The 56191-nt window shown below is 71.9% G+C and carries 55 protein-coding genes, 1 pseudogene and 1 riboswitch (2 of these 57 running past the window's edge); of the genes and pseudogenes, 9 read left to right on the top strand and 47 right to left on the bottom strand.

The genetic code is table 11. The features are described from left to right. From OHB44_RS13290 to OHB44_RS13270, 5 genes are all read right to left on the bottom strand, one after another. Positions 1–161: the 5' portion of an FMN reductase gene (locus tag OHB44_RS13290; RefSeq protein WP_238686749.1), read on the bottom strand. Its footprint begins 478 nt before the window's first position; the window shows 161 of its 639 coding nt (coding positions 1–161); it begins with the start codon at positions 159–161; its stop codon lies beyond the left edge, outside the window. Next, a complete protein-coding gene (locus tag OHB44_RS13285; RefSeq protein WP_330440880.1) occupies positions 158–1300 on the bottom strand; it encodes an LLM class flavin-dependent oxidoreductase in 1143 nt (380 codons plus the stop codon). Before OHB44_RS13285 ends, OHB44_RS13290 begins: the two co-directional genes overlap by 4 nt. A gap of 160 nt (positions 1301–1460) precedes the next feature. Next, a complete protein-coding gene (locus OHB44_RS13280) occupies positions 1461–1736 on the bottom strand; it encodes a ubiquitin-like small modifier protein 1 (RefSeq protein WP_196922357.1) in 276 nt (91 codons plus the stop codon). A 2-nt stretch (positions 1737–1738) separates the two neighbouring features. Further along, positions 1739–2824, bottom strand: a complete 1086-nt coding sequence (locus tag OHB44_RS13275) for a WD40/YVTN/BNR-like repeat-containing protein (RefSeq protein ID WP_238686751.1) — start codon at positions 2822–2824, stop codon at positions 1739–1741. 88 nt (positions 2825–2912) lie between these two features. Next, on the bottom strand, positions 2913–3554 hold the full coding sequence (locus OHB44_RS13270) for a DNA-3-methyladenine glycosylase (protein WP_330440879.1): 642 nt from the start codon (positions 3552–3554) through the stop codon (positions 2913–2915). A 184-nt stretch (positions 3555–3738) separates the two neighbouring features. Here OHB44_RS13270 and OHB44_RS13265 point away from each other — a divergent pair, with 184 nt between their 5' ends. The 3 genes from OHB44_RS13265 (at position 3739) to OHB44_RS13255 (ending at position 5132) form a co-directional block, all read left to right on the top strand. After that, positions 3739–4194, top strand: coding sequence for a hypothetical protein (locus tag OHB44_RS13265; protein ID WP_238686753.1), 456 nt, complete (start codon positions 3739–3741; stop codon positions 4192–4194). An 88-nt stretch (positions 4195–4282) separates the two neighbouring features. After that, positions 4283–4708 (top strand): DNA-binding protein, encoded by a 426-nt coding sequence (locus OHB44_RS13260; protein WP_210786251.1) that lies wholly within the window; start codon positions 4283–4285, stop codon positions 4706–4708. A 70-nt stretch (positions 4709–4778) separates the two neighbouring features. Next, positions 4779–5132, top strand: a complete 354-nt coding sequence (locus OHB44_RS13255; RefSeq protein ID WP_330440878.1) for an MmcQ/YjbR family DNA-binding protein — start codon at positions 4779–4781, stop codon at positions 5130–5132. A 43-nt stretch (positions 5133–5175) separates the two neighbouring features. Here OHB44_RS13255 and argH read toward each other — a convergent pair whose 3' ends face one another. From argH to argC, 8 genes are all read right to left on the bottom strand, one after another. Next, the gene (argH, locus tag OHB44_RS13250; RefSeq protein ID WP_238686755.1) at positions 5176–6639 is read right to left on the bottom strand and encodes an argininosuccinate lyase; all 1464 of its coding nucleotides are present in this window, start codon (positions 6637–6639) and stop codon (positions 5176–5178) included. A gap of 76 nt (positions 6640–6715) precedes the next feature. Then, positions 6716–7927: an argininosuccinate synthase gene (locus tag OHB44_RS13245; protein ID WP_266302980.1), complete on the bottom strand. Its 1212-nt coding sequence runs from the start codon at positions 7925–7927 to the stop codon at positions 6716–6718. Next, a complete protein-coding gene (locus tag OHB44_RS13240) occupies positions 7924–8439 on the bottom strand; it encodes an arginine repressor (protein ID WP_330440877.1) in 516 nt (171 codons plus the stop codon). The genes OHB44_RS13245 and OHB44_RS13240 overlap by 4 nt, the downstream gene beginning before the upstream one ends. Continuing rightward, a complete protein-coding gene (argF, locus tag OHB44_RS13235; RefSeq protein WP_330440876.1) occupies positions 8436–9407 on the bottom strand; it encodes an ornithine carbamoyltransferase in 972 nt (323 codons plus the stop codon). The genes OHB44_RS13240 and argF overlap by 4 nt, the downstream gene beginning before the upstream one ends. After that, entirely contained in the window at positions 9404–10633 is a 1230-nt protein-coding gene (locus OHB44_RS13230) for an acetylornithine transaminase (protein WP_330440875.1), read from the bottom strand. Before OHB44_RS13230 ends, argF begins: the two co-directional genes overlap by 4 nt. After that, positions 10630–11535 carry an acetylglutamate kinase gene (argB, locus tag OHB44_RS13225; protein WP_091402003.1) on the bottom strand — a complete coding sequence of 302 codons (906 nt, stop codon included), beginning with the start codon at positions 11533–11535 and terminating at the stop codon, positions 10630–10632. The genes OHB44_RS13230 and argB overlap by 4 nt, the downstream gene beginning before the upstream one ends. A gap of 55 nt (positions 11536–11590) precedes the next feature. Beyond that, a complete protein-coding gene (argJ, locus tag OHB44_RS13220; protein ID WP_330440874.1) occupies positions 11591–12763 on the bottom strand; it encodes a bifunctional glutamate N-acetyltransferase/amino-acid acetyltransferase ArgJ in 1173 nt (390 codons plus the stop codon). A 55-nt stretch (positions 12764–12818) separates the two neighbouring features. Next, entirely contained in the window at positions 12819–13820 is a 1002-nt protein-coding gene (gene argC, locus OHB44_RS13215; protein ID WP_238686761.1) for an N-acetyl-gamma-glutamyl-phosphate reductase, read from the bottom strand. 270 nt (positions 13821–14090) lie between these two features. On the opposite strand from argC, the pseudogene OHB44_RS13210 reads away from it, so the two are divergent. Next, positions 14091–14330, top strand: a pseudogene (locus OHB44_RS13210) (ISAzo13 family transposase); the annotation flags it as partial. A gap of 14 nt (positions 14331–14344) precedes the next feature. Here the strand turns inward: OHB44_RS13210 and sigJ are convergent. The 11 genes from sigJ to OHB44_RS13155 form a co-directional block, all read right to left on the bottom strand. Then, positions 14345–15313, bottom strand: a complete 969-nt coding sequence (sigJ, locus tag OHB44_RS13205; RefSeq protein WP_238686762.1) for an RNA polymerase sigma factor SigJ — start codon at positions 15311–15313, stop codon at positions 14345–14347. A gap of 82 nt (positions 15314–15395) precedes the next feature. Further along, on the bottom strand, positions 15396–16130 hold the full coding sequence (locus tag OHB44_RS13200; protein ID WP_238686763.1) for an SDR family oxidoreductase: 735 nt from the start codon (positions 16128–16130) through the stop codon (positions 15396–15398). A gap of 720 nt (positions 16131–16850) precedes the next feature. Further along, positions 16851–19397 (bottom strand): phenylalanine--tRNA ligase subunit beta, encoded by a 2547-nt coding sequence (gene pheT / locus OHB44_RS13195; RefSeq protein ID WP_330440873.1) that lies wholly within the window; start codon positions 19395–19397, stop codon positions 16851–16853. 40 nt (positions 19398–19437) lie between these two features. Next, entirely contained in the window at positions 19438–20505 is a 1068-nt protein-coding gene (pheS, locus tag OHB44_RS13190; RefSeq protein WP_330440872.1) for a phenylalanine--tRNA ligase subunit alpha, read from the bottom strand. Positions 20506–20724: 219 nt separating this feature from the next. Next, on the bottom strand, positions 20725–21522 hold the full coding sequence (locus tag OHB44_RS13185; RefSeq protein ID WP_274531638.1) for a TrmH family RNA methyltransferase: 798 nt from the start codon (positions 21520–21522) through the stop codon (positions 20725–20727). Positions 21523–21605: 83 nt separating this feature from the next. Continuing rightward, positions 21606–21998 carry a 50S ribosomal protein L20 gene (rplT, locus tag OHB44_RS13180; RefSeq protein ID WP_030488429.1) on the bottom strand — a complete coding sequence of 131 codons (393 nt, stop codon included), beginning with the start codon at positions 21996–21998 and terminating at the stop codon, positions 21606–21608. 32 nt (positions 21999–22030) lie between these two features. After that, positions 22031–22225 (bottom strand): 50S ribosomal protein L35, encoded by a 195-nt coding sequence (rpmI, locus tag OHB44_RS13175; RefSeq protein ID WP_007458415.1) that lies wholly within the window; start codon positions 22223–22225, stop codon positions 22031–22033. Between the two features lie 20 nt (positions 22226–22245). Further along, positions 22246–22896, bottom strand: coding sequence for a translation initiation factor IF-3 (gene infC / locus OHB44_RS13170; protein WP_238686767.1), 651 nt, complete (start codon positions 22894–22896; stop codon positions 22246–22248). Positions 22897–23265: 369 nt separating this feature from the next. Further along, positions 23266–23739 carry a PH domain-containing protein gene (locus OHB44_RS13165; protein WP_238686768.1) on the bottom strand — a complete coding sequence of 158 codons (474 nt, stop codon included), beginning with the start codon at positions 23737–23739 and terminating at the stop codon, positions 23266–23268. Between the two features lie 224 nt (positions 23740–23963). Further along, positions 23964–24809, bottom strand: coding sequence for an ATP phosphoribosyltransferase (hisG, locus tag OHB44_RS13160; RefSeq protein WP_030488425.1), 846 nt, complete (start codon positions 24807–24809; stop codon positions 23964–23966). A gap of 49 nt (positions 24810–24858) precedes the next feature. Continuing rightward, positions 24859–25122 (bottom strand): phosphoribosyl-ATP diphosphatase, encoded by a 264-nt coding sequence (locus tag OHB44_RS13155; RefSeq protein ID WP_030335709.1) that lies wholly within the window; start codon positions 25120–25122, stop codon positions 24859–24861. A 133-nt stretch (positions 25123–25255) separates the two neighbouring features. Between OHB44_RS13155 and OHB44_RS13150 the strand changes: the two genes are divergently transcribed. Genes OHB44_RS13150 through OHB44_RS13140 form a run of 3 tightly spaced genes read left to right on the top strand, consistent with a single transcriptional unit; the run spans position 25256 to position 27708 of the window. Beyond that, complete coding sequence (locus tag OHB44_RS13150) at positions 25256–26119, top strand: ABC transporter substrate-binding protein (RefSeq protein WP_238686769.1); 864 nt, start codon at positions 25256–25258, stop codon at positions 26117–26119. Then, on the top strand, positions 26116–26961 hold the full coding sequence (locus tag OHB44_RS13145) for an amino acid ABC transporter permease (protein WP_266302985.1): 846 nt from the start codon (positions 26116–26118) through the stop codon (positions 26959–26961). Before OHB44_RS13150 ends, OHB44_RS13145 begins: the two co-directional genes overlap by 4 nt. A 3-nt stretch (positions 26962–26964) precedes the next feature. Further along, entirely contained in the window at positions 26965–27708 is a 744-nt protein-coding gene (locus OHB44_RS13140) for an amino acid ABC transporter ATP-binding protein (protein ID WP_274531639.1), read from the top strand. A gap of 28 nt (positions 27709–27736) precedes the next feature. On the opposite strand, the gene ribH is transcribed toward OHB44_RS13140, so the two are convergent. The 7 genes from ribH to rpe form a co-directional block, all read right to left on the bottom strand. Continuing rightward, a complete protein-coding gene (gene ribH, locus OHB44_RS13135) occupies positions 27737–28237 on the bottom strand; it encodes a 6,7-dimethyl-8-ribityllumazine synthase (RefSeq protein ID WP_210785464.1) in 501 nt (166 codons plus the stop codon). Positions 28238–28239: 2 nt separating this feature from the next. Then, on the bottom strand, positions 28240–29505 hold the full coding sequence (locus tag OHB44_RS13130) for a bifunctional 3,4-dihydroxy-2-butanone-4-phosphate synthase/GTP cyclohydrolase II (protein WP_238686771.1): 1266 nt from the start codon (positions 29503–29505) through the stop codon (positions 28240–28242). Further along, positions 29502–30185: a nicotinamide riboside transporter PnuC gene (pnuC, locus tag OHB44_RS13125; RefSeq protein WP_238686772.1), complete on the bottom strand. Its 684-nt coding sequence runs from the start codon at positions 30183–30185 to the stop codon at positions 29502–29504. The genes OHB44_RS13130 and pnuC overlap by 4 nt, the downstream gene beginning before the upstream one ends. Then, positions 30185–30829 carry a riboflavin synthase gene (locus tag OHB44_RS13120; protein ID WP_238686773.1) on the bottom strand — a complete coding sequence of 215 codons (645 nt, stop codon included), beginning with the start codon at positions 30827–30829 and terminating at the stop codon, positions 30185–30187. Before OHB44_RS13120 ends, pnuC begins: the two co-directional genes overlap by 1 nt. Before the next feature lies 1 nt (position 30830). Continuing rightward, positions 30831–31892: a bifunctional diaminohydroxyphosphoribosylaminopyrimidine deaminase/5-amino-6-(5-phosphoribosylamino)uracil reductase RibD gene (gene ribD, locus OHB44_RS13115; protein WP_238686774.1), complete on the bottom strand. Its 1062-nt coding sequence runs from the start codon at positions 31890–31892 to the stop codon at positions 30831–30833. 168 nt (positions 31893–32060) lie between these two features. Further along, positions 32061–32231, bottom strand: a riboswitch (FMN riboswitch). A gap of 78 nt (positions 32232–32309) precedes the next feature. Then, positions 32310–33266: a response regulator gene (locus OHB44_RS13110; protein ID WP_238686775.1), complete on the bottom strand. Its 957-nt coding sequence runs from the start codon at positions 33264–33266 to the stop codon at positions 32310–32312. A gap of 1 nt (position 33267) precedes the next feature. Further along, complete coding sequence (rpe, locus tag OHB44_RS13105; protein ID WP_238671589.1) at positions 33268–33948, bottom strand: ribulose-phosphate 3-epimerase; 681 nt, start codon at positions 33946–33948, stop codon at positions 33268–33270. Positions 33949–34202: 254 nt separating this feature from the next. Between rpe and OHB44_RS13100 the strand changes: the two genes are divergently transcribed. Next, a complete protein-coding gene (locus tag OHB44_RS13100; protein ID WP_238686776.1) occupies positions 34203–35093 on the top strand; it encodes a septum formation family protein in 891 nt (296 codons plus the stop codon). Positions 35094–35175: 82 nt separating this feature from the next. Next, a complete protein-coding gene (locus OHB44_RS13095) occupies positions 35176–36066 on the top strand; it encodes a septum formation family protein (protein ID WP_238686784.1) in 891 nt (296 codons plus the stop codon). A 73-nt stretch (positions 36067–36139) separates the two neighbouring features. Here the strand turns inward: OHB44_RS13095 and OHB44_RS13090 are convergent, their stop codons facing one another. The 16 genes from OHB44_RS13090 to carA all read right to left on the bottom strand — a co-directional run. Then, entirely contained in the window at positions 36140–37618 is a 1479-nt protein-coding gene (locus tag OHB44_RS13090) for an RsmB/NOP family class I SAM-dependent RNA methyltransferase (protein WP_442932695.1), read from the bottom strand. Further along, on the bottom strand, positions 37573–38499 hold the full coding sequence (fmt, locus tag OHB44_RS13085; protein WP_238686778.1) for a methionyl-tRNA formyltransferase: 927 nt from the start codon (positions 38497–38499) through the stop codon (positions 37573–37575). The genes OHB44_RS13090 and fmt overlap by 46 nt, the downstream gene beginning before the upstream one ends. A 5-nt stretch (positions 38500–38504) precedes the next feature. After that, positions 38505–39062 carry a peptide deformylase gene (gene def, locus OHB44_RS13080; RefSeq protein ID WP_091401921.1) on the bottom strand — a complete coding sequence of 186 codons (558 nt, stop codon included), beginning with the start codon at positions 39060–39062 and terminating at the stop codon, positions 38505–38507. 85 nt (positions 39063–39147) lie between these two features. Then, entirely contained in the window at positions 39148–41631 is a 2484-nt protein-coding gene (locus OHB44_RS13075; protein ID WP_330440871.1) for an ATP-binding protein, read from the bottom strand. 283 nt (positions 41632–41914) lie between these two features. Next, complete coding sequence (locus OHB44_RS13070; RefSeq protein WP_238686781.1) at positions 41915–42898, bottom strand: AAA family ATPase; 984 nt, start codon at positions 42896–42898, stop codon at positions 41915–41917. 257 nt (positions 42899–43155) lie between these two features. Continuing rightward, complete coding sequence (locus OHB44_RS13065) at positions 43156–45066, bottom strand: primosomal protein N' (protein WP_330440870.1); 1911 nt, start codon at positions 45064–45066, stop codon at positions 43156–43158. Positions 45067–45125: 59 nt separating this feature from the next. Continuing rightward, the gene (metK, locus tag OHB44_RS13060) at positions 45126–46319 is read right to left on the bottom strand and encodes a methionine adenosyltransferase (protein ID WP_091401916.1); all 1194 of its coding nucleotides are present in this window, start codon (positions 46317–46319) and stop codon (positions 45126–45128) included. An 87-nt stretch (positions 46320–46406) separates the two neighbouring features. Then, positions 46407–47615 carry a bifunctional phosphopantothenoylcysteine decarboxylase/phosphopantothenate--cysteine ligase CoaBC gene (gene coaBC, locus OHB44_RS13055; protein ID WP_238686204.1) on the bottom strand — a complete coding sequence of 403 codons (1209 nt, stop codon included), beginning with the start codon at positions 47613–47615 and terminating at the stop codon, positions 46407–46409. A 14-nt stretch (positions 47616–47629) separates the two neighbouring features. Beyond that, the gene (gene rpoZ, locus OHB44_RS13050; protein WP_030335666.1) at positions 47630–47893 is read right to left on the bottom strand and encodes a DNA-directed RNA polymerase subunit omega; all 264 of its coding nucleotides are present in this window, start codon (positions 47891–47893) and stop codon (positions 47630–47632) included. Between the two features lie 64 nt (positions 47894–47957). Next, a complete protein-coding gene (locus OHB44_RS13045; RefSeq protein ID WP_238686205.1) occupies positions 47958–48491 on the bottom strand; it encodes a guanylate kinase in 534 nt (177 codons plus the stop codon). 25 nt (positions 48492–48516) lie between these two features. Then, the gene (gene mihF / locus OHB44_RS13040) at positions 48517–48834 is read right to left on the bottom strand and encodes an integration host factor, actinobacterial type (RefSeq protein WP_030335662.1); all 318 of its coding nucleotides are present in this window, start codon (positions 48832–48834) and stop codon (positions 48517–48519) included. Positions 48835–49012: 178 nt separating this feature from the next. Beyond that, positions 49013–49849, bottom strand: coding sequence for an orotidine-5'-phosphate decarboxylase (pyrF, locus tag OHB44_RS13035; RefSeq protein ID WP_091401910.1), 837 nt, complete (start codon positions 49847–49849; stop codon positions 49013–49015). A 73-nt stretch (positions 49850–49922) separates the two neighbouring features. Next, positions 49923–51197 carry an adenosylmethionine--8-amino-7-oxononanoate transaminase gene (locus OHB44_RS13030; RefSeq protein ID WP_330440869.1) on the bottom strand — a complete coding sequence of 425 codons (1275 nt, stop codon included), beginning with the start codon at positions 51195–51197 and terminating at the stop codon, positions 49923–49925. Between the two features lie 235 nt (positions 51198–51432). After that, on the bottom strand, positions 51433–52479 hold the full coding sequence (locus OHB44_RS13025; protein WP_238686207.1) for a quinone-dependent dihydroorotate dehydrogenase: 1047 nt from the start codon (positions 52477–52479) through the stop codon (positions 51433–51435). After that, on the bottom strand, positions 52476–55823 hold the full coding sequence (carB, locus tag OHB44_RS13020; RefSeq protein ID WP_238686208.1) for a carbamoyl-phosphate synthase large subunit: 3348 nt from the start codon (positions 55821–55823) through the stop codon (positions 52476–52478). Before carB ends, OHB44_RS13025 begins: the two co-directional genes overlap by 4 nt. Next, positions 55816–56191 carry the final stretch of a glutamine-hydrolyzing carbamoyl-phosphate synthase small subunit gene (gene carA / locus OHB44_RS13015; protein ID WP_238686209.1) on the bottom strand. Its footprint extends 788 nt past the window's final position, so the window shows 376 of its 1164 coding nt (coding positions 789–1164); its start codon lies off the right edge, out of view; its stop codon occupies positions 55816–55818. Before carA ends, carB begins: the two co-directional genes overlap by 8 nt.

Here is a 56191-nt window from a genome sequence, read left to right as displayed (position 1 = left end):
TCGTGGGCGTACTCGCGCAGGTCGACGACGTGCAGCTCCACGTCGGAGCCGCGCCGGACCAACTCGTCGCGGGTGGCCGCGGCGAGCTGGTCGGCGAGCAGCCGGGTCGACGAGGGCTGACTCAGCCCCGCCGAGACCACGGCCAGGGTGCGGCGGGTCATCGGGTCGCCCCCTCCGGCGCCTTGCCCGTCACGTCGTCGACGGCGTGCACGGTGCTGTCCTTCGCACCGCCCGCGGCGGCGACCAGCGAGGCGTGCGTCGGCGCCGCCGGCACGTGCGCCGGACGCAGCGCCGCGAACTCCTTGCGCAGCACCGGCACGACCTCCTCGCCGAGCAGGTCGAGCTGCTCCAGGACGGTCTTCAGCGGCAGGCCGGCGTGGTCCATCAGGAACAGCTGCCGCTGGTAGTCACCGACGTAATCCCGGAAGCCGAGCGTGCGGTCGATGACCTGCTGCGGGCTACCCACTGTCAGCGGGGTCTCCCGAGTGAACTCCTCCAGCGACGGCCCGTGCCCGTAGACCGGGGCGTTGTCGAAGTAGGGCCGGAACTCCCGAACCGCGTCCTGCGAGTTGCGCCGCATGAACACCTGCCCACCGAGGCCGACGATGGCCTGGTCGGCGGAGCCGTGGCCGTAGTGCGCGTACCGCTGGCGGTAGAGCGCGATCATCCGCTGGGTGTGCTCCTTGGGCCAGAAGATGTGGTTGGCGAAGAAGCCGTCACCGTAGTACGCGGCCTGCTCGGCGATCTCCGGGCTGCGGATCGAGCCGTGCCAGACGAACGGGGGCACCCCGTCGAGCGGGCGCGGCGTCGAGGTGAACGACTGCAGCGGGGTGCGGTACTTGCCCTTCCAGTCGACCACGTCCTCGCGCCACAGCCGGTGCAGCAGGTCGTAGTTCTCGACGGCCAGGGGGATGCCGGCGCGGATGTCCTTGCCGAACCACGGGTAGACCGGGCCGGTGTTGCCGCGACCCATCATCAGGTCCACCCGGCCGTCGGAGAGGTGCTGGAGCATCGCGTAGTCCTCGGCGATCTTCACCGGGTCGTTGGTGGTGATCAGCGTGGTCGCGGTGGACAGCAGCAGCCGCTCGGTACGCGCCGCGATGTAGCCGAGCATGGTGGTCGGTGACGACGGCACGAACGGCGGGTTGTGGTGCTCGCCGGTGGCGAAGACGTCCAGGCCGACCTCCTCGGCCTTCAACGCGATCGCGACCATCGCCTTGATCCGCTCATGCTCGGCCGGCTCCCGCCCGGTGGTCGGATCGACGGTGACGTCACCGACGGTGAAGATTCCGAACTGCATGACCAGCTCCTCGCGTGTCAACCGGGTGCCGTCGTGGTACCCGGACGCAGCTCTCAACTTATTTGACGACGCAACTATTCCGGCGGCGGGACGCCTCGCAGTGGCGCCGGTCACCCCCGCAACCGGACAGCGGGTCGGGAACCCCTCGGTGTCGGCCCGGTCAGCCGCCCGCCACCGAGGGCAGCACCTGCACCTCCGCGCCGTCCTCGACCGGGGTGGCCAGACCGCCGGAGTGCCGGCAGTCTTCCCCGTCGACGAAGACGTTGACGTAGCGGCGCAGCTCACCGCGCTCGTCGCGGATGCGCCGGGCCAGCCGGGGGTGCGCGACGGCCATCTCGTCGAGGACCGCCCGCAGCGTCCCGGCGGCGGTGACGTTCAGCCGACTCGCGCCCCCGGCCTCGCCGCGCAGCGGGCCGGGCAGCAGCACGGTCACCACGCTCAGACCTCCGCTGCCCGAACGCAGAGCACGTCGGGCAGGTGCGCCGCGACAGTCGACCAGGAGTCGCCCTCGTCGCGGCTGGCGAAGACCGAGCCGGAGCGGGTGCCGAAGTAGACCCCACCGGGGGTGGAGTCGTCGGCGCACATCGCGTCGCGCAGCACCGCCGGATAGAACGGCCCCTCGGGCAGCCCCACCGACAGCGGCTCCCACTTGCCGCCGGCGTCGACCGAGCGGAACACCCGACAGCGGTGGTCGGTCGGGAACCGCTCGCCGTCGGCCACCAACGGGAAGGTCCACACCGTGCCGCCACGCCCGGGGTGGGCCACCATCGGGAAGCCGAAGTCGCTGGGCAGCCCGTCGGCGATCGAGGACCAGGTGCGGCCGTCGTCGTCGGAGCGGTAGACGCCGTGGTGGTTCTGCGCGTACAGCCGCTCGGGGTTGCCGGCGTCCCGGGCGACCTTGTGCACGCACTGACCGAACTCCGGCCACTCGTCGGGCATGAAGTAGGCGCGGATGCCGGTGTTGCCCGGCGCCCAACTCGCCCCGGCGTCCTCCGAGCGGTAGACCCCGCCGGTGGACATCGCGACCAGCAGCCGAGCCGGGTCACGCGGGTGGGGCAGCACCGTGTGCACGGCCTGACCACCGAAGCCGGCCTCCCACTGCGGGCGGTGCGGGTGATCCCAGAGGGAACGGACCAACTCGAAGCTGCGACCACCGTCGGTGGACCTGAACAACGCCGAGGGCTCCGTGCCGGCCCAGACGACGTCCGGCTCGTCGGGGCCGGCCGGCACCAACTGCCAGACCCGGCCGAGGGAGACGCCGGTGTCGGCCGGAAACGCGACCGGCGCCTCGTCGGGCTCGTCCCAGGAAGCGCCGAGGTCGTCGCTGGTGGCGACGCTGGGGCCGAAGTGTGAGCTGCTCATGCCGGCGAGCAGCCGCGGGGTGGAACGACGGGTGTCGACAGCGACCGCGTAGACACCGGTCATCGGAAAGTGCGGACCGGTGATCTCCCAACTGCGCCGGTCGTCGGTGCTGGTGGCAAGGAACAATCCCTTCGCTGTGCCGATCGCGAGCAGTGTCGCCATGGCGTCCTCCGAACCGTCGGTGAGCAGGTCCGGTGATTATGGCCACACCCTCCGACAGGCTCCGGCGCCTACACGCCGGACGACGCGCTCAGCCGCGGACGCGCGGCACGTGCCGGCGGTACGCGCTGACCGTAGGGTCGGCGTCCAGCCAGAACCGCCAGGGCAGATCGTGGGCGCCGGTCACGCCGACCCGGGGACCGGCCACCACCGTCTCCGGCGGCACCGGTCGGGCCGGAAGGCGCAGCCGGACCGGGCCGTCGCCGAGCAGGTACGCCCCGTACGCCTCCCGGTCGATGCCGAGCGCGGAGCAGAGCCGGGCGGGCCCGCGGGCCAGGTCAACGTCCCGCCGGATGGCCGGCCGGCGCTCCCGTGCCGTGGCCAGCCCGTCGACCACCTCACCGGCGCGCACCAGCACGGCGGAGGCCTCCCCCTCGACCCCGGTGACCACGTTCATGCACCAGTGCATGCCGTAGGTGAAGTAGACGTAGGCGTACCCGGCGGGGCCGAACATCACGGCGTTGCGCGGGGTGCGGCCCCGATGGGCGTGCGAGGCGGGATCGCCGCCACTTCCCGCGTACGCCTCGACCTCGGTGATCCGGACGGTGACCCCGCCGGCGTGCAGCCGGCAGCCCAGCAGCCCGCGCGCCGCCGGCAGCAGTGGACCGGCGAGCAGGTCCGCCAGCGCCGCCAGGTCGGTGTCGAAGCTGCGATCACCGGACGACAGGGCCATGTCCCCGACGGTACCCATCCCGCCTCCGCGGCACCCGGCCGGGCGCGCCGACCACTGAGCGCCGGCCCGAACAAGACTCACGTCGCACATCGGACAGCCGGCCGAACAGCGAAACCGGACCGTCGGCTCGGGGGTGTTCCCGATGTCGTCGCAGGGAGCGACGACATCACGGGAGGACATCACCATGACCGTACGGAGCATCCGGCGACCACTGATCGCCACCGGTCTCGTCGCGGCAGCAGCGAGCCTGGCCTTCACACCGTCGGCCAGCGCGAGCGTCCCGCTGCGGGCCGCGGCGCAGGCCGACAACGCGTCAGTGACCTCGTTCGTGGTCGGCGCGACGGGCAAGATCGAGGCGAACGGCGCGGCGGCGATCGTGCCGGTCACCGTGACCTGCTCGAAGGCCATCGACTTCGACCTCACGGTCAAGGTCGCGCAGGCGGTCGGCCAGACCATGCGCGCGGGCACGACGGTTCGGAGGGTCACCTGCGCGGAGGGCACCCAGCAGGTGCGGATCGCTGTGGTCCCGGTCGAGCGTCCGTTCGCGGCGGGCGTCGCGTTCGGCGTGCTGACCGCGAACCCCTGTGACCCGTACTGCACACCGATGCACGACGAGCGCAAGTTCAACCTGGCGCTCTGAGAGATCGCCTGGCGGCACGGCATTGCCCGTGCCGCCAGGTTTCAACAGTCTGTTGACAATCAGGCGTTCATGCGGTGTGCTCGGGGGTATGACGACCGAGGACATCTTCACCGCGCCGGACCCCGGCCGGGCCCGCGCCCACCGCACCCACGAGGCGTTACAGCGGATCAGCGAGCGGCACGCCGGCACCGACACGCGGCGGGGCCGGTGGGCCCACCCGTACGTGCTCGACCCGTGGGAGGCGGTCGCCCTGGTCACCGCGCTGGCCGCCGGCGGGGCCGAGCGCGAACCCGCGGAGGAGCCGATCGACGCCGCCGACCTCACCGCCGCGCTGACCCTGCTACCCCACGTCCGCGCCGAGCTGGACGCCCTGGAGGCCGGCCTGCTGACGCTGGCCCGCGACCGGGGGCTGACCTGGCAGGCGATCGCGTACGGGCTGGGGTTGGGCAGCGCACAGGCGGCCCGGCAGCGCTACGAGCGGGTCGCCGCCCGCTCGGCCGAGCAGACCCCCTGACGACGATCGGCACGCCGCGCTTGCGACGGCGTCCGGGCGGGCACACTGTGCGCACGACGAGGAGGCACCCATGGAGCGCGCGGAGATGCTGGCGTACTGCCTGGCCAAGCCGGGAGCGTGGCTGGACCAACCGTGGGAGGGCGACGAGGTGGTGAAGGTGGGCGGCCGGATCTTCGCCTTCCTCGGCAGCGCCGAGGGCAAACCGACGGTCGGCATCAAGTGCGGGGCGACCCGGGAGGTGGCCGACGAGTGGCTGCACCGACACCCCGGCGACGCCAGCGTGATGCCCTACATCGGCCGGTCCGGGTGGAACACGCTGCGCCTGGACGGCGGAATCGACGACGAGGAGCTGACCGAGGCCGTCGACTCGTCGTACGACATGGTGGTGGCCAAGCTCCCCAAGCGGGAGCGCCCGACGGCCTGAACCGCCGCGGCGCCGACGGCCAGCGCCGACGCCACGGCACAGCTCAGCGCGGAACGACCCGCTCGGAAGCCCACTCCCGCCAGCTGGTCAGCCGGTCCGCCGCGTCGGCGAGCTGGTCGGCGACCGGGCCGGGGCCGGTGGAACCGGGGGTGGTCCGGGCGGCGAGAGCCGAACGGACCGAGAGCACGTCGCGCACCGACGGGTCGAGGTGCCCGCTGATCGCGGCCAGGTCCTCGTCGGAGACGTCGTTCAGCTCGCACTCCCGAGCCGCGCAGAGCGCCACCAGCTGACCGGTGATCTCGTGCGCGTCGCGGAACGGCACGTTGCGTCGGACCAACCAGTCGGCGACCTCGGTGGCGAGGGAGAAGCCGACCGGGGCGGCGGCGACGAGGCGGTCCACCCGCACCGTCATCGTGGAGATCATTCCCGCCAGGGCCGGAAGCAGCAGCTCCAGGGTGTCGACCGCGTCGAACGCCGGCTCCTTGTCCTCCTGCATGTCCCGGTCGTAGGTCATCGGCAGGCCCTTGAGCATGGTGAGCACCGTCATCAGACCGCCAACCAGACGCCCCGACTTGCCCCGGGCCAGCTCGGCGATGTCCGCGTTCTTCTTCTGCGGCATGATCGACGAGCCGGTGGCGAAGGAGTCGTCCAGCTCCACCCAGCCGAACTCGTGCGACGTCCAGAGCACCACCTCCTCGCCGAGCCGGGACAGGTGCACCCCGATCAGGGCGGTGGTGAAGAGGAACTCCGCCACGAAGTCCCGGTCGGCGACGGCGTCCATCGAGTTGGCGAACGACGTACGGAAGCCCAGCTCCTTGGCCACCGCCACCGGGTCCAGTGGAAGCCCGGAACCGGCCAGTGCGCCCGCGCCGAGCGGACTGATCGCCGCCCGGTGGTCCCAGTCACGCAGCCGCTCGAGGTCACGCAGCAGCGGCTGCACGTGGGCGAGCAGCCAGTGCCCGAAGGTGACCGGCTGGGCGTGCTGGAGGTGGGTCATGCCCGGCGCGGCGGTGTCGATGTGCCGCTCGGCCTGCTCGACCAGCGCCTCCGCCAACTCGACCAGGCGGCTGGCCACGCCCCGGGCGTGGTCGCGCAGGTAGAGCCGCAGGTCGGTGGCGACCTGGTCGTTGCGGGACCGGCCGGCGCGCAGCTTGCCACCGAGGCTGCCGAGACGCTCCAGCAGGCCGCGCTCCAGCGCGGTGTGCACGTCCTCGTCGTCGATGGTGGGGCGGAACGTTCCGGAGGCGCAGGCGGCCTCCAGGTCGTCCAGCGCGGCCAGCATCCGGCCCAGCTCCTCCGGATCGAGCAGGCCGGCGCCGGCCAGGACCCGGGCGTGCGCCCGGGAACCGGCGATGTCGTACGGGGCCAGGCGCCAGTCGAACTGCACGCTCACCGACAGTCGGGCGAGCGCCTCGGCGGGGCCACCCGCGAACCGGCCACCCCAGAGGCTGGTCCGGTTGGTGGCGGCACTGTTCTCGGTCAGGCTCTTGTCGTCCACGTCGCCCATCATTGCGTTGGTTGCCTCTCGCTCGCGACTGCGGGGCCCGCTCGCCGCGCTTGCTCGGTCTTCGCGCTCACACCTGTCACTGTCCGCCACCGCCCAACCGGGCGTCCCGAGCGGCGGCCATCCGGCTCGGCAGCCCCCACAGCTGCACGAAGCCCTTGGCCAGGGACTGGTCGAAGGTGTCGCCGGTGTCGTAGGTGGCCATCCCGAAGTCGTAGAGGCTCGCCTCGGAGCGCCGGCCGGTCACAGTGGCCCGGCCGCCGTGCAGGATCATCCGCACCTCGCCGCTCACGTGCCGCTGCGCGTCGTCGATGAACGCGTCCAGCGACGCCTTCAGCGGCGAGAACCACAGCCCGTCGTAGACGAGTTCGCCCCAGCGCTGGTCGACGCCCTTCTTGAACCGGGCCAGGTCCCGCTCGACTGTCACCGCCTCCAGCTCCTGGTGGGCGGTGATCAGCGCGATGGCGCCGGGCGCCTCGTACACCTCCCGGCTCTTGATGCCGACCAGGCGGTCCTCGACCATGTCGAGCCGGCCCACGCCCTGAGCGCCGGCGCGCCGGTTGAGCTCCAGGATCGCCTGGTACGGGGTGACCGTCTCACCGTCGATCGCCACCGGCACGCCGCCGTCGAAGGTGACCACGACCTCGTCGGGGTCGCGCTCCTGGGTCGGGTCGGAGGTGTACGAGTAGAGGTCCTCGACGGGGGCGTTCCAGATGTCCTCCAGGAAGCCGGTCTCCACCGCGCGACCCCACAGGTTCTGGTCGATCGAGTACGGCGACTTGGCCGACACGTCGATCGGCAGCCCCTTCTCCTCGGCGAAGGCGATCGCCTTGTCCCGGGTCCAGGCGAAGTCCCGGGCCGGCGCGATGATCTTCAGGTCGGGGGCGAGCGCGTTCAGGCCCACCTCGAACCGGACCTGGTCGTTGCCCTTGCCGGTGCAGCCATGCGACACGATCGTGCCGCCGTGCTTGCGCGCCGCCGCCACCAGGTGCTTGACGATCAGCGGCCGGGACAGCGCCGACACCAGGGGGTAGCGGTCCATGTAGAGCGCGTTGGCCCGGATCGCCGGCAGGCAGTAGTCGGCGGCGAACTCGTCGCGCGCGTCCACCACCTCGGACTCGGCGGCGCCACAGTCCAGGGCACGCTGACGGATGGCGTCGAGATCCTCGCCGCCCTGCCCGACGTCGACAGCGACAGCGATCACCTCCGCGCCGGTCTGCTCGGACAGGTACGGAATGGCGACGGAGGTGTCCAACCCGCCGGAGTACGCGAGCACGACCCGCTCGGTCATGACGTGGTGTTCCCTTCAGCGGTGTCGTCCCGGCGGGCCCAGCCGGCGAGCTTGTCCCCGAGCGCAGCCCCGCCGGCGGCCTCACGGGCCACGACCAGGATGGTGTCGTCGCCGGCGATGGTGCCGACGATCTCGGGCAGGCCCGCCCTGTCCAACGCGCTGGCCAGGTACTGGGCCGCGCCCGGCGGTGTCCGCAGCACGGCGATGTTGCCGCTGGAGTCGACCCCGTTGAGCAGCTCGCGCAGCAGCCGTACCAGCCGGGCCGGCGCGGCCTCGGCGTCGCGCAACGGTCGCTGCCCGTCCTCGGGGATCAGGTAGATGGCCGGACCGTCGCCACCGCGCACCTTGACCGCGCCCAACTCCTCCAGGTCCCGCGAGAGGGTGGCCTGGGTGACGCCGACCCCGTCGGCGGCGAGCAGGTCGGCCAGCTCGGTCTGCGACCGGATCGACCGATCGCGGATCAGCTCCACGATCCGGGCGTGCCGGGCCGCGCGAGTCAGCGGCGCGGTCATCGCGGCCCCCCGGTGGCGGCATCGCCGGTCGCGGCGCCTCCCGTCGCGGTTCCCCCCAGCAGGAACGTCAGCAGCGCCTTCTGCACGTGCAGCCGGTTCTCCGCCTGGTCGAAGACCGCGCTCTGCGGCCCGTCGAGCACCTCGTCGGTGATCTCCTCACCGCGGTGTGCGGGCAGGCAGTGCAGCACTATCGCGTCCGGTGCGGCCTGACCGAGCAGCTCCTTGTTGACCTGGTACGGCAGGAACGGGGTGATCCGGTCCAACCCGTCGGACTCCTGCCCCATCGACGTCCAGGTGTCGGTGGCCAGCACGTCGGCGTCGCGGACCGCCTGGGCCGGGTCGGTCAGCACCCGCACCGACCCGCCGGTCTCCGCGGCGATCTGGGTGGCCCGTTCCACAACGGCGGCGTCCGGCGCGAACCCGGCCGGGCCGGCGACCCGCACGTGCATCCCGGCGGTCGCCCCGGCCAGCAGGTACGACTGCGCCATGTTGTTCGCGCCGTCCCCCACGTACGCCAGGGTGCGCCCGGCCGTGCCACCGCACCGCTCCCGGATGGTGAGCAGGTCGGCCAGCAGCTGGCACGGATGGAAACCGTCGGTGAGCGCGTTGACCACCGGCACCGTCGCGCCCGCCGCCACCTCGGCGATCCGCTCGTCACCGTGGGTCCGCAGCACGATCGCCGCGACGTAGCGGGACAGCACCCGCCCCGCGTCGGCGAGCGACTCACCACGACCGAAGTGGGTGACCTGCGTGTCCACCACCAGGGGGTGCCCACCCAGCTCCGCGATGCCGGCGTCGAACGAGATCCTGGTCCGCAGGCTCTGCTTGTCGAAGAGCACCGCCACCGAGCGGGGGCCGACCAGCGGCCGGTGGCCGAACCGGTCCGCCTTCATCAGCGCCGCCAGGTCGAGGACCGCTGACTGTTCGACCGGCGAGAGGTCGTCGTCGCGCAGGAAGTGCCGGGTCATCGAGTCGTTCCCGTCGTGGTGGTCACTGTGGCTGGTGCGCTCTGCGCGCCGGCGGCGGCCGGGGCCGTCGCGTCCAGTGCGGCGGGCAGCGCCGCGAGGAAGGTGTCCGCCTGGGTGGCGGTGAGGATCAGCGGTGGGGCCAGCCGGATCACACCCGGCTGCACCGGGTTGACCAGGAAACCGGCCTCCCGCAGCGCCTCGGCCAGCACCGAGGCGACCGGCGCGGTGAGCGCCACGCCGAGCAGCAGACCGGCGCCGCGGACTTCGCCGATCAGCGGGTGGCCCAGCGCCTCGATGCCGCGACGCAACCGCTCACCGACCCGCTTGACGTTGTCGAGCAGGCCCTCGTTGGCGATGGTCGCCACCACGGCGAGCGCCGCCGCGCAACTGACCGGGTTGCCGCCGAACGTGGTGCCGTGCGAGCCGGGGGTGAGCAGGTCCGCGGCGGGGCCGAAGGCCAGCGTCGCGCCGATCGGCAGCCCGCCACCCAGCCCCTTGGCCAGGGTGACCACGTCCGGCTCCACACCCTCGGCCTGGTGCGCGAACCAGTGCCCGGTACGCCCGACGCCGGTCTGCACCTCGTCGAGGACCAGCAGCGCGCCGTGCCGGGCGGTGATCCGACGGGCCGCGGCGAGATAGCCGGCCGGCGGGACCAGCACACCATTCTCACCCTGGACGGGTTCCAGGATCACCATGGCGGTGGCCTCGGAGACGGCCGCGTCGAGGGCGGCGACATCGCCGTAGTCGACGTGGGTCACCTCGCCGGGCAGCGGCCGGAACGGGTCAGCCTTGGCCGGCTGACCGGTCAGCGCGAGGGCGCCCATGGTGCGGCCGTGGAAGCCACCCCTGGTGGCCACCACCTGGGTGCGGCCGGTGCGCCGGGACAGCTTGAACGCCGCCTCGTTCGCCTCCGCACCCGAGTTGGCGAAGAACACCCGCCCCGGTCGGCCGGCGAGCGCCAACAGCAGCTCGGCGAGGGCGACCGGCGGCTCGGCCACGTAGAGGTTGGAGACGTGCCCAAGGGTCGCGACCTGCTTCGACACCGCCGCCACCACCGCCGGGTGGGCGTGACCGAGGGCGTTGACAGCGATGCCACCCACCAGGTCCAGGTATTCCCGACCGGCGTCGTCGACCACGACGGCACCGTGACCGGAGACCAACGCCATCGGCGGTGTGCCGTAGTTGTCCATCATGGACTGCTTCCACCGCTGCGCCAACGTGCTCATGTCGCGTCCGTCCCGTCTCCCGGCACCACCATCGTTCCGAACCCTTCCGAGGTGAACACCTCAAGCAACGTCGAGTGCGCCACCCGGCCGTCGACGACGTGCGCGGCGGGCACTCCCCCACGCACCGCCCGCAGGCAGGCCTCCATCTTCGGCACCATCCCCGACTCCAGGCTGGGCAGCAGCTTGGCCAGGTCGTCCGCGGCGATCTCGGAGACCAGGCTGGTGGTGTCCGGCCAGTCCGCGTACAGGCCGGCCACGTCGGTGAGCACGACCAGTTTGCGGGCCCGCAACGCGATGGCCAGCGCCGCGGCGGCGGTGTCCGCGTTGAGGTTGTGCAGCACACCCTCCACGTCCGGCGCCACCGTGGAGATCACCGGAATCCGGCCGGCCTCGATCAGGTCGGTCACCGCTGACACGTCGACCGACTCGACGTCCCCGACCTGGCCCACGTCGACCGGCACCCCGTCCACGTACGCCGGACGCCGCACCGCCGTGAACAGCCGGGCGTCCTCGCCGGAGAGGCCGACGGCGTACGGACCGTGCGAGTTGATCAGACCGACCAGCTCCCGGCCCACCTGACCGACCAGCACCATCCGGACCACGTCCATCGCCTCGGCCGTGGTCACCCGCAGACCACCCCGGAACTCGCTGGCGATGCCGAGGCGACCCAGCATCGCGGAGATCTGCGGACCACCGCCGTGCACCACCACGGGCTTCAGGCCGGCATAGCGCAGGAAGACCATGTCGGCCGCGAACGCCCGCTGCAACTCCGGATCGGTCATCGCGTTGCCGCCGTACTTGACCACCACCGTCGAGCCGGTGAAGCGCGCCAACCAGGGCAGCGCCTCGATCAACGTCTCCGCCTTGACCTGGGCGCGAGCCAAATCGCTGCTGAGACTCACCGTGTCGGCCTTTCGTTCGCGACTGCGGGACTCCGCTGCGCTGCGTTCCTCGCGCTCACGTCGAGTACGCCGAGTTCTCGTGCACGTACGCGTGGGACAGATCGTTGGTCCAGATCGTGGCGGCCGACGTACCCGCGTGCAGGTCGATCCGGATGGTCACGTCCCGCCCGGTCAGGTCGACCTTCGAGCGGTCCTCGGCGGCGGCGCCACCCCGGCACACCCACACCCCGTTGACCGCCACGTCCACCTCGTCCGGCTCGAACGCGGCGGCGGTGGTGCCGACGGCGGCGAGGATCCGGCCCCAGTTCGGGTCGTTGCCGAACAACGCCGTCTTGACCAGGTTGTTGCGGGCCACCGTACGGCCCACCTCGACCGCCTCGTCCTCGTCCGCCGCGCCGACCACGTCGATGGCTATCTGCTTGGTGGCGCCCTCGGCGTCGGCCACCAATTGCTGGGCCAGGTCGTGACAGGCCGCGGTGACGGCGGCCGCCAGCTCGGCCGGTGTCGGCTCGATGCCGCTCGCGCCGCTGGCCAGCAGCAGCACGGTGTCGTTTGTGGACATGCAACCGTCGGAGTCGACCCGGTCGAAGCTGACCCGGGTGGCCGCCCGCAACGCCTCGTCCAGCGTCGCCGGCCCGGCCACCGCATCGGTGGTCAACACGCAGAGCATGGTGGCCATCCCGGGCGCGAGCATCCCGGCACCCTTGGCCATGCCGCCGACCGTCCAGCCGCTCCCCCGGGCCACAGTGGTCTTCGGCCGGGTGTCCGTGGTCATGATCGCCTCGGCGGCGGCCGGGCCACCGTCGCGGGACAGCCCGCGGATCGCCGAGCGGACGCCCGGCAGCAGCTTGGGCATCGGCAGCCGCTCACCGATCAGGCCGGTCGAGCAGACCGCGACCTCACCGGCGCCGAGGATCAGCCGAGGGCTGACCGAGGTCAGCGCGGCGGCGGTGTGCTCGGCGGTGGCGTGCGTGTCCTGGAAGCCGGCCGGACCGGTGCAGGCGTTCGCGCCACCGGAGTTGAGCACCACCGCGCGGACCACACCGCCCTGCACCACCTGCTGGGTCCAGCGCACCGGCGCGGCCTTGACCCGGTTGGTGGTGAAGACACCGGCCACGCCGGCGTCCGGACCGTCGTTGACCACCAGGGCGACGTCCGCGCCGCCGCTGGCCTTGAGGCCGGCGGCCACACCGGCCGCCCGGAACCCCCGAGGGGTGGTGACGCTCACGGCGCCTGCCTCTCGTTCGCGACTGCGGGGCTCCGCTGCGCTGCACTCCTCGCGCTCACGGGGTGACTCCCCAGATCGACAGGCCCGTCGTCTCCGGCAGGCCGAGCATCAGGTTGGCGTTCTGGACGGCCTGACCGGCCGCGCCCTTGCCCAGGTTGTCCAACGCGCTGAGCACGATCAGACGACCCGAGTCGACGTCGACGGTGGCCTGTAGGTGACACGAGTTGGAGCCGAGGGTGGCGGCGGTGTGCGGCCAACGGCCCTCCGGCAGCACGTGCACGAACGGCGCGTCCGCGTACGCCCGCGCCAGCACCTCCTGCGGGTCGACGCCGCGCGCCGGCACCGCGGTGACGGTGGCCAGGATGCCGCGCGGCATCGGCGCCAGGACCGGGGTGAGCGACAGGCCGGTCGCGCCCGTGGCCTGCTTGATCTCCGGTACGTGCTGGTGGGTGCCCACCCGGTACGGCGACAGGTCGCCCATCACCTCGCTGGCCAACAGGTGCGGCTTGGTCGCCCGGCCGGCGCCGGAGGTGCCGGAGGCGGCGACCACCACCACGTCGGCGGGGCTGGCCGCGCCGTCGGCGATCAGCGGCGCGAGCGCCAGGGTGATCGCGGCGGCGTAGCAGCCGGTGTTCGCCACCCGGGTGGAGCCGGCGATCAGCTCCCGCTGACCGGGCAACTCGGGCAGGCCGTAGGTCCACTGCCCGGCGTGCGTGCCGCCGTAGTACTGCGCCCAGGCGTACGGGTCGGCCAGCCGGTGGTCGGCACCCAGGTCGACAATCCGCACCTCGGCCGGAAGCTGGGCCGCGAGAGCCGCCGACTGGCCGTGCGGCAGGGCCAGGAAGACCAGGTCCGCATCGGCCAGGATCGTCGGGTCGGTCTCGCCGAGCACCAGGTCGAGCCCGGTGAGCTGCGGGTGCACCACGTCGACGCGGTGCCCGGCCTGGCTGTGCGCGGTGGCGGCGACCAGGTCGAACTGCGGGTGCCCGGCGATCAGGCGCAGCAGCTCGCCTCCGGCGTACCCGCTCGCTCCGGCGACCGCGACTCGGATCCCCATACTCACCTCCGCATGACTATGCAGCGAAGATTAACAAGGACGACTCACGAGTGCAAGTTCATGCAGCACACTGCATGGTAATGAACAGATCCACTGTACGGCGGCGTGTCCCCCAGCCGACGATCATGCTTTGGCTCCCCGGGCTGTGGAGAGCCGATCTCAGTCATCCGGTAGGGGCGGGTGCATCGGGCGGGCCGGCCAAGCGACCGATCGCTTCCCGATCTGAGGCTCGTTGGTCTGGCATGCGCATCCCGGACGAGACCCGTGACCGATCAGGTCCTGGCCACCGTGCTCCACCTGCGGGCCACCCTGGCCGCGGAACCCCTCGCCGTGCTGTTCGGCACCAGCCGCAGCGCTATGCACCGCACCCTCCTGAAGAACCCGCGACTGCTCGCGGCACACGGCATCACCATCGCACCGGCGACAACTCCGCCCACGACCCTCGCCGCCCTCCAGGACCGGGTCCAGGCACAGACCGGCGAGGACAACAAGATCAAAACAACGTGTTAATGATCTGCAATCCCTTAGTCGAGTGGCCAATTCGTCAGTTTCAGTGGATTAAGCATCAGCCACACGTTCGTGACACAGTCAGCACTGACGTCGAAGGTGGCCATCCCATATCGATGCTCCCCATTCCTCAGCATGTATCCGAGACCGTCAGCCGTGTCTCGTCGCTCAAAACGAAGAGCGGGTTGCTTACGCATCACTCCCACGAGCCACCGCGCCACATGATCCGAACCACGGATAACCTGAGGTGCGGCATTGACGAATCCGCCGCCATCTACTCGCAGTTCGACATCTGGGGCCAATACGCGCAACAGGTCTTCAATATTCCCTCCAACCGTTGCGTCGCGGAATGCCCGAACAACTCCATCATGCTGTTGAGGAGAAACTTGTGCTCGCCTTCCTCCTCGAACGTGCCGACGTGCGGACGTCGCCAATTGCCTTACGGCTCCTGGTGAACGGCCTACAACACTGGCAATCTCGCCAAACGGCACGCCGAATACGTCATGCAGTACGAACGTCACTCGCTCCGCTGGGGTCATGGACTCGAGGACCGTCAACAAAGCCATACTGACCGTATCATCGAGGGAAACGCGATCGAGCGGATCGGCGGCGATATGACTGGAGCTCGTTGGCTCCTTCGCTGCGTCCGCAAAGAGGTCAGATGGGACTGGCTCCGGTAGCCATTGTCCGACGTACGTCTCCCGTCGTGCCCGCGCGGAGCCCAGCATGTCGAGTGAGATACGGCTCGCAACTCGCATCAACCATGCAGCGGGCGTGGCAATCGCTTCGCGTTCCTCGGCCCCAAGGCGGTACCATCTGACATACGTCTCTTGCACAACATCTTCAGCATCGGCCAGGGTGCCCATCATACGAAAGGCCAGCGACATCAAACGGTGTCGCTCGGCAGCGACGGAATCGAGAATCCGCGATTCATCACGCTCGGCTCCTCCAAACCCTATGGATTTGGCAGGAAAGTCTTCCGACATTGGGCACCCTTTCCGACCTGAGCGCGGCATGCCTCAACTATCCTCTGACGGCCGAGCGTCCCATCGTCCCCTTATTGTGGTTTCAGGCGAGGGGGATTCCTGAAATGGGGTACCTCACAGTGCCTACCCGGTGAGCGCCACGTGGAACCATCGCATCGGGTGCCCCTTCCGCCTCCACGGTCACAACCTCGCGGTCGTCTCCGCGATCAGCCAGCGTGGCACGGAAGAGGTCATCGTGGTAGAAGCGGTCGGGTCCAGCGATCTCGACCTCGCTTCCCGGCTCCAATGTCGTGGCAGCCTCGGCGAGCAGCTCGATGACCTCGTCCAGCTCGACAGGCTGGATGACCGACCTGGGAGCGAAAACCTTTCCGTCCACAGAGTGCTGGTCAATGAGGATGGGAAGGTAGCTCTGGAACTGAGTGGCTCGAATGATGGTTGCGGGGATCGAACCGGATCGTGCGGCCTTCTCCTGCGCCACCTTGCCGAGGTAGTACCCAACCTCAGACGCGTCTCCTTGTCCGACGCCGACGATGGAGAGCAGGACGTGGTGACGCACACCTGCCCGCTTGCCCTCCGCATTCAGATTGTTGATCGCTCCCTCGAAGAACGAAATGGCCCCCTCCGCATCAAAGCGGGGGGTGTTCAGGACGTTCACGATGGTGTCGACTCCGACCAGGGCCTCGGCGAGCCCCTCGCCAGAGATCACGTCGATCCCGTCATCAAGTCCTCCCGAGACCACCTCGATGCCCCTGGCCTCCAGCTTGTCAGCAAGGGGGGAGCCGACACGGCCGCGCCCACCAGCGATGAAAATCTTCATTTTTCACTCCGTCCCCGGGGCACCGGTCGCCGCCCTCACCAATATGACGACGCAGGCCAGGAAGATGTCAGGCTCCGAGGCAGACCTCTTCTCAGAGCCCCTCAGCCGCTGCGACCGGCGGGGGCAGCTGGGGCGGACCTCACCGGTGAATGCGGGCCGTGGGAAGGGCTACGGCGCGCGCGTCGCATGGTAAGGCGTAGGCCAACACGAGGCGAATGTGTGTGGAGCCCGGTGTCGGCGTGATCGACCTCACCCGACTCCCGTTCGCGCCTCTCACGACGGGAGAACGACGCTTACCCCCCTCGTCGTCGAGATCACCTTCGACCTCGGTGACCTCCCGCAGGTATGCCACCTCGGCGTCATCCTGGCCTGGGCCCGTCATGCCCCCAGGATCGCATCCGGCGGCGAACCGCGCTGGGAGTTACGAGACGTCTCCTAATCTCCCTGGTCACGGCACCAACTGCCGGTGCCATGACATCGAGAACGGGCTTCCGTGCGGCGTCACTTGTCCATGGTCACCCGAACACATTCCAGCCAGTCCGTCCACGCAGGTACCCACGAGAACCTCCGTCGGGTGTCGTATTCAATCCACCGCCTGTAAAGGCCCTGGCCTGGTGAGAAATCACCAGGCCAGGGCCTTTGATCGCAGGTGCCCCGCCAGCGACTCGGACCCCGGACCCGCGGACCAAGAGATCGCGGGGCAGGGACGAGCCGATCCGGTTACGCGCCGCGCAGGGTGGCGCCGAGGCGTTCCGCCGCGACGGCGACCGCCGCGTCCCGTGCCGCGACCGCCTCCTCGACGGTGAGCGTCCGGTCCGGTGCCCGGAAGGTCAGCTTGTACGCCAGCGAGCGGCGGCCGGCGCCGAGCTGCGCGCCGGAGTACACGTCGAAGAGCCGCACGTCCTCCAGCAGTTCACCGGCGCCCGCCTCCAGCGCCCGGCGCACCTGCTCCGCCGGCACCGAGTCGTCCACCACGAGGGCCACGTCGATCAGCGCCGGCGGGAAGCCGGAGACCGTCGGCGCCGGCGTCACCGGGGTCGGCGGCAGCGTGTCGAGGTTCAGCTCCATCGCGCTGGTGCGGCGGGGCAGCTCCAACGCCGCGACCACCACCGGGTGCAGCTCGCCGGCGTGTCCGACGACCGAGCCGTCGACCCGCAACTCGGCGCAGCGACCCGGGTGCCACGGGGCGTACTCGGCGGCGCGCACCTCGACCCGCTCGTCGGGGATCCCGGCGGCGGCCAGCACGTCACGGGCCGCCTCGATCGCGTCCGCCCAGCCGGCCGGTCGACCCGGCCCCCACCAGCCGGCCGGGTCCAGGTCGCCGGAGAGCACCACCGCGACGTGCACCGGCTGCGCCGGCACCACCGCGTCGGCGGCGGCGAACTCCTCGTCGGTGGGGCGCCGGTCCACGCCCATCGCCGGCGGGCTGCCGGCGCCGACGCGCGGGTGGAAGACCGCACCGATCTCGTAGAGGGCGAGGTCGCGGTGACCCCGGCCGAGGTTGCGCTTGAGGATGCCGAGCAGCGGGCCGAGCAGCGTGGTGCGCAGCAGCGGCTCCTCCTCGGACAGGGGGTTGGCCAGCCGCACCGCGGGCCGGCGCGGGTCGTCGGCCGGCAGGCCGAGCTGGTCGGCCAGCTCCGGCGACACGAACGGGTGCGCGAGCACCTCCACGTACCCCCGCTCGGCCAGCGAACCGGCGACGGCCCGGCGGCGACGCTGCCGCGGCGTCAGACCACGCCCGGGGGGCGCGGTGGGCAGCACCGACGGCACCCGGTCGTACCCGTCGAGGCGGACGACCTCCTCGACCAGGTCGGCCGGGTCGGTCAGGTCGGGCCGCCAGGTCGGCGGGGTGACGCTCAGCACCGTCCCGACGCCGCTGGCCACGCCGACCGCGCCCGGGTCCTCGGACAACCGGTCCGCGCCCTGCGCGACAGTGCAGCCGACCCTCTCCAGCAGGGCGACAACCCGCGCCGGCGGGTACTCGACGCCGACCCGCCGGGTCGGCAGGTCCGTCGGAAGACTGATCGGGGTACGCGGCCGGACGTGGTCGATGTCCAGGATCTCCGCGCTCGGCGTGCCCCCACCGTGCTCGGTGAGCAGGCGCACGGCACGCTCCAGCGCGACCAGCGCCACGGCCGGGTCGACACCCCGCTCCCAGCGCTTCGCGGCCTCGCTGAACAGCTTGTGCCGGCGGGCGGTGCGCCCGACCATCGCCGGGTCCCAGTGCGCCGCCTCGAAGAGCACTGTGGTGGTGCCGGCGACGACCTCGCTGGTCTCGCCGCCCATCACCGCCGCCAGGGAGATCGGCCCGGTGTCATCGCAGATCACCATGTCGTCGGCGGTGAGCACCCGGTTGACCCCGTCGAGGGTGGTCAGCTTCTCCCCCGCCTCGGCGCGACGGACCACCAGCGGCCCGGCGATCCGGTCGGCGTCGAAGGCGTGCATCGGCTGGCCCAGCTCCACCATCACGTAGTTGGTGATGTCGACGGGCAGCGAGATGCTGCGGATGCCGGCGGTGACGAGCCGCTGCTGCATCCAGGACGGTGTGGGCGCGGTCGGGTCGACCCCGCGGACCAGGCGGGCCGTGAACCGGTCGCAGCCGACAGTGTCGCGGACCTCCACCGGGTACGCGGGCGTCTCGGTGCCGCCCGGGGCCGGCGTGAGGGCCGGGTCGCGCAGCGGCACGTCGAACGCGTGCGACAGCTCCCGGGCCAGGCCGCGCAGGCTCAGCGCGTACCCCCGGTCAGGGGTGATCTCCAGATCGAGGACGACGTCGTCGAGACCCACCACCGGGCGCGCGTCGTCGCCCGGCTTGGCCGTCACGTCCGGCCCCAGCACGATGATGCCGGAGTGGTCGTCGCCCAGGCCCAGTTCCTTGGCCGAGCAGATCATGCCCGCCGAGTTGTGCCCGTACGTCTTGCGGGCGCCGATGGCGAAGCCGCCGGGCAGCACGCCGCCGGGCAGGATCACCACCACCCGGTCACCCGGGGCGAAGTTACGGGCACCGCAGACGATCTCCTGCGGCTCACCGGTGCCGTTGGCGGCACCCACGTCGACCCGGCAGAACCGGATCGGCTTCTTGAAGCCGGTGAGCTCCTCGATCTCGCGGACCTCACCGACGACCAGTTGACCGGTGACGGTCTCGGCCAGGTCCACAGCGGACTCGACCTCGATGCCGAGGTCGACCAGGGCCTGCTCCAGGTCACCGGTGGGCAGGTCGGCGGGGAGGTCGACGTACTCCCGCAGCCAACTGACAGAAACTCGCATGACTTCAGACCACCGTTCCCGTGTCTCGTACCCGCATCGCCTACGCCCCGGTCCCGAGCGCGCGGCTGAACCGCACGTCGCCCTCGAAGAGATGGCGGATGTCGCTGACCCCGTGCCGGACCATCAGGGTCCGGTCGATGCCCATGCCGAAGGCGAATCCGGAGTAGACCTCCGGGTCGACGCCGCAGGCGCGCAGCACCCGGGGGTTGACCATGCCGCAGCCACCCCACTCGACCCACTGTGGGCCGTCCCGGTGCTCCGGGAACCACACGTCGAACTCCGCCGACGGCTCGGTGAACGGGAAGTAGTGCGGCCGCCACCGGGTCTTCGCCTCGGGGCCGAACATCGCGCGGGCGAAGTGGTCAAGCGTGCCCCGCAGGTGGGCCATCGTGATGCCCTTGTCGACCACCAGGCCCTCGGCCTGGTGGAACACCGGGCTGTGGGTGGCGTCGATCTCGTCGGTGCGGTAGACGCGACCCGGCACGATCACGTAGATCGGCGGCTTGCGGCTGAGCATCGTGCGGGTCTGCACCGTCGAGGTGTGCGTCCGCAGGACCAGGCCGGAACCCTCCGGTGCGATGTGGAAGGTGTCCATCAGCCCGCGCGCCGGGTGGTCGGCGGGGATGTTCAACGCGTCGAAGTTGACCCACTCCAGGTCGACCTCGGGCCCCTCGGCCACCTCGTAGCCCATCCCGACGAAGAGGTCGCTGATCGACTCCATCAGGGTGCTCAACGGGTGCCGAGCGCCGCGCGGACGCCGGTCGTAGGGCAGGGTGACGTCCACCCGCTCCTCGACCAGCACCCGCTCGGCCTGCTCGCGCTCGACCACCTCGGCGCGCTCGGCGTACGCGGACTCGATCGCCCGGCGGGCCTCGTTGACCCGCTTGCCGGCGTCGGACTTCGCGGCCGGCGGCAACGCGCCGATCTCCCGGCGCGCGAGGGAGACCGGTGACCGGTCACCCAGGTGCACCGAGCGCAGCGCGCTCAGCGCGTCCGGGTCGGCGGCGGCCTCGAACGCCTTCGTGGCGTCCGTGATGGCCTCGGCCAGGGCGGCGGGGTCGAGCAGGGCGACCTGCTTCGGGTCGTACGGATCGTTGCGGTAGCTCATGGCGTACGGGCACTCCCTCACGGCGGCGCCAGCCCTCACCGGGGCGGCTAGGCGAGTCTACGGACGCGCGGCTGTGCCGCAGCCCGCCGGTAGGAGTTGCGCAGGGAGCAGGTCAGGCCCGCCGCCCGCCGACACCGGCGGGCTGGCTAAACGAACGCCGTGTCGCGTTCATGGACGGACGCTCTCCCCTGCTGTCAGTCGCGCCGGAGGCAATCACCCTCAGCGCTGCGCTCTCGCTGAAGCGTACAGGCAGACCGCCGCGGCGGCAGCCAGGTTGAGGCTCTCCGCGCGCCCGTACAGCGGCACCCGCACCGTGGTGTCGGCGGCGGCGGTCAACTCCTCGGGCAGGCCGTGCGCCTCCGAGCCGAACAGCCAGGCGGTGGGCCCGACGAGCCGGCCGTAGTCGGTCAGGTCGTCCAGGTCGTTGTCGCCGTACCCGGTGGTGGCGAAGATCGACAGCCCGGCGGCGCGCAGCGCGTCGACCACCGCGACCGGGTCGGGGGCGCGCACCACGTCGACGTGGAAGAGGCTGCCGGCAGAGGCCCGCACACACTTGCCGTTGTACGGGTCGACGGCGTCTCCGGCGAAGATCACCGCACCCGCGCCGGCCGCGTCGGCGGTGCGCAGCACGGTGCCGGCGTTGCCCGGGTCGCGGATCTCGGCGAGCACCGCCACCAGCCGGGGCGCACCCGCGAGGGCCTGCTCCAGTGGGACGTCCAGGTGCCGGCAGACGGCGACCAACCCCTGTGGGGCGACGGTCTCGGTCAGCGCCGCGAGGGCATCGTCGGTCACCTCGGAGACCGGCACGTCGGCGCGGGCCGCCGTGGCGGCCAACTCCGGATACCTGTCGAGCGCGGTGGTCGTACCGAACAGTTCGGTGACCACCTCCGGCCGCGCGAGGGCCTCGCGGACCGCCTGCGGGCCCTCGGCCAGGAAACGGCCTGTGGCGTCGCGGTCCCGGCGGCGTTGCAGGCGGCGGGCGGCGACGACCCTGGGGGTACGCGGGGTGAAAGCCATGGTGTGCGCTCCTCCGGCACGATTGAGGCGCCCCCCGGACGGCGGTGCCGACACGGGAGACGCCTCGCTCTGGTGCGTGGGGATCAGGCGGCCTGAGCCGCTGCGCCGCCGGTGCCCTCGGCCGTGACCGCGGCCCGGGCCAGCTCGACGATCGCCGCGAAAGAGGCGGCGTCGTTGACAGCCATGTCGGCCAGGATCTTGCGGTCGACCTCGATGCCGGCCAGACGCAGGCCCTGGATCAGACGGTTGTAGGTCATCCCGTTGGCCCGGGCGCCCGCGTTGATCCGCTGAATCCACAGCTGCCGGAAGTCGCCCTTGCGGTCGCGACGGTCCCGGTAGGCGTACTGCATCGAGTGCAGCACCTGCTCCTTGGCCTTGCGGTACAGGCGGGAGCGCTGACCGCGGTAACCACTCGCGGACTCCAGCAGGGTACGACGCTTCTTCTGGGCGTTTACAGCCCGCTTGACGCGTGCCATCTCAACTCCTAATTACGTAAAGGTGGCGCGCGTCAGCGGCCGAGCAGCTTCTTGATGCGCTTGACGTCGGCCTTGGCCAGCACGACCGTGCCGGTCAGCCGGCGGGTCTGGGTGGAGGGCTTCTTCTCCAGGTTGTGGCGGAGGCCGGCCTGCTGGGCAACGATCTTGCCCTTGCCGGTCACCTTGACCCGCTTACCCATACCCGTGTGGCTCTTCATCTTCGGCATGTGGAACGTCTTCTCCCCTGTTACTCGCTGCTGGTGTCGGCGGCGAGGCCGGTGTCACCGGCTGCTGCGGTCTCGCTGACCGCTGCGGTCTCATCGGCTTCCGGAGCGGCGGACTCGTCCCCTGCCCGGTCCCGAGGTCCGCCGCGAGACGCCGTAGCGGCGACCGCGGAGGCCTTGACGGCCCGATGCGGGGCGAGAACCATGATCATGTTTCGGCCGTCCTGCTTCGGAGCGGCCTCGACGTATCCCAGTTCCGTGATCTCGGATTCGAGCCGGCGCAGGAGCCGGTAACCCAGCTCCGGACGGCTCTGCTCGCGACCGCGGAACATGATCGTCACCTTGACCTTGTCGCCCGCCTTGAGGAACCGCACCACGTGACCCTTTTTGGTCTCGTAGTCGTGCGGGTCGATCTTCGGCCGAAGCTTCATTTCCTTGATGACGGTCTGCTGCTGATTACGCCGCGCTTCGCGCGCCTTGAGTGCGCTCTCGTACTTGAACTTGCCGAAGTCCATGAGCTTGCACACCGGCGGGCGCGCCATCGGCGCAACCTCGACCAGGTCCAGATCGACGTCCGCGGCCAGCTGAAGAGCGCGCTCCAGCGGGACGATGCCCACCTGCTCACCCTCTGGGCCGACCAGTCGGACCTCACGTGCCCGGATCTGCTCGTTCACGCGTGGTTCGACGCTGATGGGGCCTCCTCGAGTCGTTTCTGCTCACTCGCCGACCCCTGCGGCTCCCGGGAGGGAACCGACCCGAAAAGCAGAAGGCCCCGGCGCATGCCAGGGCCCGCTCGACCGGTCAGCGCGATTACCAGGATCGCGCACCCGGCACCGGGACATGCCCGGAACCGGTGACCGGACCCGGCCACCGTAGCGGCGACTCGGGTGGGAGCAGGCGCTCCGCTTTCAAGGCTGCCTGCTCGCACGCGGAGACAGCCTGGTCGACTCGATAACACTACACCGGCGCCCCGGCGACCCCCAAACCGGGCACGACCTGCTGTTCAAAGACGCCCGGCAGGTCGGCAGGTCGGCCGCGCTGGGTCAGCGGCCGACGGCGCGTTCGGCGAGGCGGACCTGGTGGGCCTCGTGCAGCCGGCGCAGCGCGCGGACCCCGTCGACGGCCAACTCCTTGTCGGCGGCCTGCAACGCGACCATCGGCAGCAGGTCGTCGTCGTGCAGCTCCAGGCTGGCCCACGGCGCGCCCCGGTCGAAGCGGACGCCCCGGACAACCTCCCAGGGCAGCTCGTAGGAGCTGATGACGTTACGGACCCGGATGCTCCGGGCGTCCGCCTCCACCCGGGGACGGGTGAACAGCAGGAAGCCCAGCGCACCGAAGATGCCGAGGCCGATCATGGCGATCTGGTCGCCGCGCTGGAAACTGCCGTAACCATCGCCGGTCGGGCCACTCAGCGAGGTAGCGACCAGACCGAACACCACCACCAGGGCGGCCGCCGCCGACCAGCAGACCACGCGGATGCGGCGGGGCTTCAGGCGGACCAGTTCGGTTTCACTCACCCCACCAGTCTGCCACCCGCACTCGGTCATCGAACGCACCACCCGCCGAGCCACCACCCCGAGTCCTGTGGCGGCCAGCCGCCCCAAGATCGTGCTCGATCCAGGATCCAGTGGCCTCCGCCGAGCTGGAGGCCACTATTTCCATGATCGAGCGCGATCTTCCCGGTCCGGGCGGGGCCGCGGGACGGGTCCCGCGTGCGCCGGGCCGCACCGGCCGGGGACGGTCAGAGGCGGCAGGCGTGGATGTTGGTGACGAGGATGGCGCGGGCGCCCAGTTCGTACAGCTCGTCCATGATGCGGTGCACGTCGTCGCGGAGCACCATGGCCTGCACCGCCACCCAGCCCTCGCGGTGCAGCGGCGACACCGTGGGCGACTCGATGCCCGGAGTGAGCCCGCTGGCCCGGTCCAGCAGACCGGCCGGCACGTCGTAGGCGAGCATCACGTAGCGGCGGGCCACCAGCACACCGTGCAGGCGGCGCAGCAACTGCTCGGCCTGCGGTTGCGCGGGCGCGCCGGCACGCCGGACCAGCACCGCCGACGAGCGCAGCAGCGGCTCACCGAAGACCACGAGGCCCGCCTGGCGCAGGGTCGCGCCGGTCTCCACCACGTCCGCGATCACGTCAGCGACACCGAGGCGTACGGCGTTCTCCACGGCGCCGTCGAGGCGGATCACGTCGGCCTTGACGCCCACCTCGCCGAGGTGCCGTTCGACCAGCCCCGGGTACGCGGTGGCGATGCGGTGACCGCCCAGCTCCTGGACGGAGGCGATGTCGTCGGGGCGGGCGGCGAAGCGGAAGGTGGCCCGGCCGAAGGCGAGGTCGACGACCTCCTCGGCCGGCGCGGCCGAGTCGATCAGCAGGTCCCGGCCGGTGATCCCGAGGTCGAGGTCACCGGAGCCGACGTAGGTGGCGATGTCCTTCGGACGCAGGTAGAAGAATTCGACGTCGTTGGCCTCGTCGCGGCAGACGAGGTCCTTGGGGTCGGTGCGCTGGCGGTAGCCCGCCTCACGCAGCATCTGGGCGGCCGGTTCGGCCAGGGTGCCCTTGTTGGGAATGGCGACACGCAGCATGACGGAGTGCTCCTTCGATCCGGTTGGCGATCAACAGGGGTGGGGGCACTCACAGATGTCGGTAGACGTCCTTGAGCTCGAGACCACTGGCGAGCATCAGCACCTGGACCTGGTAGAGCAGTTGGGAGATCTCCTCGGCGGTGCGCTCCGGCCCCTCGTGCTCGGCGGCCATCCACGACTCGGCCGCCTCCTCGACGACCTTCTTGCCGATGAAGTGCACGCCCTTGTCCAGCGCGGCGACGGTGCCCGACCCCGGGGTGCCGGCGGCGGCCTTGGCCTGCAGCTCGGCGAACAACTCCTCGAACGTCTTCACGGGGAACGATTCTTCCAGCCACCCGCGCGGCACCCCACGTCCGGGTCCGTCGGAATCCAGCAAGCGGACAATTCCCTACCAACATGGTGGGACAATTGCCTATCGATGCCCATGGAGCTCTACGCTGTCCGCCATGGCCAGCCGCTCACGTCTCCTCGCGCTCACCTTCGCCGGCGCCGTCGTCGTAGCCACCGCCGGATGCGCGCCACAGGACGAGAAACCCACCCCCACTGTCACCGCCCCGCCGTCCTGCGCCAAGGACAGCCTGCCCACGCGTACGCCGGGCAAGCTGACCATCGCCACCGACCAGCCCGCGTACGAACCGTGGTTCGCCAAGGACAAGCCGGACAGCGGCGAGGGCTTCGAATCCGCCGTCGCGTACGCGGTGGCCGAGAAGCTCGGCTACGCCCGCGCCGACGTCACCTGGACCAGGGTCAAGTTCGACACCGCCATCGCGCCGGGGCCGAAGGGCTTCGACTTCGACATCAACCAGTTCTCCATCACCGACGAGCGCAAGCAGGCTGTCGACTTCTCCGCGCCGTACTACCTGGTGCGGCAGACAGTCATCGCGTTGAAGTCCTCGAAGATCGCCGGCCGGAAGTCGCTGGCCGACCTGCGGGACGCCCGGCTCGGCGCGCAGGTCGGCACCACCAGCTACCAGGCGATCACCGACGTGATCAAGCCGACCGCCAAGCCGCAGGTCTACAACAGCAACGACGATGCCAAGAAGGCCCTTCAGAACGGGCAGCTGGACGGTCTCGTGGTGGATCTTCCAACCGCCTTCTACATCACCGGCGCGGAGATCACCGACGCGACGATCGTCGGGCAGGTGCCGCAGGTCGGTACGCCCGAGGCGTTCGGGTTGCTGCTGGACAAGAACTCCCCACTGACCTCCTGCGTGAGCGGGGCGGTCGGTCAGCTCACCACGGCGGGCACGCTGAAGGAGCTGGAACAGAAGTGGCTCGCGCAGGTGGCGGGGGCGGCCGAGCTGCGGTGACGCTACTGGATCATGTGCCCTCGGAGGCGCAACTGCGCCGGTCGGCGTACCGGCGTCGGCAGACCGTCTACAGCGTGCTCGTCGCGGCGTCCTCGACGGCGGCGCTCGGCACGCTGCTGGTGATCGCGGTGACCGGGGCGCCGGGCTGGGACCGGGTCCGGCAGTCGTTCCTGGATCCGGAGATCGCCCGCGACGCGCTGCCGACGGTGCTGAGCGGGCTCTGGCTCAACATACGGCTGCTGGTCTGCTGTGCGGTCGGCGCGCTGCTGCTCGGGCTGGTGATCGCCGTGCTGCGGACGCTGCGCGGGCCGGTCTTCTTCCCGGTCCGCGCGCTGGCCGCCGGCTACACCTACACCTTCCGCGGCCTACCGCTGATCATCGTGCTGTACCTGCTCACCCTCGGCGTGCCCGGCCTGCGGTTGCAGGGCATGCCGCCGGTGCTGGTGCTGGGTGGGATCGCGTTGGTCCTCACCTACGGCGGCTACCTCGCCGAGGTGTTCCGGGCCGGCATCGAGTCGGTGCACTCCAGCCAACTCGCCGCGGCCCGCTCGTTGGGCCTGAGCCACCGGCAGACGATGCGGCACGTGGTCCTGCCGCAGGCCGTCCGGCGGGTGGCGCCACCCCTGCTCAACGACGTGGTGGCGTTGCAGAAGGACGTGGGGCTGGTCTCCCTCGCGGGGCCGATCGACGCGGTCCGTGCCGCGCAGATCGCCACCGCCCAAACCTTCAACTACACGCCGTACGTCGTGGCGGGGGTGCTCTTCGTGCTGCTCGCCATCCCGCTGATCGCGGTCACCGACTGGGTGACGCTGCGCGCGGCCCGCCGACAGTCGGGAGGCTGACCCATGGCGTTGCTGCGCTGTCGGGGTCTGCGCAAGGAGTACGGCGGGCACGCCGTGCTCGACCACCTCGATCTGACCGTCGCCGAGCATCAGGTGGTGGCACTGATCGGCGCGTCCGGGTCCGGCAAGTCGACACTGCTGCGCTGCGTCAACCTGCTGGACGAGTTGGACGACGGCACCATCGAGTTGGACGGGGAGGACATCTCCGATCCCCGGGTGGACCCGGACCAGGTCCGGCGGCGGATCGGCATGGTGTTCCAGGCGTACAACCTCTTTCCGCACCTGAGCGTGTTGGACAACATCACCCTCGCGCCGCGCCGCGTACACCGGCGGGGCCGGGCGGAGGCCGAGGCGCAGGCCCGGGAACTGCTCGACCGGGTGGGGCTCGGCGCCAAGGCGGACGCCTACCCGGACCGGCTCTCCGGCGGGCAGCAGCAGCGGGTGGCGATCGTCCGGGCGCTGGCCAACTCACCGCGACTGATGCTGCTCGACGAGGTCACCTCCGCGCTCGACCCGGAGCTGGTCGGCGAGGTGCTGGCGATGATCCGCGACCTGAAGGCCGACGGCATGACAATGGTGCTGGCCACCCACGAGATGGGCTTCGCCCGGGAGGTCGCCGACGAGGTGTGCTTCCTCGACGCCGGACGGGTCGTCGAGAGCGGCCCGCCCGAGCAGGTGCTCGGCGAGCCGACGCAGCCTCGTACCCGGCAGTTCCTGCGCCGGATCATCGAGGCCGGCCGTCTCTGAAGGCGGGCCTTCGGAGACGGCCGAGGCGTCAACCGCCGAAGCCGACCCGCTGGGCGTTGCCCGCAGCCACCGTCCGTACGGCCAGCGCCGCGTCGAGCGCCGCCACTGTGGCGGACCAGCCCTTGTCCTCCGCCGAGCCGGGCAGACCGGCGCGGTCGCGGGCCTGCTCGATGGTCTCCACCGTCAACACCCCGTGCGCCACCGGCTTGCCCTCGTCCAGCGCCACCCGGGTCAGCCCGTCGGTGACCGAACGGCACACGTAGTCGAAGTGGGCGGTGGACCCGCGGACCACCACGCCGAGGGCGACCACCACGTCGCAGCGGCGGGCGAGGGCCTGCGCGACCACCGGCAGCTCGACCGAGCCGGCGACCCGGGCGACCACGGAACGCGCGCCGCACGCCTCGGCGGCGGCCACCGCACGCTCCAGCATGTGGTCGGTCAGCTCGCCGTGCCACCGGGCGGCAACGACCCCGACGGTCAGGCCCGCTGCGTCGACCGCCTCGACTCCCGGCTCACCGAAACCCGCCATCGTCATGCTCCGATCTCGTCGTTGGCGACCGGGCGCCCCAGCGGCGCCTCGGACACCTCGTCCAACTCGTCCAGCAGGTGACCCATCCGGTCCCGCTTGGTGCGCAGGTAGCGCATGTTCTCCGGGTGCGCGCCGACCGGCAGCCCCTCACGGCCGGTGATGGTCAACCCGTACCCCTCCAGCCCGGCCCGCTTGGCCGGATTGTTGGTCAGCAACCGCATCGACCGCACGCCCAGGTCGTAGAGGATCTGCGCGCCGGTGCCGTAGTCGCGGGCATCGGCCGGCAGGCCCAGGTCGAGGTTGGCGTCGACGGTGTCGCGGCCCAGATCCTGCAACTGGTACGCCTGCAGCTTGTGCAGCAACCCGATGCCGCGCCCCTCGTGCCCACGCACGTAGAGCACCACGCCCCGGCCCTCCTGCCCGACCCGCGCCAGCGCGGCGTCCAGCTGCGGCCCACAGTCGCAGCGCAACGAGCCGAACACGTCCCCGGTCAGGCACTCGGAGTGCACCCGGACCAGCACGTCCTGGCCGTCACCGAGGTCACCCAGCACCATCGCGACATGCTCGGCCGGGTCGTGCTCGGCGCGGTAGCCGAGCGCCCGGAACACCCCGTGCTTCGTCGGCATCCGGGCGTCGGCGACCAGCTCGACCTGCTTCTCGGTACGCCGACGGTAGGCGATCAGGTCGGCGATGGTGACCAGCGTGAGGCCGTGCTCGGCGGAGAACTTCTCCAGGTCCGGCAGGCGCATCATGGTGCCGTCGTCGTTGACCAGCTCGCAGAGCACGCCGGCCGGGCGCAGCCCGGCCAGCCGGGTCAGGTCGATCCCCGCCTCGGTGTGTCCCGGTCGGCGCAGCACCCCACCCTCGCGAGCGCGCAGCGGCACCACGTGCCCGGGGCGGGCCAGGTCGGTCGGGTCGGTCGCCGCGTCGGCGAGCAGCCGGCTGGTGTGCGCGCGGTCGGCCGCCGAGATGCCGGTGCTGACCCCCTCGCGGGCGTCCACCGTCACCGTGTACGCGGTGCCGCGCCGGTCCTGGTTGGTGTGGTGCATCGGCGGCAGGTCGAGCCGGTCGGCTTCGCTCTCGGTCAGCGCCACGCAGACGTAGCCGGAGGTGTAGCGCACCATGAACGCCATCAGCTCCTGCGTGGCCAACTCGGCCGCGAAGATCAGGTCGCCCTCGTTCTCCCGGTCCGCGTCGTCGACCACGACGACCGGCCGGCCGGCCGCGATGTCCGCGATCGCCTGCTCAATGCTTCCGAAGCTGGTCATGCGACGGCCTCCCGGTAGATGGGCGTACGGACGGTGGCCGCGGCGCGCGAGGTGCGCCACCAGGCGGCGAAGCCCCAGACGCAGAGGGCGCCGTAGATCAGGTACATGACGGCCGACGGGTAGAACCCGCCGCGCAGCAGCAGCGGCACCCCGACCGCGTCCACGGCGATCCAGAGCAGCCAGAACTCCACCCAGCCGCGGGCCATGCCGTACGTGGCCAGCAGGCTGCCGGTGAGGATCCAGGCGTCGGGCAGCGGGCCCCACGAGCCCAGGGCCTTGAGCAGCGGGTACGCCGCGGCGGTGCCGATCACGGCGGCCACCAGCAGCATCAGTCGCTCCCGTCCGGTGGCCCAGCGCGGAACGACCGCAGCCTGCCCACCGTCGGCGCGACGGTTGCGCTGCCAGCGCCACCAGCCGTAGACGCTGACAGCGAAGAAGAACACCTGCCGGCCGGCCTGCCCGTACAGGTCGTGCTCCTGCGGGGTGGCGAACACCCCGCCGAGGAAGACGGTGAGGAGCAGCGCGTTACCGATCATGCCGACCGGCCACGCCCAGACCAGCCGGCGCAACCCGAGCAGCGCCGAGACCAGCCCGAACGCGTTGCCGACGATCTCCCTGGCCAGCACCGGCGAGCCGGCGACATGCACCTGCGCGTCCAGCAGCCAACTGAGCGGGCCCATCAGGCCACCCCACCCGGGTTCGCGGCCAGCCCGCTGGCGTCGGCGTCGGTGAGCCGGTCGCCGAGCAGCCGCTCGACGTACTTGGCCAGCACGTCGACCTCCAGGTTGACCGGGTCGCCGACGCCCTTCGCGCCGAGCGTGGTCAGCTTGAGCGTGGTGGGGATCAGCCCGACGGCGAACTCGTCCGCGCCGACGGCGGCGACAGTCAACGAGACACCGTCGATGGTGATCGAGCCCTTCTCGACCACGTACCGGGACAGGGCGGCGGGCAGCCGGAACCGGACGGTCTCCCACTGCTCGGCCGGCTCCCGGGAGATGAGTTCACCGACGCCGTCGACGTGCCCCTGCACCAGGTGCCCGCCGAGGCGGCTACCGAGCGCGGCGGCCCGCTCCAGGTTGACCGGGTCGCCGGGGCGCAGCGCGCCCAGCGCGGAGCGGCGCAGCGTCTCCCCCATCACGTCGGCGGTGAAGACACCGTCGGCCACCTCCACGACCGTCAGGCAGACACCGTTGACGGCGATCGAGTCGCCGTGCCGGGCGTCGGAGGTGACCAGTGGGCCGCGTACGCCCACCAGCGCCGAATCGCCTGCCGTCGGCTCCACCCGGACGATCTCGCCCAATTCCTCGATAATGCCGGTGAACATCTCAGCCCTCCCTTTTGCGGGGCAAAGCGGTGATCCGGAGATCCGGACCGATCTGCGTAACGTCGACGAACTCCAGATCGATGGCCTCGGCGATGGTGGTCACTCCCGCGTCGACCAGCGCGGTCGGGCCGGCGCCGAGCAGCCGCGGCGCGACGTACCCGACGATCTTGTCGACCAGGCCGGCGTTCAGGAACGCGCCGGCCAGCCGGGGGCCGCCCTCCAACAGCACCGCGCGGACCCCGCGCAGGTGCAGCGCCGCGAGCAGCGCCGACAGGTCGACCCGGCCGTCCGGGCCGGCGCCGACCTCGTCGGCGGTCGCGATCCACGTGCGTGCGGCGCCGTCGCGGACCTTGGCGTCAGCCGGGGTACGCCCCGAGCTGTCCACCACCACCCGCAGCGGCTGCCGGATGGCCAGGCTGCCGTCGCGCAGGTTGCGGGCGGTCAACCGGGGATCGTCGGCGAGCACGGTGCCCACCCCGGCGATGACCGCGTCGACAGTGCCGCGCAGCGCGTGCACGTCGATCCGGGCCGCCTCCGAGGTGATCCACATGCTGGTGCCGTCCGCCGCGGCGGAGCGCCCGTCGAGCGTGGCGGCGTACTTCCAGATCACGTACGGCCAGCCCCGGCGCATCGAGGTCAGCCACGCGACGTTGCCGGCCTCGGCCTCCTCGCCGCGTACCCCCAGATCCACCCGGACCCCGGCGGCGCGCAAGGTGGCGGCGCCCCCGGAAGCGACAGGGTTCGGGTCAGGTACGGCGATGACCACACGGCCCACCCCGGCCTGGACGAGCGCGGAACTACAGGGGCCGGTGCGGCCGGTGTGGTCACAGGGTTCCAGGGTGACGACAGCGGTGCCGCCCTTGGCCCGCCGCCCGGCCTGCGCCAGGGCGACGATCTCGGCGTGCGGCCCCCCGGCGTACGCGTGGAAGCCCTCGCCCACGACCTCGCCGTCCTCGTCGAGGAGCACGCACCCGACCACGGGGTTGGGGCTGGTGGTGCCGAGCCCGCGCGCTGCCAACTCGATCGCACGCCGCATCGCCTCATCAACGGAGACGCTGGCCATCGCGCTGCCCCTGCCCTCTCACTCGCCCGGTCCGCGCGCGGGCGGTCAGGGAGGCGGTGGCCATGGGGCCACTGGCAGGCGGTGGCGGATTCCGGGAACGGCACAGCCGCCCCCGGGGGGTCGGCACGGCACGCTGAAGCCAGCGGCCGGCTCGGACCCGTCCGTCCCGCGCGCTGTCTCCCATCCGGACTGTCTGGGCGCGGACGAACCGCCCCCAACCGTCGGCCCCGGATTTTCACCAGGTCCACCGGACGGCAGAGCCGTCCGGGTCGCGGGCTGACCACGGTTGGACCGTGGATCACCGCCGGTTCGGAATTTCACCGAGTCCCGCCAGCGCGTGGTGGGTACCCGGAAAGTCTTACACGCCGATCCGGCTCCGTCGCCACCTAGGCGAGCTACTTCACAGCGTTATCACGCTCAGGTGACGCCGCGACGCCGGTCCACCGCCACGTACGAGCCCGGTTGACTCTTGGCCACCGTCTTCATCTCCGAGGCCACCGCGATCGCTTCGAGCGGGTCGGTGAACCGCTTGCCGGCGTCGGAGAGGGACACCCCGATGGAGAGCGTGACCAGGGCCGCCCGCCGGATGTTGCCACGTCGATCCTTCAACTCGACGAAGCCGCGCTCCCGGTCGGTCTGGTCGTAGAGCGTGTCGGCGGCGTTCTCGAAGTCGACGACCGCCCGGGACGTCAGTGGGCGCACCTGGTCCGGGGCGCAGACGATGACGAAGTCGTCACCGCCGACGTGACCGAGGAAGGCCGGTGGCAGCCCCACGCCCACCACCGCCCGGTGCAGGCTGCGGGCCAGCGCGGAGATGAAGTCGTCGCCGCGCACGAAGCCGTACCGGTCGTTGACGCTCTTGAACCGGTCGATGTCGACGTAGCCGACGGCGTAGTCCACGCCGTTTCGGACCCGATCGCTGATCTCCCGACGAATCCGGCTGTTGCCGGGCAGCCCGGTCAGCGGGGAGACCTCCCGGAACTCCTTGTTGCGGCGCAGCGTGGACGAGACCCGGGCCACCAGCTCGGCGGTGTCGAACGGCTTGACCAGGTAGTCGTCCGCGCCGGCGCTGAGCCCGTGCACCTTGTCGACTGTCATTCCCTTGGCGGTCAGCATGATCACCGGAAGGGCGGACGTCATCGGGTCGGCGCGCAGCCGGCGGGTCAGCTCCAGCCCGTCGATCCGGGGCATCATGAGGTCGACCACCGCCAGGTCCGGCCGCTGGCGCTCGATGACCTCCAGGGCCTCCTGGCCGTCGCTGGCGTGGATCACCTCGAAGCCGTGCAGCCGCAGGTTGAACTCGACGAACCGAGCGATGTCCTCGTCGTCGTCCACGACGAGAATGATGTCCTTGCGGTCGGCCTCGGGCTCCACCTCAGGCCCCGGGCGCCGCGCGTTCCGCCAGGGCCCGCAGGTGCCGTACCGCCTCCGCCGGGTCGGCGGCCCCGTAGACGGCGGTGCCGGCCACGAACGCGTCGGCGCCGGCCGCGGCCGCCTGCTCGATGGTGTCGGCGGCGATCCCGCCGTCCACCTCGATGCGCAGCTCCAGGTGCCCGGCCGACGCGTGCCGCCGGGCCGTCCGCACCTTCTCCAGGAGCTGCGGAATGAACCGCTGCCCACCGAAGCCCGCCTTGATCGTCATGATCAGCAGGGTGTCGAAGCTGGGCAGCAGGTCCAGGTAGGGCTCGATCGGGGTGTCCCGGTCGATGGCCAGGCCCGCCTTCGCGCCGGCCGAACGCAGGTCCTTGGCGAGCGCCACCGGGTCGTCGGACGCCTCCGCGTGGAAGGTGACGTTGTACGCCCCGGCGTCGGCGTACCCGGGGGCCCACCGGCGCGGGTCCTCGATCATCAGGTGCACGTCGAAGGGCATCGCCGTGACGGCCCGCAGGCTCTGCACCACGGGCAGCCCAATGGTCAGGTTCGGCACGAAGTGGTTGTCCATCACGTCGACGTGCAACCAGTCCGCGGCGTCCTCGACGGCGCGGACTTCTTCGGCGAGGCGGGCGAAATCGGCGGCCAGGATGCTCGGCGCGACGATCGGCGGCGGTACGGTCACGGGGCCAGTGTACGAACGTGGCCACCCGCCACCCGCATCGCGCCACCTTTGGGGACGCGCTGTGACCCAGCAGTGACCATTGGTGCAGAATTGGACGCTCCGGACCCCCGAATCCGGACGAACAGACATCAGCCACTGGCCGATCGACGGAAACGCGACGACACTCCAACCGGGACGGTGCCGTAGGCTGCACGCCCGCCGGGGTCTCGCCGCGGGGCGCGGCGACCGGCCGCCAGCTCCCGGGAGGGCGGACGATGCGACGGTGGCTTCCAGCGCTGGTGCTGGCCAGCGTCACGACGATGCTGCTGGCCGGCTGCGCGCCGGCGCGAGGCGCGGACGGTGATCTCACCGACGACTGGCCGACCCTGCGGGTTCCGAAGCCGTTCACCCCCGCCACCGACACCTGCCTGCCGCGGATCGCCACTGTCGTGCAGGCCAGCACGTACGAGACGGTGGACTGCGCGCGCAACCACCTGGCCGAGAGCATCCACGTCGGCACCTTCGTCGGGCCCGACGCGCTGACCGAGGCCCGACCGGAACCCGGATCGTCGGCGCTGCGCACGGCTCGCGCCGAGTGCGACCAGCGGGCCCGGGAGGTGCTCGGCGGCGACTGGCACACGGCCCGACTCGCGCTGTCCCTCGCGTTGCCGTCCGCGCCCGCCTGGGCCGGCGGCGCCCGCTGGTTCCGCTGCGACCTCAGCGAGACCGGCAGCATCGACAACACCCGCCCGGTGAACCGCACCGGCAGCCTGCGCGGCGCGTTGATCGGCGACACGCCCCTGACGCACCGCTGCTTCGACCCCAAACTGATCGGCGACAACCTCAACTACATGGCGCCGGTGCTCTGCACCGAGCCGCACCGCGCCGAGTTCGTGGGCGTCTACGAGGAGCGGGACATGAGCTGGGCGGAGTTCGCCAGGTCCGCCGAGCAGGCGCACCGACGCTGCATGGCGCTGATCGCCGCGTACGCGGCGGTGCCCAACAACAGCGAACTGCCGTACCGGGCCGGGTCCATCTACTACCCGCCGTCGCAACGGGAGTGGGAGGAGGGCGACCGTGGAGTGCGCTGTTTCCTGTGGAGCGACGACCGCAAACTCACCCGCTCGATGCGCGGCGCCGGTCCTGAGGGACTGCCCGCGATCTGAGCATCGTTGCCGTATGCTGCTGCGCCGTGGCGCTATCGACCGGCTGGGTCCGGTCGGGGGCCGGCAGCGGCGGGAGGTCGGGATGCGACGGTGGTTGGCGGCGTTCGCCGGGGGTGGGGCGCTGGCCCTGGCGCTGGCCGGGTGCGGCGCGCCCGCCGGAGTCGACAGTGACCTCATCGACGACTGGCCGGCGCCCGTCGCGGCGCAGCAGTTCGTCCCCGCTGCCGACGTCTGCCACCAGAGCTCCCAGCAGGTCGGCTTCCTGACCGGCTACAACCCGACGGCGTGCACGGAGGCGCACCGGGTGGAGACCATGCACGTCGGCACCCTCACCGGCCCGGGTGCCGAGGGTGGCACGCCCCCGCAGCCCGGCTCGCCCGGCATGCGAGCCGCGCAGACCGGGTGCGACACGGCGGTCAACAAGGCGGTGGGAGCCGACTGGCGTTCCGGGCGGCTCGGCCTGACCGTCGTGCTGCCGTCGCCGCAGGCCTGGTCGGGCGGGGCCCGCTGGTACCGCTGCGACGTCACCGAGATCGCCAGCATCGACGACACCGCCGTCGACCTGCGCACCGGCAGCCTCAAGGGCGCGCTGTCCGGAGCGGCCCCGCTGGCGTACCGCTGCTTCAACCCGAAGCTGGTCAAGGACGACATCGACGAGATGGCCCCGGTCTCCTGCACCGCCAAGCACCACGCCGAGTTCGTCGGCGTCTGGCAGGCGCCGAACACCAGCTACGCCGAGTTCACCCGCAGCACCAAGCGGACCCACCGGGCCTGCCAGACGATGATCGCCAAGTACGCCAAGGTCCCGGACAACTCCCAGCTCGACTTCCGCGCCGGCACGATCTACTACCAGCCGTACGAGGAGGAGTGGCGCAACGGGAACCGGGGCGTGCAGTGCTTCCTCTGGATCTCCGACCGGAACCTGACCCGCTCGATGAAGAACGCCGGCACCAAGGGCCTCCCGGTCACCTAGGGCGTGTCGGTCGAGCCCAGCGTGGTGCACCGCGTCCGGCCGGTCAGCTGACCGGCCGGACGCGTGGAGCGGATCAGCCTCGGCGCAGGACGGCGAGGAACATCGCGTCGGTGCCGTGGCGGTGTGGCCAGAGCTGCACGGTCGGCCCGTCACCGAGACCGGGCATGCCGGCCGGCAGCAGCGGGCGGGCGTCCACGAAGTCCACAGCGACCCCGCTACGGCGGGCCGCCTCGGTCACCGTCACGTGCGTCTCGACGGTGTGCGGCGAACAGGTGACATAGGCGACCAGGCCACCCGGGCGGACCGCCCGCAGCGCCGCGCCGAGCAGTTCCCGTTGCAGCCGGGTCAGCGGCGGCAGGTCCGACGGTTGGCGACGCCAGCGCGACTCCGGCCGACGACGCAGCGACCCCAGCCCGGTGCACGGTGCGTCGACCAGCACCCGGTCGAAGTGCTGCTCCGGCAGTTTCGGGTCGCCGCCGACCTCACGGCCGTCCATCGTCAACACCGCCACCGGCAGGTCCCGGGTCGCCAGGGAGACCAGCCGGGCGCGGTGCTCGGCCACCTCCACCGCTGTCACCCGGGCACCCCGCTGCGCGGCCAGCGCGCCGAGCAGCCCGGCCTTGCCACCCGGGCCGGCGCACAGGTCCAGCCAGCGTCCGTCCGGGCCGTCCAGCGGTGCGTCGGCGAGCGCGGTGGCCACCAGTTGGGAGCCCTCGTCCTGGACGTGGGCCCGGCCGTCGACCACCGCCGGGATGTCGCCCGGCGACCCGCCGGGCAGATAGACGGCGTACGGCGAGAAGGCACCGGGCGCACCGCCGACCTGGTCGGCCAGCTCGACCGGGTCGATCAGGCCGGGCCGGGCACACAGGTGCACCGGAGGGCGCTCATTGTCCTCGATCAGGAGGCGCTCCGTCTCGCCCAGATCGCCGCCGAGCGCCTCGGAGAAGGCCCGCACGATCCACTGCGGGTGGCTGTACGCCAACGAGAGGTGCCCGACCGGGTCGGTCTCCATCGGTGGGGCGAGCTTCGCCACCCAGGCGTCCGCGTCACGGGTGGACACCTCGCGCAGCACCGCGTTGGCGAAACCGGTAGCGCCCGGTGCGACCGAACGGACCAGGTCCACAGTCGACGAGACCGCGGCGTGCGGCGGCACCCGGGTGTGCAGGAGTTGGTACGCCCCGAGCCGCAGCGCGTCGCGTACCGGCGGGTCGATCCGGGCCACGTCCCGGCCGGCCGCGTCGGTCAGGATCGCGTCCAACGTGCCCAGGTGGCGCAGGGTGCCGTAGGTCAGCTCGGTGGCGAAGGCCGCATCCCGACCGAACAGCCCCTCTTCCCGCAGGATGATGGGCAACACCAGGTTGGCGAACGCGTCGTCCCGATGCACCGCCGCCACCGCCTCGTACGCGGCGCGACGCGGTCGGTCCAGCGGTGGTCGGACCGGGCGGCGATCCCCGCCACGGCCGGTCGACGGGCCGGAGCGCGTCGGTCGGGTTCCCTCCGGTGCCGTCACGCGAAGTCCTCTCCAGTGCCGACCCGGACGCCGCGCGCCCAGTCGGTCGCGTCCATCGCCCGTTTGCCCGCGGCGCGGACCTCGCCGAGACGTACCGGCACTGTCGCCGTGCCGGCCAGCACCCGGGACTTCTCCACCAGCAACTCCCCCGGCTTCAGCTCGGGGCCGTCGGGCACCGGGACGACCGGGCCGAGCTTCACCCGCTCGTCGCGGAACGTGGTCCAGCCACCCGGCGCGGGCGTGCAGGCCCGGATCCGCCGGTCCACGGCGAAGGCCGGGTCGCTCCAGCGCACCCGCGCGTCGTCCACTGTCAGCTTCGGCGCCAGCGACACCCCGTCGGCCGGCTGCGGCTCGGCGCGGGCGGTGCCGTCGGCGATCGCGTCGAGCACCGCCACCAGCAGCCCGGCACCGGAGTCGGCGAGCCGACCCAGCAGGTCACCGGAGGTGTCGGTGGCGCGGATCTCGTCGGTCAGCGTGCCGTAGACCGGGCCGGTGTCCAGGCCCTCCTCCAGCTGGAAGACGCTGGCCCCGGTCAGCTCGTCGCCGTGCAGCACGGCGTGCTGCACGGGTGCGGCGCCGCGCCACGCGGGCAGCAGGGAGAAGTGCAGGTTGATCCAGCCGTGCTGGGGGATCTCCAGGGCCGCCGGCGGCACCAGCGCGCCGTAGGCGACCACCGGAACGCAGGCCGGCTCCAGCTCGCGCAGCCGGTCGAGGAACTCCGGCTCGCGGGGGCGGGCAGGCGTGAGCACCTCGACGCCGTGCTCGTCGGCCCACGCGCCGACCGGCGAGCGGGACAGGCCCCGCCCACGCCCGGCGGGCGCGTCGGGCCGGGTGACCACTGCCACCAGCTCGTGTCGGGAGGCGGCGACGGCGGCCAGGGCGGGAACGGCGACGGCCGGCGTACCGGCGAAGATCACGCGCATCCGGGTCAGCGCCCCAGACCGAAGGGGTCGCTGATGTGCGGGCTGAGCTTGACAGTCGGCGGGGCCGCCGCGTCGTACCACTCGGCCTGGCGGATCGCCTTCATGGCTTCCTTGCGCCCCTCCGGGTCCAGTCGGTCCAGGAAGAGCACCCCGTCGAGGTGGTCGGTCTCGTGCTGCACACAGCGCGCCATCAGGCCGGTGCCGACGATCTGCATCGGGTCGCCGAACGAGCTGAAGCCCTTGGCGACGACGTTCTGCCGACGCTTGGTGTCGAAGTAGAGCCCGGGGATGGACAGGCAGCCCTCCGGGCCGTCCTGCTCCTCCTCGTCGGGAAACTCCAGCACCGGGTTGATCAGGTGCCCGAGGACGTCGTCGACGTCGAAGGTGAACACCCGCAGGCTCACACCGAGCTGCGGCGCGGCCAGGCCGGCGCCGTTCTGCTCACGCATCGTGTCGGTGAGGTCGGCGACCAGCCGACGTAGCTCGGCGTCGAAGTCGACGACCGGATCGGCCGGCGTGCGCAGCACCGGATCCCCAAACAGACGGATGGGCTGGACGGTCACGCGGGACGGCTCCTTCTTCGGGCGGACGAGCGGTGCCGTACCAGTCTACGGAGTGCCCGGCCGGGCGCCGGGCGGCGCACCTCGCTCAACCGCCGACGGTGTGCCCAGCGTCACCGCCGGGCTCCCCGGTCAACAGCTCCCGTACCCGCTCGGCGTCCGGGTGGCCGAGATCGTCGAGGATGACCAGGGCCCGCCGCCAGGTACGCGCGGCGCCGACCGCGTCCCCCACCGCCTGCCGGCTCTCGCCGAGCCGGGACAGGGTGTCCGCCTCGTCGTAGCGGTCGCTGACCCGCCGGTACAGCCCGATCGCACGCTGGAAGCAACGGATCGCCGCTCGGTGGTCGGCCAGTCGGGCGTGGATGAAGCCGAGGCTGTCCCAGGTGTTCGCCTCGCCGTGCCGGTCGCCTGTCGTCCGCAGCAGCGCCAACGCCTCCCGGCAGTGCCCGAGCGCCGGTTCGTACCGGCCGAGCTGGGCGTACGCCCACCCCACCGCGTTGCGGGCGCTGGCCTCCCCGGCGACGTGCCCGGCGGCCCGGTACAGCGCCAGGGCCCGCTCGCTCTGCTCCAGCGACTCGGCGTGCCGGTCGAGCCCGTCGAGCATCGCGCCGAACGCCCGGTGGGTGCGCGCCTGCCCGGTGTGGTCGCCCAGCTCGGCGAAGATCGCCAGGGCTTGCCGGTAGTTCCTCGCCGCCTCGTTCACCCGACCCAGCCGGGACAGCACCCGGGCGAGGTCGCGGTGGGCGTTCGCCTGCCCGGGTCGGTCGCCGGCCCGCTGCGCCCCGGCCAGGGCGTTGCGCTGGGCCACGGCCAGGTCCGGCCACCGTCCCCGGCGTTGCAGGAAGTCCACCAGGGTCCAGGCCAGCTGCCACGCGTGGCCGTCGAACCCGGCCCGCCTCGCGTGGGCGACCGCCGCCAGCAGCACCGGATACTCGACGCCGAACCAGGCGAGCGCCTGACCGAGGTCGCTGATCTCCTCGGGCAGCACACCCGGCGCGGCGGCGGTGAGGGTGACCGGGTCCCGTCCCGGTTGCAGCAGCAGCGCCGCCGCGTGGGCGGTGTGCAGGTAGTGGTCCAGCCCGCGCCGGATCGCGGCCCGCCGGGCGTGCTCCGGTTCGAGACGTTCGACCTGCTCGGCCGCGTACGCCCGGAGCAGGTCGTGGGCGCCGAACCGGCCGGGGGTGTGCTCGGTGACGAGGTGCGCGTGGGCCAGCTCGGCCAGCAGCCGGGGCACCCGGGCCCGGGGCAGCCCGGCCAGACTGGCCGCTGCGGCGAACCCGATGTCCGGTCCGGGATGGCAGCCGAAGAGCCGGAACAGGCGGGCCGCCGCCGGGGTCAGGCTCCGGTACGACCAGGAGAAGACGGCCTGCACGTCGGTGCCGGCGTCCCCTCCGTCGAACGAGTCCAGCGGTCGCGGCGCCGCCCGCAGTTCGGCCGCGAGGGTGGCCAGCGGGAACGTCGGCTTCTCCGCACCTCTCGCGGCGAGCACGGCCAGCGCCAGCGGCAGCCGCGCACACCGCTCGATGATTTCGTCCACCGCCTGCGGTTCGGCCGTCAACCGGTCCGTGCCGAGCCGCCGGGCCAACAGTTGCCAGGCCTCCGGGGTGCTGAGCAGGTCGACGCCGATCGGCCGGGCGCCTTCGGCGGCGATCAGCCCGGCGAGCCGATTGCGGCTGGTCACCAGGACCAGGCAGTGCGGGCTGCCGACCAGCAGCGGTCGGATCTGGTCGGCGTCGCGGGCGTTGTCCAGCAGCACCAGCATCCGGCGGCCGGCGAGCAGGCTGCGGTAGAGGCCCACCTGCGCGGGCAGGTGGGTGGGGATGCGTTCGGGTGGTACCTCGAGGGCCTCCAGGAAGCCTCGGATCGCCTCGACGGCCGTCACCACCGTTCCGGTGGAGTCGAACCCACGCAGGTCGACGTAGAGCTGCCCGTCCGGGAAGCGATCGGCGACCCGGTGCGCGAAGGTGACCGCGAGGGTCGTCTTGCCGACCCCGGCCGTACCGGACAACGTCATGACGGTGACTGACGCCGCGCCGTCGTCCCCGGGTGCCACGACGCGAGCGCATTCGGCATCGAGCTGGGCGAGTTGAGCTGCCCGTCCGACGAAGCCGGGCAGCCCCGGGGGTAGTTGGCGGGGTATCGGGAACCGGAGGGACGTGGCGCCGGCGCGTGGGCCGCCGGCCCTGGCCCGTGCCACCGCCCGCCCGGTGGTGGCATGGTCGCGGTTCGGGCGTCGACGTCGTTCCTCGACCCGGTCCCGCGCGGTGGCCAGCACTCCCTGTTCGGCGGGGGTGGCCCCGAGCAGTCGGATGAGGGCGTCGAACCGCTCCGGCGGCGGCAGGACGTTGCCGGCGAAGTACTCCCCGATGATCCCTCGCGACCAGCCGGTCTTCGCGGCCAACTGCCGGTACGTCAGCAGGGTCTCGCCCTGCTGACGGGCTTCGCGGCGGCGTAGCTGACGCAGCAACCCGGCCAACTCGGGCAGTGTCCGCACCTCGGTGCCGGCGCGGGCCAGCTCGGGCGACCCGTGTGACGTCTGATGAGTGCCGGAAGGTATCCACTGCTCAGACATGCGACCCCCACCCCGGTCATCCGGCCCCCCGGATGCGCACGGGCAGGGTAATTCCGGGCCGTCACGGCTCGATAGACGGCTGCCAATGTATGACAGTTCCACGTCGCCGGTACCGGCGACGTGGCCGCCCGTCGGGTCTGGGCCTGGCGGATGTACGACGAGGGCATGGCCGGAGTCTGAGCCTCAGGCGTCATCCTCGGCTGAACCGTCTCGGCGACCGCCGTAGGACTCGGTGGCCGAGACGGCGCGCACACCCGCGCGTGGGCCCGGCCTCACGCTGGGTTCAGACGCTGGCGCCCGGGTCCCCCGCGAGCACCGCGTCGCCGCGGAGCAGCGCGGGCTCGGGCAGCGGCAGTTGGATCTTGTGAGCCGCCTCCCAGTCGTAGATCAGGCCGGGGCGCACCTGAGCGGCGAAGTAGTCGATAGCGCTCATCCCGCCCACTACCGGCTCGTCGACCTCGGCGACCAGTTGGGCGGGCACCATCGAGAACCCGTTCTGCAGAGCGGCGCTGAGGCGGCGGTGACCGTCGACGACGAAGAAGTACTCGCCGGTGAACCCGATCTTCAGCGGTTCGAGGGCCTCGTCGCCGGCCTCGGCCACCCCACCGACGAAGTCGGTGTCCCACAGACCGCGCAGGGTGGCGATGTCCTCGGTCGGGTAGACCCGGGCCGGGTCCAGCAGCAGCAGCGGCGGCGCGTCGCGCAGCACCTCGGCGCCGAGCGTGCCCTCGTACGCGGCCACGATGTGCTCGATCACCTCGCTGGCGGACGCCCGGGTGGTGTCGCAGATCAGGTCGTAGTTGCGCAGCCGGGCCTTGTCCACCCCGTACCGGATGATGAACCGGCTGCGCTCGCTGGCGCTGCGCTCCCGGAGCTTGGCCTTGGCCTCGTCCAGGGAGGCGTAGCTCTCCGCTGGCCCGGAGGGGCGGGCGAGCACCCGGCGGGCCGCCTCACCCGGCTCGGTGATCATGTGCACCTTGAGCGCGTCGGTGAAGAAATGCCAGGCCAGCCGGGAGTCCATGATGAGGCGCTCACCGGAGGCGGCGATGTCCCGCTGGAGCTGGTCGACGTATCCGTCGACGGCCTGGTCGAGCTCGGCGTGCAGGTTGAGCTGCAGCGCGGTCATCTGCCGCTGCTGCGCCATCTCCCGGTAGAGGTCCCCCACGCTGACCCGGCGCATGCCGAGCCGCTTGGCGATCTCGACCGACACGGTGCTCTTGCCGCTGCCGAGGTCGCCGTTGAAGACGATCGATTGTCCAACGGTCACGACTGGTCCACCCCTGATCACCGGCTCATTGACATCATCGACCTCGCGCCCGACCGACGCGTTTCCGCCATCGTCGCGCCATCCCGCGGCGGCTCCAGCTCGGCGCGGCTGACGCCCCCTCGTAACCTGGAGCCCGTCGTACGCCTTGGCATGACGGGCGATGCTACCACTCGGGCGCCACCGCTTTGCCGGACGCGGTGTGCGAGGGCCCCTGGCAGCAGGCGAGGACCGTGACCGTCGGCACCGGCCGAAACGCCTCAGAACAGGCTCAGCGGATCGACCTGGAGACGAACCGGATCGGCCGCCTTGCGAGCGGCCCGGACGCCAGCGGCCGAGTGCAACGCCTCGGCGAGCGCGGCGGCCCGGGCCCGGGGCACCCGGACCAACATCCGCTCTCGGCCCTCCTCGGCCGGCACCGGCCCGAGCACCTCGGCGTCGTCCGGCAGCCGGGCCGCCGCCAGCAGGTCCGCCACCGCCTCGGCCGCCCCGGTGACGCTCGCCATCCGCACGGCCGGAGGGAAGCCCAGCTCACGGCGCTCGGCCAGCTCCCGACCGGCGAACCAGCCGGCGTCCCAGCGCAGCAGCGCCTGCACGGGGGCGAGCGCGCCGTCGGCGACCACCACCACCCGGCCGGCCGGCGCCGGGCGGGCCAGCGCCGCCGCCGCCAGCCAGCGGCGCAGCGCCTCCTCGCCGGCGCGCAGGTCGGCCCGGGTCAGCAGGGCCCACGAGTCGAGCAGCAGCACCGCGCCGTAACCGCCCTCGGCGACCGGCTCGGCGCCCGGGGTGGCCACCACCAGGGCCGCGCCGCCGGGCACGTCGGTCAGCACCTCCTCGCGCCCCGAGGTGCGCACCGGCACGTCGGGGAACGCCCGGCCCAGCTCCTCGGCGGTCCGCCGGGCGCCGGTCACCGCGGCCCGCAGCCGCCGCCCACCGCACTCCGGGCAGGCGTACGCGGCAGCCACCCGGGCGCACCACCGGCAGGCCGGGGTGCCCCCGGCCGAGGGCAGCGCGAGCGGGCCGGCGCAGTGCGCGCAGCGGGCCGGCGTGCGGCACTCGGCGCAGGAGATCGACGGGAGGTAACCGCGACGGGGCACCTGCACCAGCACCGGCAGGTCCTGGCGGAGCGCGTCGCGGGCAGCCGTCCAGGCCAGGCTGGGCAGCCGGGCGGTGGCGGCCCCGGGGTCGCGGGCCAGTTGCGGGTCGTCCCCGGTCGGCGCGATGGCCGGGATCCGCGCCCGCACCGTGGCTCGGTCGGCGACCACCTCCGGGGCCCAGCCCGTCTCCACCAGCAGCTGCGCCTCGGCCGTGCGCGCGTACCCGCCGACCAGCGCGCCGGCCTCGGCGAGGTGGGCGCGGGTGAGCAGCACGTCGCGGGCGTGCGGGTAGGGCGCCCGGGGCTCGGAGTGCAGGTCGTCACCGTCGTCCCAGACGGCGACGAGGCCGAGCCGGGCCACCGGGGCGAACATGGCCGCCCGGGTGCCGATCACCACCGGCACCTGGTCACGGCGAGCAGCGAGGAACGCCCGGTACCGCCGGGCCGGGCCGAGCGCGGCGGAGAGGCTGACGTGCCGCCCCGGGCCGAGCACGCCGGTGAGCGCCGCGTCGAGGCGGTCGAGGTCACGCGCGTCGGGCACCACGACCACCGCGCCGCGACCACTGGCGACGGTGGCCGCCACCGCGTCGGCGTAACGGGCCGCCCAGTCCTCACCGGGCAGCGCCGACCAGACCGCGCGGGGCGCCCGGCCGTCGGCGAGCGCCCGCAGCAGCGCCGGACCGGTCGGGTAGTCGCGCCACCCGCGCGGATCGACCGCCCCGGTGGGGGCCGCCGGGGCGGGCGGCTCGTCGTGGGGCTCCTGCTCCACCCGCGCGTGCCGCGGTGGCACGGCGAGCCGGAGCACGTCGGCGAGGCTGCCCGCGTACCGGTCGGCGACCGCCCGGGCGAGCCGGGCGACCTCGGGGGCCAGCACCGGCTCCGGGGAGACCACCTTCTCCAGGTACGCGAGGCGGCCGGTGTGCCCGGAGTCGTCGGCGCGCGACAGCAACCACCCGTCGACGAGTTGCCCGGCGAAGCGCACCTTCACCCGGGTACCGGGCACCGCCACCTCGTCCAGCTCGGCCGGCACCAGGTAGTCGAACGGCCGGTCCAGGTGCGCCAGTGGAACGTCCACGCAGACGCGCGCGACCGGCGACCCGTCCGCGGGTCGCCGGTCGCTGCGCTTGGTGGCGGTCAGGCTCCCGCGGCCGACTTGAGGTCGGCGGCCCGGTCGGTGCTCTCCCAGGTCAGGTCCGGCAGCTCCCGGCCGAAGTGGCCGTACGCGGCGGTCTGCTGGTAGATCGGGCGGAGCAGATTGAGGTCCCGGATGATCGCGGCCGGACGCAGGTCGAACACCTCGGTGACGGCCTTCTCGATCGAGGAGACGGGCACGGTCTCGGTGCCGAACGTCTCGATGAACAGGCTCACCGGGTGCGCCTTGCCGATGGCGTAGGCGACCTGCGCCTCGCACCGCTCGGCCAGGCCGGCGGCGACCACGTTCTTGGCAACCCAGCGCATCGCGTACGCGGCCGAGCGGTCCACCTTCGACGGGTCCTTGCCGGAGAACGCGCCGCCACCGTGGCGGGCGTACCCGCCGTAGGTGTCAACAATGATCTTGCGGCCGGTCAGCCCGGCGTCGCCCATCGGGCCGCCGATCTCGAACCGGCCGGTCGGGTTGACCAGCAGGCGGTAGCCGTCGGTGTCCAGGCCGAGGCTCTCCAGCTCCGGGGCGATCACGTGGTCGCGCACGTCCGGAGTGAGCAGCGAGTCCAACGAGATGTCGGCGGCGTGCTGGCTGGACACCACAACGGTGTTCAGCCGGACCGGGCGCAGCCCCTCGTACTCGATGGTGACCTGGGTCTTGCCGTCCGGCCGCAGGTACGGGATCGTGCCGTCCTTGCGCACCGCCGAGAGGCGACGGGCCAACCGGTGCGCGAGCGCGATCGGCAGCGGCATCAGCTCGGGCGTCTCCGAGCAGGCGAAGCCGAACATCATGCCCTGGTCGCCGGCGCCCTGCGCGTCCAGCGCGCTCTCCGACGCCCCGGTGCGCAGCTCGAAGGCGTTGTCCACACCCTGCGCGATGTCCTCGGACTGCGCGCCGATGGAGACGCTGACCCCGCAGGAGGCGCCGTCGAAGCCCTTCTTCGACGAGTCGTAACCGATGTCGAGGATGGTCCGGCGGACGATCGTCGGGATGTCGGCGTACGCCTTGGTGGTCACCTCGCCGGCGATGTGCACCTGACCGGTGGTGATCATGGTCTCCACTGCCACACGGCTGTGGGGATCCTCGGTCAGCAGCGCGTCGAGGATGCCATCGCTGATCTGGTCAGCGATCTTGTCCGGGTGGCCTTCCGTGACCGATTCGGACGTGAAGAGACGGCGTGTCACGGCACTCCTAAGCGTATGAGGTCGTTCCGCGGCAGTCTAATCACCACTGCGGCCGGTGTCGGGATCGGTCGCGCCCTGTTCCACCCGTCAGGAGCGGCCAGGCAGCCGCGCCACGACGAGATCCCACACGGCGTCGGCCACGGCTTCCTTGGCCTGCTCGGGCAGCCGACTGACCGAGCCGTCCGCGCCGATGACCGTCACCGTGTTGGTGTCGGCACCGAAGACCAGGTTTGGACCGACCTCGTTGACCACGATCAGGTCGGCCCGCTTCCGGGCGAGTTTCGCCCGGCCGTTGGCCTCGGCATCGCCGGTCTCGGCAGCGAACACCACCAGCACCTGCCCTGGTCTCTTGCGCTGGCCGAGCTCCGCCGCGATGTCCGGGTTCGTGACGAGCTCGATGGTGGGTGCGACACCGTCGTCCGACTTCTTGATTTTGCCAGTCGCGTACGTCGCGGGCCGGAAATCGGCCGGAGCCGCCGCCATCACCACCGCGTCGGCCTCGACGGCGGCCTTGACTGTCGCCTCCCGCAACTCGGCGGTGGTGCCCACCCGGATCAGGTCGACCCCGGCCGGGTCGGCGAGGCCGACGTTTGCCGAGATCACCGTGACCCGGGCACCCCGCGCGACCGCCGCGCGGGCGAACGCGTACCCCTGCTTGCCCGACGAGCGGTTGCCCAGGAAACGCACCGGGTCGAGGGGCTCGCGGGTGCCGCCGGCCGTGACGACCACCCGGCGACCGGCCAGGTCGGCGGGGGCGGAGTCGCCGCGGGCCAGGAGCCGACCGGCGACGGCGAAGATCTCCGCCGGGTCGGGCAGCCGACCCTTGCCGGTGTCGGCGCCCGTGAGCCGGCCGACGGCGGGCTCGATGACCCGGACCCCCCGGGAGCGCAACGTGGCGACGTTGGCCACGGTGGCCGGGTGCTCCCACATCTCGGTGTGCATGGCCGGGGCCAGCAGGACCGGGCAGCGGGCGGTCAGCAGTGTGTTGGTCAGCAGGTCGTCGGCGAGGCCGTGGGCGGCCTTGGCGAGCAGGTCGGTGGTGGTCGGCGCGACCACCACCAGGTCGGCCTGCTTACCGAGGCGGACGTGCGGCACCTCGTGGACGTCGGTCCAGACGTCGTCGGCGACCGGTTGACCGGAGAGCGCGGCCCAGGTCGGCGCTCCAACGAAGCGGAGCGCCGACGCGGTTGGCACGACCCGAACCCGGTGACCCGATTCGGTGAAGAGTCGCAGCAGCTCGCACGCCTTGTAGGCGGCGATGCCGCCACCGACCCCGAGGACGATCGAGGCGGACATCGGCCAGCGGGGGCTTACGGCTGGTCGGTCGGCTCGGCGGTGAGCAGGCCCGAGTTGATCTCGCGCATGGCGATGGAGAGGGGCTTCTCCTGCGGGGTGGTCTCGACGAGCGGGCCGACGTACTCCAGCAGACCCTCACCGAGCTGGCTGTAGTAGGCGTTGACCTGGCGCGCGCGCTTGGCGGCGAAGATGACCAGCGCGTACTTCGACGTCGTCTTCTCGAGGAGCTCGTCGATCGGCGGGTTGGTGATGCCTTCGGGGTTGGCGATGGATCCCACGAATTAACCTCTGCGTCTTTCGAGCCGCGCGGACGCGGTGCTGAGTCTCAACGGCGGCCGACCGTCAGCCACGCAGGCGCGACCAGGTCGGATCCGGATAAGAAGAACCGAGTAAGCCTACCAGCTCCTCGACCACCCGTTCGGTGTGGTCGTGGGCCAGCGCGTGCTCGACGGTGGCTGCCACCGTGGCGTCGGGCGCGTACCCGGGTGGGCTCAGCAACACCAGCCGGGCATCAGGCAGGCGCGCCCGGACCAGTGGGACGCCGCGCAGATCGAGCGGGAGCAGCACCGGCTGCCCGGCGTCGAGCCGGGCGCGCAGCGGCGGGTACGGGGTGCCCCGGCGGTGCGATCCGATCCGGGACCACTCCAGCAGCTCGCCGTCGACGATCCGTCGATCGAACTCGGCGGGGGCGAGGAAGACGCGGTCCACCCCGTCGATCTCCGACTCCCGGCGCGGCCTGGTGGTCGCCGCGACCGGGATCCACACGGACGGAGAACGCGCCCGGACGAGCTCGACGACACTCTCCCTGCCGGAACCCGAAGGTCCAGCCAGGACAGTGAGCCGAGTCGCCGGGCGCGCCTCGTCATCCGTGCTCACTGCTTGTTTCTACACGCTGCCAGGTTTAGTTGGCGGCGAACTCTCCAAGCAGTGCCTTGCGCTGCTGCTCGCCGAGGCCACGCAGGCGACGGCTGTCGGCGATCTTGAGCTTCTCCATGATCTGGGTAGCCCGGATCTTGCCGATGCCCGGCATGGCCTGCAGGACGGCCGACACCTTGAGCTTGCCAACGACGTCGTCGCTCTCGGCCCGCTCGAGGACGGCACCGAGGGTGGTCTTGCCCTGCTTGAGCTGCTCCTTCAGCTGAGCACGGGCCTTGCGGATCTCCGCGGCCTTCTCGAGCGCGGCAGCGCGTTGTTCGGGGGTCAGTGACGGGAGCGGCACCAGTTCTCCTCAGGTCCCTATCGCGGCGGGCGGGGCGCACCGCCGCATCTGTGAAACGTGGTGTCGCTGTGAACCAAGGGGTCCATGGTTCCCAGCGCGGGGAAAACTAGCGGCCAACGGAGCTTTCGGCAACGTGGGGGCCGCATGATCACCGTAGAGTGACCGACCCGTCAGTCAGTCACCGGGCAGGCAGGACGGCCCGGCAGTCGACCAACACGCGGTCCGCGGCGGCCCGCAGCGCGGCCACATCAGGGCCTGCCGAGAGCACTTCCCGGGAGTACGACGGGAGCACCGAGGCGAGGCTGGAACCGAAGACGGTACGCAGATCGGCGGCGCCGGCACCCTGCGCGCCGAGCCCCGGAGCGAGCAGTGGGCCGCCCACACCGGAGAGGTCGTGACCGGTGTCACCGATGGTCGCGCCGACCACCAGACCGAAGCTCCCGAGCGGTGACGCACCCCTGTTGAGCTGGGAAATCTCGTCGATCACGGTTTGCGCCACGGTGCGGCCGTCGGCCGTGACGGCCCGCTGGACGGCCGCACCCTCGGGGTTGGAGGTGAGGGCCAGCACGAACACCCCGCCGCCGTGCTCGGCGGCCAGCTCGAACATCGGCGCCAGCGAACCGACCCCGAGGTAAGGGCTCGCGGTGACCGCGTCGACATACACAGGGCTGGATGGATCAAGGTACGCGGCGGCGTACGCGCTCACCGTCGAGCCGATGTCGCCGCGCTTGACGTCGAGCAGCACGAGCGAGCCAGCATCTCGTAACTGTCGGATAGTTGACTCAAGAATCGCCACACCTCGGGACCCGAACCGCTCGAAAAAGGCCGACTGAGGCTTGACTACCGCAACCCGGTCACCGAGGGCCTCCACCACGGTCCGGCTGAACCGGTCGAGCCCCTGAACGTCGTCCGGGAGGCCCCACTGAGCCAGCAGACCGGGATGCGGGTCGATGCCCACACAGAGTGGGCCCCGCTCGGTGATCGCCCGGTGCAGCCGGGTACCGAAGCTCTCCATCGGAGTGTTCCCCTCTTCTCGTCCGGGCGGCCGACCCGCCCGGGTAACCCGTCGACCCGGTGGCCGGGCCGACTCAGCCCGCAGACACCGCCGCCGCCACCCCGGCCGCGATCCGGGCCAGGTCGACGTCGTCGGTGACGTACGGCGGCATCGTGTAGATCAGGTCGCGGAACGGACGCAGCCACACCCCCTGGGCGACAGCGGCAGCGGTCGCGGCGCCGAGGTCGACCTCGTGATCGAGCTGGACCACACCGATCGCGCCGAGGACCCGTACGTCGGCCACGCCCGGTGTGCCGCGCAGGGGCTCCAGACCGGCGCGCAGGCCCGCGCCGACCCTGGCGACCTGGCCGGCCCAGTCTCCGGCCCGCAGAAGCCCGATGGAGGCGTTCGCCACCGCGCAGGCCAACGGGTTGCCCATGAACGTGGGCCCGTGCGCCAGCACGCCGGTCGCCGAGATGCCCCGGGCGACCTCCGCGGTGCACACTGTCGCCGCGAGGGTCAGGTACCCGCCGGTCAACGCCTTGCCCACACAGAGCACGTCCGGCGTCACCCCGGCGTGCTCGGCGGCGAACATCTCGCCGGTACGGCCGAACCCGGTGGCGATCTCGTCGAAGATCAGCAGGATTCCGTGCGCGCGGGTCACCTCGCGCAGCACCCGCAGGTAACCCGGGTGGTGGAAGCGCATCCCGCCGGCGCCCTGGACGACGGGCTCGACGATCACGGCGGCCAACTCGTCGGCGTGCCGCTCGACGGTCTCCACCAACGCCGCCACGTACGCGTCGTCGGGCGGATCGGTGAAGCCGCCCGGCGGCACCGGGGCGAACACCTGCCGGGGCAGCACGTCGCCCCACAGGTGGTGCATCCCGCCCTCCGGGTCGCAGACGCTCATCGGGTGGAACGTGTCGCCGTGGTAGCCACCCCGCCAGGTCGCCAACCGGCGCCGCTGGGGGCGCCCGACGGCCCGCTGGTACTGCAGGCACATCTTCACCGCCACCTCGACGCTGACCGAGCCGGAGTCGGCCAGGAACACGTGCTCCAGGCCATCCGGGGTCAGCTCGACAAGGGTCCGGGCCAGCCGCACCGCCGGCTCGTGGGTGAGCCCGCCGAACATCACGTGGCTCATCCGGCCGAGCTGGTCGGTCACCGCCGCGTCCAGCACCGGGTGCCGGTACCCGTGAATCGCCGCCCACCAGGACGACATCCCGTCCACCAGCTCCCGCCCGTCGGCCAGGGTGAGCCGTACCCCCTCGGCGCCGCGCACCACGTACGGCGAGTTGGCCGGCGGCAGCGCGGCGTACGGGTGCCAGACGTGCGCCCGGTCAGCGGCCAGGATCTCCTCGGGTGTCACGCGTACTCCTCTGCGCCTCAAGCGGTCCGGACGGCGGACGTCCTGCGGCCGGGTCGAACCTCTCCGCCGTCGCCTTTGCTCTGCACCCGCGGACGCGACACCCGGTGGCCGGGTGTCGCGCACCGGGTGGTGCACCCGCGGGTGCAGAGCAAAGGGGCAACAACGGGCGTGTGCTCCTCGACGCGGAGCGGGCTCGGCACCAGGTCGCGCCGGGCCGGCACCGGGCCGAGGGCGGTCACCGGCCGGCGACGGGGTCCGGTGCCGCCGTTGCGGCCGCCGCGCGGGCGGCGGCGCGGACCAGGGCCGGTCCCCGGTAGATGAAGCCGGTGTAGAGCTGCACCAGGGCGGCGCCGGCATCGAACATCCGCGCCGCGTCGTCCGGATCCAGTACCCCGCCGACGCCGACGATCGGCAGCCGCCCGCCGGTCTCGGAGTGGACGAAGGCGACCACGTCGCGGGCCCGCCCGGTGAGCGGCCGACCGGAGAGGCCGCCGGCCTGCCCGCCGCGCTCGACGTCGACGCCCGCGAGGCCGTCCCGGGACAGGGTGGTGTTGGTGGCGATCACCCCGGCGGCGCCCCGGGCCAGGCAGACCTCCAGCAGCTCGGCGATCGCCGCCTCGGTCAGGTCCGGTGCGATCTTGACCAGCACCGGCTTCTCCCCCACCAGCGCGCCGAGCAGCGCGTCCAGGTGGGCACGGTCCTGCAACGACCGCAGACCCGGGGTGTTCGGTGAGGACACGTTCACCGCGAAGTAGTCGCCGTGCCCGCGCAACGCCCGGTACGAGGCGAGGTAGTCCTCGACCGCCTCGTCCAGCGGGGTCACCTTGGACTTGCCCAGCGAGATGCCCAGCGGCACCCCGAGCGGGCGCGGCAGCGCCGCCAACCGGGCGGCCAGCGCGGCGGCCCCGGCGTTGTTGAAGCCCATCCGGTTGACCACCGCCTCGCTGGCCGGCAGCCGGAACAGCCGCGGCCGGGGGTTGCCCGGCTGGGCGTGCGCGGTGACGGTGCCGACCTCCACGAAACCGAAGCCGAGCGCCGGCCAGGCCGGCAGCGCCGCGCCGTCCTTGTCCATACCGGCGGCCAACCCGACCGGGTTGGGAAACCGCACCCCGAACACGGTGCGCGGCGCGTCGACCGCGTAGCGGGCCCGCAGCGCGGCGAGCGCGGCCGGCCGCCGCGACAGGGCCGCCAACCGCCGCAGCGTCCACTCGTGCGCCGCCTCGGCGTCCCCGCCCCCGAGCCGGAACAACAACGGCCGTACCGCCTGCTCGAACACTGTCACTGGGCCGCCCGCAGGATGGCGTGCAGGTCCTGCAGAGGGCGTACCTGCATGTCGCCGCGGATCCGCGCCTCGATGCCCATCACCGCCGCGGCGGCGCCGGGGACCGTGGTGATGCAGGGGATGTCCGCGGTGACCGCGGCGCTGCGGATCTCGTAGCCGTCGGAGCGGGCGCTGGCACCCGAGCCCTGCGGCGTGTTGATCACCAGCGCCACGTGGCCGCCGCCGATCAGCGACACCGCGTCGTCGCCCGCACCGGCCTGGTAGTGCTTACGGATCTGCTCACAGGCGATGCCGTGCCGGCGCAGCACCTCGGCCGTGCCGGCGGTGGCGACGATCTCGAAGCCCAGATCGGCCAGCCGCTTGATCGGGAAGATCATGCCGCGCTTGTCCCGGTTGGCCACCGAGACGAAGATCTTCCCGGCGGTCGGCAGCGACCCGTACGCGGCCGACTGGCTCTTGGCGAAGGCATGCCCGAAGTTGGTGTCGATGCCCATCACCTCGCCGGTCGACTTCATCTCCGGCCCGAGCAGCGAGTCGATCCCCTTGCCCGCGCGGGTCCGGAAACGCTTGAACGGCAGCACCGCCTCCTTGACCGCGACCGGCGCGTCGGCGGGCATCGTGCCCCCGTCCCCCGTCGCCGGCAGCAGGCCCTCGGCGCGCAGCTCGGCGATGCTCGCTCCAAGCGCGATCCGGGCCGCCGCCTTGGCCAGCGGCACCGCCGTGGCCTTGGAGACGAACGGGACGGTCCGCGACGCGCGCGGGTTGGCCTCCAGCACGTAGAGCACGTCGTCCTTGAGGGCGTACTGCACGTTGAGCAGGCCACGGACCCCGACGCCACGCGCGATGGCCTCGGTGTAGCGGCGGACCTCGACCAGGTGCGAGCCCGCCAGGGTGATCGGCGGGAGCGCGCAGGACGAGTCGCCGGAGTGGATGCCCGCCTCCTCGATGTGCTCCATCACGCCGCCGATGTAGACCTCGCCGTCGGCGTCGCACAGCGCGTCCACGTCGATCTCGATGGCGTCGTCGAGGAACCGGTCCACCAGCACCGGGTGGTCGCCGGAGATGTCGGTGGCCCGGCCGATGTAGTCGCGCAGCGTCGGGTCGTCGTAGACGATCTCCATGCCCCGCCCGCCCAGCACGTACGACGGTCGGACCAGCACCGGGTAGCCGATCTCGTCGGCGATCGTCTTGGCCTCGTCGTACGAGGTGGCCATGCCGTGCGCCGGCGCGCGCAGTCCGGCGCGGGCCAGCACCGCGCCGAACGCGCCGCGCTCCTCGGCCAGGTGGATCGACTCCGGGGAGGTGCCGACGATCGGCACGCCGGCGTTCTTCAGCCGCTGCGCCAGCCCCAGCGGGGTCTGCCCGCCGAGCTGGACGACCACCCCGACCACACCCGGACCGCCGGCCGCCCGACCGGACGAGTCCTCGGCGTGCCAGACCTCCAGGACGTCCTCGAAGGTCAACGGCTCGAAGTAGAGCCGGTCGGCGGTGTCGTAGTCGGTGGAGACCGTCTCCGGGTTGCAGTTGACCATCACGGTCTCGTAACCGGCCGACCGCAACGCCTGCACGGCGTGCACGCAGGAGTAGTCGAACTCGATGCCCTGCCCGATCCGGTTCGGGCCGGAGCCCAGGATCAGCACCTTCGGCCGGTCCGACGGCACGACCTCGGTCTCCAGGTCGTACGTCGAGTAGTGGTACGGCGTGGTCGCCTCGAACTCGGCCGCGCAGGTGTCCACTGTCTTGTAGACCGGGCGCACGTCCAGGCGGTGGCGCAGGGTCCGTACGCCGTCCTCGGCGGCCAACTCCGGACGCAGCGCGGCGAGCTGTCGGTCGGACAGACCGGCCCGCTTGGCACGACGCAGCAGGTCGGCGTCGAGCACCGGCGCGTCGACGATCTCGGCGCGTAGCTCGATCAGCGCGGCGATCTGGTCCAGGAACCACGGGTCGATCCCGCCGGACGCCTCGGCCACCTCGGCGATCGACGCCCCGAGCCGCAGCGCCCGCTCCACCGTGTACAGCCGACCGTCGTGCGGGATCCGCAGCGCCGCGAGAGTGTCGGCCAGGGTGACGCCCGCCGGGTCCGGCACACTCCAGAAACCGGCCGACTTCGTTTCCATCGAGCGCATCGCCTTGTTCAGCGCCTCGGTGAAGTTGCGCCCGAGGCTCATCGCCTCACCCACCGACTTCATAGTGGTGGTCAGCTCCGGGTCCGCGCCGGGGAACTTCTCGAACGCGAACCGGGGGATCTTCACCACCACGTAGTCGAGGGTCGGCTCGAACGCCGCCGGGGTCTTCAGGGTGATGTCGTTGGGGATCTCGTCGAGGGTGTAGCCGATGGCCAGCTTCGCGGCGATCTTCGCGATCGGGAAGCCGGTCGCCTTGGACGCCAGCGCCGAGGACCGCGACACCCGGGGGTTCATCTCGATCACGACGATCCGGCCGTCGACCGGGTTGACCGCGAACTGGATGTTGCAGCCGCCGGTGTCCACCCCGACCTCGCGCAGCACGGCGATGCCCAGGTCACGCAGGCGCTGGTACTCCCGGTCGGTGAGCGTCATGGCCGGGGCCACAGTGACGCTGTCGCCGGTGTGCACACCCATCGGGTCGATGTTCTCGATCGAGCAGACCACCACCACGTTGTCGTGCCGGTCGCGCATCAGCTCGAGCTCGTACTCCTTCCAGCCGAGCACGCTCTCCTCGATGAGCACCTCGTGCACCGGGCTGGCCGACAGGCCGTCGCCGGCGATACGGGCCAGGTCCTCGGGGGTGTGCGCCATGCCGGAGCCCAGGCCACCCATCGTGAACGACGGCCGGATCACCACCGGCAGGCCCAGCTCGGCGACTGTCGCCTCGACCTCGTCCATCGAGTGGCAGACCCGCGAGCGGGGCACCAGCCCGGTCGGGTCGTCGACACCGAGGCGTACGCCGGCCTTCGCCACGATCTCCTTGAACAGCTGCCGGTCCTCGCCGCGGTTGATGGCGTCGATGTTCGCGCCGATCAGCTCCACGCCGTACTTCTCCAGCACGCCGGCCTCGTGCAGGGCGACGGCAGTGTTCAGCGCGGTCTGCCCGCCGAGGGTCGCCAGGATCGCGTCCGGGCGCTCCTTGGCGATGACCAGCTCCACGAACTCCGGGGTGATCGGCTCGACGTAGGTCGCGTCGGCGAACTCCGGGTCCGTCATGATCGTCGCCGGGTTGGAGTTGACCAGGCTGACCCGGATCCCCTCGCTGCGCAGCACCCGGCACGCCTGGGTGCCGGAGTAGTCGAACTCGCAGGCCTGCCCGATGACGATCGGCCCGGAGCCGATCACGAGGATGTGCTTGAGATCGGTCCGCTTAGGCATTGCTGCGCCCCTTGCTGTGGGTCCGGCCTTCGATCAAGTCGGCGAATCGGTCGAAGAGGTAGTCCGCGTCGTGCGGACCGGCCGCCGCCTCCGGGTGGTACTGGACGGTGAACGCGGGCAGGTCCACCGCCCGCAGCCCCTCGACCACGTTGTCATTGAGGCAGACGTGCGACACCCGTACGCCCCCGAAGTCGGTGTCGATCACCTGGTCGGGGACGACAGCGCCGTTGCCCGAGCCGGGGACCTGCACGGCGAAGCCATGGTTGTGGCTGGTCACCTCGACCTTGCCGGTGACCCGGTCGAGCACCGGCTGGTTGATCCCCCGGTGGCCGTAGCCCAGCTTGTAGGTGCCGAAGCCGAGCGCCCGA

The organism is Micromonospora sp. NBC_00821 (assembly GCF_036347035.1).
Classification (GTDB): domain Bacteria; phylum Actinomycetota; class Actinomycetes; order Mycobacteriales; family Micromonosporaceae; genus Micromonospora; species Micromonospora hortensis.
Note: the sequence above shows the minus strand (reverse complement) of the source record. Positions and strands in the feature narration are given on the sequence as shown.

Bases quoted from the DNA above. Each gene is read 5' to 3' on its own strand.
- OHB44_RS13285 (WP_330440880.1), bottom strand. From the start codon at position 1,300: ATGCAGTTCGGAATCTTCACCGTCGGTGACGTCACCGTCGATCCGACC.
- OHB44_RS13275 (WP_238686751.1), bottom strand. From the start codon at position 2,824: ATGGCGACACTGCTCGCGATCGGCACAGCGAAGGGATTGTTCCTTGCC.
- OHB44_RS13270 (WP_330440879.1), bottom strand. From the start codon at position 3,554: ATGGCCCTGTCGTCCGGTGATCGCAGCTTCGACACCGACCTGGCGGCG.
- OHB44_RS13265 (WP_238686753.1), top strand. From the start codon at position 3,739: ATGACCGTACGGAGCATCCGGCGACCACTGATCGCCACCGGTCTCGTC.
- OHB44_RS13260 (WP_210786251.1), top strand. From the start codon at position 4,283: ATGACGACCGAGGACATCTTCACCGCGCCGGACCCCGGCCGGGCCCGC.
- OHB44_RS13255 (WP_330440878.1), top strand. From the start codon at position 4,779: ATGGAGCGCGCGGAGATGCTGGCGTACTGCCTGGCCAAGCCGGGAGCG.
- argH (WP_238686755.1), bottom strand. From the start codon at position 6,639: ATGGGCGACGTGGACGACAAGAGCCTGACCGAGAACAGTGCCGCCACC.
- OHB44_RS13245 (WP_266302980.1), bottom strand. From the start codon at position 7,927: ATGACCGAGCGGGTCGTGCTCGCGTACTCCGGCGGGTTGGACACCTCC.
- OHB44_RS13240 (WP_330440877.1), bottom strand. From the start codon at position 8,439: ATGACCGCGCCGCTGACTCGCGCGGCCCGGCACGCCCGGATCGTGGAG.
- argF (WP_330440876.1), bottom strand. From the start codon at position 9,407: ATGACCCGGCACTTCCTGCGCGACGACGACCTCTCGCCGGTCGAACAG.
- OHB44_RS13230 (WP_330440875.1), bottom strand. From the start codon at position 10,633: ATGAGCACGTTGGCGCAGCGGTGGAAGCAGTCCATGATGGACAACTAC.
- argC (WP_238686761.1), bottom strand. From the start codon at position 13,820: ATGGGGATCCGAGTCGCGGTCGCCGGAGCGAGCGGGTACGCCGGAGGC.
- sigJ (WP_238686762.1), bottom strand. From the start codon at position 15,313: ATGTCGGAAGACTTTCCTGCCAAATCCATAGGGTTTGGAGGAGCCGAG.
- OHB44_RS13200 (WP_238686763.1), bottom strand. From the start codon at position 16,130: ATGAAGATTTTCATCGCTGGTGGGCGCGGCCGTGTCGGCTCCCCCCTT.
- pheT (WP_330440873.1), bottom strand. From the start codon at position 19,397: ATGCGAGTTTCTGTCAGTTGGCTGCGGGAGTACGTCGACCTCCCCGCC.
- pheS (WP_330440872.1), bottom strand. From the start codon at position 20,505: ATGAGCTACCGCAACGATCCGTACGACCCGAAGCAGGTCGCCCTGCTC.
- OHB44_RS13185 (WP_274531638.1), bottom strand. From the start codon at position 21,522: ATGGCTTTCACCCCGCGTACCCCCAGGGTCGTCGCCGCCCGCCGCCTG.
- rplT (WP_030488429.1), bottom strand. From the start codon at position 21,998: ATGGCACGCGTCAAGCGGGCTGTAAACGCCCAGAAGAAGCGTCGTACC.
- rpmI (WP_007458415.1), bottom strand. From the start codon at position 22,225: ATGCCGAAGATGAAGAGCCACACGGGTATGGGTAAGCGGGTCAAGGTG.
- hisG (WP_030488425.1), bottom strand. From the start codon at position 24,809: ATGCTGCGTGTCGCCATTCCCAACAAGGGCACCCTGGCCGAACCGGCC.
- OHB44_RS13150 (WP_238686769.1), top strand. From the start codon at position 25,256: ATGGCCAGCCGCTCACGTCTCCTCGCGCTCACCTTCGCCGGCGCCGTC.
- OHB44_RS13140 (WP_274531639.1), top strand. From the start codon at position 26,965: ATGGCGTTGCTGCGCTGTCGGGGTCTGCGCAAGGAGTACGGCGGGCAC.
- ribH (WP_210785464.1), bottom strand. From the start codon at position 28,237: ATGGCGGGTTTCGGTGAGCCGGGAGTCGAGGCGGTCGACGCAGCGGGC.
- OHB44_RS13130 (WP_238686771.1), bottom strand. From the start codon at position 29,505: ATGACCAGCTTCGGAAGCATTGAGCAGGCGATCGCGGACATCGCGGCC.
- pnuC (WP_238686772.1), bottom strand. From the start codon at position 30,185: ATGGGCCCGCTCAGTTGGCTGCTGGACGCGCAGGTGCATGTCGCCGGC.
- OHB44_RS13120 (WP_238686773.1), bottom strand. From the start codon at position 30,829: ATGTTCACCGGCATTATCGAGGAATTGGGCGAGATCGTCCGGGTGGAG.
- ribD (WP_238686774.1), bottom strand. From the start codon at position 31,892: ATGGCCAGCGTCTCCGTTGATGAGGCGATGCGGCGTGCGATCGAGTTG.
- OHB44_RS13100 (WP_238686776.1), top strand. From the start codon at position 34,203: ATGCGACGGTGGCTTCCAGCGCTGGTGCTGGCCAGCGTCACGACGATG.
- OHB44_RS13095 (WP_238686784.1), top strand. From the start codon at position 35,176: ATGCGACGGTGGTTGGCGGCGTTCGCCGGGGGTGGGGCGCTGGCCCTG.
- fmt (WP_238686778.1), bottom strand. From the start codon at position 38,499: ATGCGCGTGATCTTCGCCGGTACGCCGGCCGTCGCCGTTCCCGCCCTG.
- OHB44_RS13075 (WP_330440871.1), bottom strand. From the start codon at position 41,631: ATGTCTGAGCAGTGGATACCTTCCGGCACTCATCAGACGTCACACGGG.
- coaBC (WP_238686204.1), bottom strand. From the start codon at position 47,615: ATGTCCGCCTCGATCGTCCTCGGGGTCGGTGGCGGCATCGCCGCCTAC.
- pyrF (WP_091401910.1), bottom strand. From the start codon at position 49,849: ATGGAGAGCTTCGGTACCCGGCTGCACCGGGCGATCACCGAGCGGGGC.
- carB (WP_238686208.1), bottom strand. From the start codon at position 55,823: ATGCCTAAGCGGACCGATCTCAAGCACATCCTCGTGATCGGCTCCGGG.